The sequence below is a fragment of the Maribacter litopenaei genome (genome assembly GCF_025244665.1).
Classification (GTDB): Bacteria; Bacteroidota; Bacteroidia; order Flavobacteriales; family Flavobacteriaceae; genus Maribacter; species Maribacter litopenaei.
Genome location: NZ_CP104205.1, coordinates 3,593,912 through 3,651,582 on the forward strand (window position 1 = coordinate 3,593,912; position 57,671 = coordinate 3,651,582).

The window sequence follows — 57,671 nt, forward strand, 5'->3', positions numbered from 1 at the left end:
GGGAATTCCCTGAATATGGAGGGCAGGTCGCCATTCGGATGGGCGATTGGAAGGTCGTTCGCCAACATTTAAAGGATGATGAATCTCCTACTTTAGAACTGTTTAATCTACAAACAGACCCTGCCGAAACCGAAAATGTCGCCACCCAGCACCCCGATATATTGGAAAAGGCAGCGGCCATTTTTGCTAGGGAACATACCAATGCGGAAACGGAACGGTTTCGGATTCCTCTAATAGAATCGGGATTGTTGGGTTCCTAAACGTAACATGGAGTAGAACTCTAGATTTTATGGCTTTTATCCTGAAATAGATAGAACATACCCTAAAATCATTGTTAATGATTTTATAAATCCAGTAATTCGACCTAAAAACTTCACTTTTCATCGATTGGAGTAGCTACAGTGTACAACCAGCACGTAGGTATTAAGAACCGGGTTCGCACAGACCATTAGCTAGGTCAACGTTCTTTATTTAATTCAAAATTTCTTTACGATGAAAGCAAAACAGATATTGTCCATCCTAACCATACTAACCATCTGTTTGTTTACCAACGCCCAAGAAAAAACACACTGCATCTATGATGATTGTGGTTTTGAACCCGGGCAAACCGTGTACCTTTTTGGCGACCAGGTACAACTACGGGAAGCGCCCACAACAAATTCGAAAGTGCTGAAAACCCTTTCCATTGGTTCACCCTTGGTGATACAAGAAAAGCATGAAAACTCTTGGCGCTACAAAGGGATTGACCATCATTTCTATAAAGTGTCTTACAAAGGTAAAGATGGCTATATACTTGGTGGATTGATTGCCTTGGAAAAGAAAACCATTCAAGATGTGGTACATCTCTTCGGGCGGAGCAAAACGGGAAATGAAGACTATCTCTTGATCCGTTCCTTAAAAGATGATGGCAGTTTTACTGAAAAATCTACCCGATTGGCCAATAGCCAGTTTTATTTAAGTGCTCCGGGAAATAAGGGTCTGCCGAATATTGAGGGAATCCTATTTGTGAATTATCTCGGCCGAAGCCTGTGGAGTTGAAGGTGGTGGTATTTACCTTTTTCAACAAGAAGGTTCCCTATATCAAGTAGCCCGACTCTCACAAATCTCGGATGCGGGAGTGTATTACTTTTGGGAGGAATTCATATTCCCTGAGGATATGTATGGGGTGCCTGGAAAGATTCGCTATAAAAAAGAAATCGGGGAGAACTATAATGAAGCTGCCGATTGGGAAAAGATTAGCAAAGAGACCAAAACACTGGTTTGGAACAATGGGAGCTTAGAACTTGCACAGCGATAAAATAATTGAATTCAGGCTAAACCTGTCATCAAAAGTGGCAGGTTTTTTTTGTTTTGTTATACGACCATCTATTCGACTCTGCTAATGATTTTTTGAGGATGTCACTTCGAGTGAATCCTCGAAGTGTTCACTGAGCGGCTTGCCCTGAACAAAACCGAAGGGTTCTCGATACAATTTCATACCAAGCTATCGCTCGGGAAGAAATCACTCGAACTGACATTAGATTTTTTAAGTGCCCGTTGGCACAAATTAATTTGTATTTTTTCTGTGTGAAAGTATACTTTGTTTACATTCGGAGTGCTCTGACGGAACCTACTATACTGGAATTACATCAAATTTGGAAAAACGATTGGAATCCCATCGAAGTGGAAAAAATAAGGATAGTTATACATCTTCTAGACTACCCGTCATTCTTGCTTACTTTTGTGAATTTACGGAAGCCACAATGGCCATTCAGACTGAAAAACAGATTAAAAAATGGTCAAAAGCCAAAAAGGAGGCTCTAATCCTTGGTACGTTTGAACACCTGCCGAACCTTGCCAAGAAAAAATTCAGATAATTCTTATGTCACTTCGAGTGAATTTTCGAGGTGGTCACTGAGCGGCTTGCCCTGAGCTCAGCCGAAGGGTGTCAAAGCACACGAGAAAATTTGTATCGAGAAGCCTTTATAACAAAAAGAGCCTGTTCTGAGCGGCCCGTCCCGAGCTAGTCACCTGAGAGAAGCCGAAGGGAGGTGAGGGAAAGCTGAAGGGTTCTCGATACAATTTCTTACTTCACGACATTTCAGCAAGAAATCACTCAAACTGACAAAATGCAGTCATTGACCTTTTGCACTAGCAGTACGTTAAAGACTCCATCCTTAACTAAAACACTCCCCTTTTTTTGGTAACTTAACGGAAACTATCCAATTATGGCTTCCTACACTTTACAAATTAACGGATCTTCACGGGAGGTGGACGTCGCCCCCGGCACCTCTTTGCTCCGGGTATTACGGGAACATTTGGGACTAACGGGTACCAAATACGGGTGCGGCATTGCACAATGCGGCAGCTGCACCATCCATTTGGACGGAAATCCCGTCAGGGCCTGTGTGCTTCAGGTAGACAACATTACCGAAGAACAACAGATTACGACCATTGAGGGTCTTTCCGAAAACAGTGACCACCCCTTGCAACAGGCATGGGTAGAAGCCCAAGTTCCACAATGCGGTTACTGCCAATCCGGACAGATTATGCAGGCGGCCGCACTCTTGGAAAAAAATCCGAATCCGTCAATAGAAGAAATCAAAACCCATATGAACGGCGTATTGTGCCGATGCGGTACCTATCTGCGTATCCTAAAGACCATTGAATTGGCAACATCCCCAACTACCCTAAAATCCTAAGGCCATGAAAAAGAATGACACAAAAACGACAGCCACCTTGGGCCGAAGAACGTTCCTAAAATCCTCACGGGGGTGCCGTGCTTTTTATTGGGGCTTCGGGTCTATTGCCCAATTTCCTTTCCTGTTCGGATGCCAAGGGTATACAAGGCAATACAAAGAAACATGATATTACCGCTTGGGTTCGGATTACCGAAGACGGACAGATAACCATCTACAATCCCGCTGCCGAAATGGGCCAAGGTTCCATGACCGCCTTGCCGGTCATTTTTGCCGAGGAAATGGATGCCGATTGGTCCAAAGTGAATGTGGAATTCTCACCTCAAGAATCGGATATCTATGGTTCTCCTGGTTGGCAACCCGGTACCAAGCTAATGTTTACGGTGGGGAGTCGCACTACCAATAGTTACTACACCGTAATGCGAAACGCGGGAGCTCAGGCACGCCATGTATTGTTGCATTCGGCGGCCAAACACTGGGAGGTTCCTTTGGAGGAATTGACCACGGGAGCCAGTGAAATTGTCCATGAAAAGAGCGGTAAAAAAATAAGCTATGGGGCACTAGTTCCCCACTTGACCATGCCCGAAACCCTGCCCGATTTCACGGAAGGAGGGTTGAAGGACCCTGAGGATTTTAAGTTGATCGGAAGCCAAATTCCAAGGACCGAAATCCCGGAAAAGGTAGACGGAAGTGCCGAATTTGCCATCGACCTTCGGTTACCCGATATGGTCTACGGGGTGCTGGAACGCGGTGCCCTGCACGGCGCCCAACCTACCTTGACCAATGAGGCGGACATCCTTGCCATGGAGGGTGTTCAGAAAATCGTGCCTTTTGACCATGCCATAGGCGTCGTGGCCAATACCTTGGAGGCTGCCTTGAAGGCAAAAGAAGCTTTGGACATCCATTGGAGCGATGCCCAGGCCACCGGATTTAATTCGCAGGACATCTACCCCGAATATGCCCAAATGGCAAGTGCTCCTAAAAAAGGTTCCGCGGTGAATGAAGTGGGCAACGTGGACCAAGCTTTTCGAACTGCGGCCAAAACCTATGAGGCCGACTTCAAGAACGACTATGTCTACCACGCCCAAATGGAGCCCCTCAATGCGGTCATCCAAGTGGCGGCGGACGGGCAAAGCGCCGAAGTTTGGGTAGGCAGCCAACAAGGAGCCGATACAAAATTGGGTATCCCGGACCTGCTAGGCATTCCCCCTGAAGCGGTCAATGTACACCTACAGTATTTGGGGGGTGGTTTTGGTCGGCGTAGTATGAACGATTTTGTGTTGGAATGCGGCCGCTTGGCACAAGAAATGGCCCCCAAGCCCGTAAAATTGTTATGGACGCGGGAGGATGATGTCACCTATGGCTCCTATAGACCCTTGACCCTACAACGTTTGAAGCTAAGCACCGATGCCCAAGGCGACCTTACCGGTATCTCCCATTGCGTGGTAGGTGACGGTGGGAATTTGGTGGCCGGCGGAACCCGAAACGACCATTATGCCATCCCCAACCAATGGGTGGAATGGCGGGAAGCATCCCATGGGGTACGTCTAAAACACTGGCGTTCCGTGGGGCATGGCCCCAATAAGTTCGCTATTGAGGCCATGATAGATGAGGTCGCCCATGACCAAGGGATGGACCCTATATCGCTACGTAGAAAACTCATGGCCGATTCCCCACGCGCTTTGGCCACATTGAATAAGGTGGCAGAAATATCCGGTTGGGATGCACCCGTATCTGAAGGTCGCGCCAAAGGTGTTGCCTTTGTGGAGCATGGCTCCTTGGGTACAGGGGTTTGTGAAATCTCGGTGGACCGAAATACGGGAAAAATCAACGTGCACCATTTTTGGATTGCGCTGGATGCCGGGGTGGTCATACAGCCGGACAACGTAAAGGCCCAAATGGAAGGTGGGATCATCATGGGACTAAGTTCAGTGCTTAAAGAACAAATCACCATCATGGACGGACAAGTACAACAACGTAATTACGATGATTACCCACTGCTGCGCATGCAGGAGGTACCCGATAGCATAGAAACGGTCATCCTCCCCTCAGCGGAACATCCGGAAGGTGTGGGCGAAACGGCAACGCCTATGGTCGCCGGGGCCATTGCCAATGCCTTTTTAAAATTGACTGGCAAAAGATTACGCCACCTGCCCTTTACCCCGGAACGGGTGTTGGAGGTTTTGAATAGTTGAAAATGAACGTACTACCAATCTGATTAGGTTATTAAAATGCTTTCATCCATAATATAGAATCTCTTATTCAGAACCCAAATTTTATTACTCGAATAGATGTGCCTCTTCTTCCTGCTGATCACGTTGAAGGGATTCCGCAATAAAATAAATGGCAATCAAGATAAGTCCAATCCATTCCGCCCACAGGAGGGTAAAAAATTGCGGTCCGTCCAAATCACATATTCTACCAAAAAATGTATCCCCGGAAATAACAGGGTTAATGTTCCCAATACATCTCCCAAAATGTTGAGTCCGGTTTCACGGGTCAGGATCATGGTCAAGGCACAGCCCACAAAGAAGATACTGGCAAAAATATAGTGGGTCCATTTAAACGTGATGTGGTCAAAGTACAACACCCCAAACAGCGCCAGCCCAAAAATAATATTGTAATATTTTCCAAAACGGCTTTTGGCCCTTTTTATACTGGCATCATCTTCTTTTTGTGCAGACATATGTTGGGCGCCGTTGTAAATAAAAAGTGCAGCAGCTAGTGTCAAGAGGCTGCCGAACCAATGGCCGGCCTCCATGAAATAGTAGTTGCTAATGCTATCCCTAAAAGTATGATGGTCTGCCCAATACAGGATGGCCGGGGTAAAAACTAGGACGGCAGCAATAAAGCGTTCCAGCTTGGCAAAGTGATCTACCTCTTTTACCACCTTTTTGGCAGCTTTTTGGGCTGTAGCTTTAATTTCTTTAATATCCATAGCCTGTAGTTTCGGTTATTACGCCCTACTGAAATTAGATATAATCCTTATTTTGTAAAATATCCCCATGAGTAGGTATTTTTTGGTTCTATGCCGCATCCTTTCTTTGTGACCGTAATACAGGCCCATTTCTCGGATAGCAGCAATAACATATTTAGGGGGAACATTGAAATTGCGAACAGGGTTGGCCTTTACAAGATAAGCGTTTGTAAGTAAATTCCCTATAGGCAGTACGTCATTTTTAAGTTGACCTATGACTGCACTTCTTTAAGTAATCTAGGAAATAAGGAAGAAGTTGATATTATTTGAAACTGCTCTTTGGTTTGTGTTTTAAGCACCCATACCCAACCGTTCCATAAGTTCCTGTTTTTGAATCGGGAGACACTGAGGTCCTTACCATCGACCATCACTACATAGCCGGCATTTCCCCGTACATATTTGAGCATATGGTTTAAGTTGATAAAATAGGAATGATGAATCCGAATGAAATTGTACGGGCGTAGCTGAATCGTTAATTCCTTTAAAGGTTTGGACATTAACAACTTGATCCCATTGTTGAGGTAAATTCGCGTATAGTTGCTATCCGCTTCGCAATACAGTATGTCTTCTATCAGCACATAATCCAGCCCCTCACGGGTAGGAATGGCAATACGGTGGTTTGCCATGCTTTGATCCATATTTTGCACCAAATGTTTCATGCCTTGGTTGATTTCCGGGTTTTTGGAATGTAAGACGCGTTGTACGGCTTCTACGAGGCTGTTCTTGTCAATAGGTTTCAACAGGTAGTCAATAGCACTGAGACGAAAGGCCTGTACGGCATATTTATCATGTGCAGTGGTAAATATGACATGAAAGGGAATATCACCAAGTGCCGTTAACAGTTCAATACCGTTCATCCAGGGCATCTCCACGTCCGGAAAAAGCAGGTCGGTGTCATTTTCCCGAAGTCCCAACAGGCCTTCCTTTGAACTCCGGTATACTTGGGTGACCGTCACTTCGGAACATACCTTTTAAGCAGGCCCTGCAGCCCCTCTATGCAATGCCCTTCATCATCAATAATGGTTGCTTGTAACTGTCTCTTGCTCATAATTCAAAAAATATATTCACCCGAGTTCCACGGCTCTTTTCGTTTTCATACTTGTCGATAATTTCAAAATGGTATTGGTTATCAAGCAATTGATTGTTGATGTTCAATCTCTCCAAAAACAGTTTCATGCCCATGGAATCCCGCTTTTTGGATTTCTGCAGTCTGGCAGCGTACTTCCGTCCCACACCATTATCTTCTATACTGCATAACAATTGCATTTCGTTCTGCTTGAGGGCTACAGTCACTTTACGTTTGCCTTCCTTGTGCAGTAGCCCGTGCCAAATGGCATTCTCCAAAAGGGGTTGTAACAGCATGGGAGGAACCATGATGAAATCTACGGCCGTACCTTCATTAACACGTATTTCAAATTCAAAACCATCCTGAAAGCGCAATTGTTCCATGGTGAGATATAATGTACAAAGTTCCAGTTCTTCCTCCAATGAAATCCGGCGCACCTCTGAATAGCTCAAAACCTTACGGATAAAGGAAGCAAAAACGGTAAGGTACTCCATGGCCTGCTCTTCCTGACCTTTTTCTACCAAATTACGGATGGCATTCAGGCAATTAAAAATAAAGTGGGGGTTCATCCGGGCCTTCAAGGCCTTTAATTCCGCATTGGCAATCTTTTGGGCGAATTCGGCCTCGATTTTTAGGGTTTCCTCAGCGAGCAAGGCTTTACTTTTTGCCTCGATTTTTTCTGTCTTTTCCTCCACAAGACGTTGCAGTCCTTCATTTAAATTTTTCTCGATTTGTACATTTTCCTGTTCGGCCAATACCAATTGCTTTTGAACATTGACCAAATCCCTGTTGGTCCATTTCATTTTTAAACCAATGGCCTGATTGAGCAGGAACAACTCTATAAGAATGGGGATTTCATACACTAAATGTAAATAGCTTCCAGGTGCCAATGCACGCAAAATCAGATATCCAAAAGATGCCAATCCAATCAGAAGCATACCGGTTCCTATCAATCTATATACCGCATCAGGCCCACGTATGATATGCCAACCCAATACAACACCAGCTAACGTTGTGGGAAAAAGAAGATACACATTCGTGTTCACGGGAAGCCAAATTATGGGGGTCAGGTTTAATATTGATACCAACAGTCCGCCAAAAAGGCCAAAAAGCACGATCCATCTAAAAAATTGATAGTACTTATAGATCGCTTGTGATGGACGAATAGTTAAAATATCCTTCAAGTACCATGTAAAGAACAGCCAAGGAACGGGTCTAAAGCTATCTTGAATGGTACCGGGGAAAGGGAACCAATCAAAGAAAATGGGAATAGCCGCAAGACGTTCAAAAGCCGGAAGTGTAAAAATTCCCATGGTCACCAGGTATAGACCATACCAAAGAAGATAGGATTGCCGATATTGATAAAACCGTAACATGAAGAACAACCCCGTAAAAAAGAGCAACGCTGCATAGGCCGCATAATACGCGGCACGCCCACGTACCCTGTAGTGATAATCTTTTATAATATCTGTCAGCAATCCCTTTTCATACAACCAGATTCGAACAGGTCTTTGGTCAAACCGAACTAATTTTAAATATAGCGTGCCCGATCGTGCGTTCAGTAAACGTAAGGATATATCATGTTTGGTATTAGGGAGGTCTGACTTTTGGAATCTACTATTCGATCCACCATAACCTGAATGAATTGTATCTGCAGTCACTTCAAAATATTGAAATCTCTCAACCGTAAGTACCGTTACCACTAGCTCTTTTATAGAAGAATCGCTATTGTGTTCAAAAGGAATTTTAAGCCATAGGGGATATTTGGGATGGGTGTCCACAAATACGTGGTCCTCTATGGTGGATCAATAATCGTTCCCTAGGTTTTGGATAAATTCAAAAGAGGCATTGCCAATGGTGTCCAAAAATACCTGGGCATTTGGTATTAAGTCAACATACGTGGAATCCAAAGCCTTCATTAGATCTGGGGCATCTACCGCTACCTTTTTTTCATGTTCTTGAATCGGCTCAACAGTAGAGATATCGGTTTGCTGGCTAGGTAGCCAAAAGCTCAGGAACACTAAAACATTAACAATTAATCCCATATACCCTAAATGTAGCCAAAATACATGGGCCATAATGCGCTATTGTGTAATTGGCAGCTATAGGACGTAATTGGTAGAAACCTCTTATTAACATGAAAATAGGGTTGAATTTGTATGTACACAGGTTCAACTAGAAGGTAATGGCCGCCTGATAGACCGGAAAAGGTAGGTGCTGCTCATTGGTCCTTTAAGGTTTGAAAAAGCCACCCCAAATTGCCGGCAAATACATCTAAAAACACTTAAAATTCTTAGTTATGAAAACACATCAAAAAATTATCAAAAGTTGTCTTTTTATTTTAATTACAATGTTGGTGCTCACCGTTGAGGCCCAAGATAAAAACACCTCCTATGTGGTATGCACCTATATGAAAGCCAAACCGGGTATGGAACAGGATTATAAAGCGTTGGCCCAAGTGTGGAAAAAAATATACAAAAACCTCGAGCGAGATTCAATTGCTTGGGCCTTGTACGAGGTGCCAACAAATGCTGGAGTTCAAGGAAAATACCATTACGTAGGCGCTATCTTTTTTGGTAGCCAAAAAGGAATGGCAGATTATTATGGGGATAAACAACTTTTCAATAACACGAAAGGACTTTCACCGAATGAAATAAACCTAATGCAAAGATCTGATGAAATCCGTGAAGTAATTCGGGAGGATGTCATGATCTGGCGTGGTGTAGTCAGAAACAAAGTGAGCTATCCAAAATACCTATGGGTGGAGCAGCACAAACTAAACCCTAACGAAAGAGGTAAGGATTATTTGGACATGACGGGAAAAGTAACTGTCCCTGTCATTAGGAAGATGGTCGATGCTGAAGACTTGGAAGCCATGTACGTGTTTCAAAGAAGATTACCTTCCGGAACCAGTGCCGATTTTAATCTTTTCCGTATCCTTGGATTTACAAGTTTTGAGAAATTATTGGCCTATCCGGAAATCTCAAACAAAGTCTTTTCCGAAATCAATTCCAACTTGATTGGCTATGACTGGAAGCCGGACATTACAGAATTAGTGGCCGAAGAACTTTGGAAACTTGTGGACACCACCTTTGAGCAATAGACAGAAATTAAAAAGCCCATACTAAAACGTATGGGCTTTTTGTGCGTTATATTAAATATCATGATAACCCTATCTATCCCTTGGTCGATCATCCCTGCCACTCAACTTTTATTCTTCACAGACTTTTAATGTTTTATTTATTTGGGCTCCTATTATCTCAAACGATATTGTTTGAAATAAGCATAAATGGAATACTGCCTTCCCAAAGGGTGGTGTTCGAAAAGCCTACTTATGAAGCATTCTACAAGACTACCCTCTTTAAAGGGGCATTGGTTTTTTTTGGTTGTACTTTTAAATAGTACGGTACTCCTAAAAGCCCAGTCACACCAAAATGAAATCATATCCTTACGTTCAAAAGCCTTGATCTATTTTGCAGACCAAAAGCAATTTGAGTTCAACGAAGTTCTTGACAATGCAGACCTTTCATTTATTCCACTTACCGACATAAAGGAAAATGTAGGATTTTCCAACTCACATTATTGGTTAAAATTCACGTTGGTAAACCCAACGGACCAGCAGGCCAGTTATTTTCCGGAGACGGCCGGACCCATTACAGATATAGCAACGCTATATTTAATTGACGGTGATGGACAAAATGTAGAAAGACAATATTCAGGTGATAAGATACCCTTTGACCGAGAAATCGGTTAAAAATCGTAAATCCGTTTTTGAAATAAATCTAAAACCCTACCAAAAAAAAGAGGCCTATATTCACATAAAAAGTGATGGGGAGGTGGTTATGTTGCCGCTTAATCTCTACCCTCAAAATCAATTCTATGAACTATCTTACAAGGAGCAGATATTTTTTGGCTTCTTTTACGGAATCCTAGTATTGGCCTGCATCATTTATCTGTTTTTCTTTATTGCCTTAAAGGACAAGGCATTTGTGCATTACGGATTCTATGTGCTTTTTATAGCTTTGATGCAATTTTCTCTAGACGGTTTCTTCCACGAGTATTTTACACCTGAGGGAGGATGGTTATCGGATAGAGCTGTTTTACTTACGGCATTTATTTCTCTTTTTTTCTTTGGCAGATATGGTGACACCTTTTTAAACTTAAAAACGAACGCTTATTTTTTACATATTGCTGGAAACATTTTGAGCATGGCGGTCGCCCTTGGATTTTTAGTTTTGGTTTTTGTTCCTACCTCATTGACCCTGTCATATCCATTGGCCAATTTCATTGGAGTGATGGTACTGGCCCATATGGTCACCTGTCTTGTAATCATGAAAGGAAAAAATATTAAAATAGATCCTTACTTTATAATGGGTATTGTCTTTTTGGTGGTGGGTTTTGTAGTTTTCATCCTTAACAATTTTAATATAATTGACAATTCTTTCTTTACCAACAACGGTGCGAAATTTGGGATTGGCCTTGAAATAATTTTCCTATCCATTTCCATGAGTAATAGAATTAGGGACTTGCGCATGGAAAATGAGCAGAATCAGCTTCTTGCCCTGCAAAGGGCGGAGGATATGAATGAAATAAAATCCTCGTTCCTGTCCAACATAAGTCATGAGCTAAGAACACCATTAAACCTTATCATGGGAGTGGCCTCATCGCTTCAACAAAATAAGGACGAAGAAAATCTTCAGGAAAAATGTAAGCTTATATTAAATTCTTCAGAAAACCTTTTAGGATATATCGAAGATATTTTGGATTTTACAGTGATAGAAAAAGGTGATCAAGAGCTTAGGGAAACCTCTTTCAACCTGGTTACTTCCTTGGAAAGGATTATAAATACCCAAAAGAAAAAGGCCGAAGCGAAAGACCTTAAATTTTCGGTAGTTGGGTTTGAAGCCCTTCCAAAAAGGATCATTGGTGATAAGGGAAAATTGGCGCAAATATTAAATCATCTATTGGATAATGCGATAAAGTTCACTAATCAAGGTGGTATAGAGATCCTATTGGGATGCAAACGCAAAGGGAGGAAAAACATGGTATTCGATATCACCATCAAGGATACTGGAATAGGTATTTCCGAAGAAAAAATGAGTACCATTTTTGAGTCTTTTACTAAAAAGTCGTTTCGGGACAGAAGAGAGTTTAGCGGTTTGGGACTTGGCCTTTTCATAGTCAAGAACTTCGTTGAATTACAGGGGGGTACAATCACTCTTAAAAACAATTCCACAAAAGGGGTAACGTGTAACGTATCATTGTCCTATAAGGTGGAAGAAGAGGCAGAACTTCCCAAACAAGAATTAGTTCCAGTAAATGGGATGTTTGCCTTGGAAGGTAGAACAATTCTTTTGGCCGAGGATAATAGAATGAATCAGACGGTGGTAAAACTATTATTCAAGAAATGGAACAATTTGAACTTGATAATAGCAAATAATGGAAAAGAGGCCTTGGAGCAATTGGAAAAACAGAAGGTCGATCTTATCCTTATGGACCTTCAAATGCCGGAAATGGACGGTTTTGAGGCAACATCAAAGATTCGGGGCGGCAGGGCCAATTGTCCTATGGAGATTCCAATTATAGTCGTTTCTGCTGACAATACAAGCAAGACCCGAAAGGAAATCTTCCGACTTGGTGCGGACGATTTTGTCACTAAGCCAATTAACGGAGAGCTACTGCTGTCAAAGATGAACAAATATCTAAGCGCAAAAGCCTCGTTTGTAGCATAAGCAATAGGTTGTTCAAGTTCCTCTACTTACAGTGCTTGTTTGAAGTTCATAAATCAATCCAATACTAGCGACAATCTTAGTGCTTCTTGAAATGTATTTTTACTGAATAATATTTGGAACAAAAGAAGTTAAATACAGGGAGTTAAAACAAAAAAGCCCTAGCGAATGCTAAGACTTTTTGACTTCTCCAGTGATCCCACCTGGGCTCGAACCAGGGGAGGTAACTTATTAAAATCCAAATATTTATAATTATACCTAATTAATGGGTGTCCGAATTGTATGCCTTTTTCTATTAATTTTTTAGTTCCAGTAATTATAATTAAAAATTTCAAGAAAGTCGATAGTATATTTAAAATCCGCTCGGTTTATAAAAATTTCTAGGTCTTTTAAACTTGGAACAAAAACCTTCAAATGTTCTTCATTTTCATTCTCATCGTAATCCAAATAGTCTGTTAAAAAACAAACATATACATCAGCTCCAAAAGATTTGTTTTTAGAAATCCAATTTTTTAAATCGGAATCAGAATTTGCTATTTTGTGATAGTCAAGAACCTCTTGTTCAAAATATCTTTCATTTCTGTGAAATTTAGAAATCTTATCAAGTGTAACATATAAATCTAAAAATATACGGTCTTTACCTGACCTCCAAAATAGTGGTAAAATAATATCTGATAACTGTTTTTGCCCATCTGAATTTCGACTTCGCTCAAGATTGTAAATTGATTTATTTTTCTCTGTGTATTTTAAAAGCCACCACTGTATTTTATCCATAGAATAAATATGGTTTTGACTTAAGGCCTGAAAATCCTTAATCCAGTTCAAACCAAGCTCATTTTGTTAGTTTTAAAATCTCCCAATTAGTTGCCTTTATTATATTTGCCTGATTTCTTCACTTGACGTTTTCAAAATTTCTAGAATACATTGTTCATATTCCTTGATTGTATTTTCCCTTTCAATTACTATGGGATTATTGGAAAAAGCTATTATCGATTCTTTGATAGTTTTAAAAACAGCAACATAGTATAATATTTTAGGCTTTTCTATGGCCAAAAAAGGATTGTTTTCGGCTAATCTGAAATTTACAGGCCTCCTCCCAGTTCTCTTAAATGACAAATAATATAGTCCTTCAGCCAGTTTATCATATCCATTTTCAAGATAATTCGGGTCTCCAATCTTATTGCCGTAGACAATATCGGCTAAAATTAGAGCAGCCTCCTTTTCATCTTTACTAAGTTTATTCGGATCCTTTTTGAAAAAGTTTAAAATATTCATTATGATAAAATTTTAATGCGGTTATTCAACAATCCTAGTATTTGATAATCTTGGGGGAACATTTAGAATATCAAATTTAACTAGCCTCACCCTCATATAGCCGTTTCTGAAACCCTATAAAGGAATCCCTTATAGAAGTAATGTCCCCCAATTCCCGTTTGGCATCAGCAATAGCCCTGTATTTTAAAATTAATAATGGTGAAATTTTGGAATCATCCAGTTCCTCTACCCCATCTTTTACATACTGATCCAAAACGAAATTCAAAAACTCCTGTTGCTTTGGGTTGTAGTCATTTAGGTGGATTTTAGCACGATTGGCACGGATTGACCTTGATACCAACTTTTTCTCATAGGCTATATACTTAAGTACGTCATAAAGGTCACTATCTTCCCCGTGAACTAACTTCCTTAAATCTTCCAATTGGTCATGTGTATATCCCTTTTCGGAAAGTTCTTCCAATAATTTTCTTCGTGTGGATGGCAAACTCCATATTTTTCTTAACTCATCCTCATTTTTAAATAAAGTAGGAAGGTCTCCAAATAATTGTTTTACAAATTGTTCTGCCGAGATAGGTGTACCATTAGGGCTCCAAAATGAGGTCTTTACCATAGAATCCAACTCCCTAACTTTATTATCCGAAAGAGTAACCTTTATAATTTTTTTTGGAGGTTCATCACAAACGCATGGGTCATTATTGCATACCTCACAAAGTGCATCCGGTTCTTTGACACAGCCACATGGTTTGGGCTGCCCACATGTATTACATATTGCTTTACCTTTTTCCCTCTTTTCGTAGGGTTCCGGTTCCAAGGGTTCCCCGTCCCATTCCGGGTCCTTAAAGTGTTCGTGGGCCTTTACAAAATCAAAAAGGGTAAAATATTCCTTACCATCGAAAAGACGGGTTCCGCGTCCTACGATTTGCTTAAACTCGACCATGGATTTAACGGGCCTAAGCAAAACAATATTTCTTATTTCCGGTGCATCTACGCCCGTACTTAGTTTTTTGGAAGTGGTAAGTATGGTGGGAATACTCTTTTCGTTATCCTGAAAATCCCGTAGGTGCTTCTCCCCAACTTTATGGTCATCCGCTGTAACCCTATGGCAATAATTGGGGTTTTTGCTATCGGCATATTGGTTGATTAAATCCCGTATGGCTGCTGCGTGTATTTGGGTGGCACAAAAAACCAAAGTTTTCTGTTTTTGGTTTATTCGTTCCATGAACAGCTTAACCCTATATTCTTCACGTGCCTTAATTTCAATTATACGGTTAAAATCTGCCTCTGTATATTTTCTATCCGTTTCAATTTCGCCTTCTACATCGTCATCGTCCGTGAATTCATATTCATCTATTGTAGTACTTATTTGTTTTACTTTAAATGGAGTTAGGAATCCATCATTAATTCCCTGTTTAAGGGAATAGGTATATACAGGCTCTCCAAAATATTTATAGGTGTCGCCATTGACATCACGTCTAGGGGTTGCCGTTAGTCCCAATTGTACAGCAGGTCTAAAATATTCCATGATGGCACGCCAAGAGCTTTCATCATTGGCTCCTCCTCGATGACATTCGTCGATAATTATAAAGTCAAAAAAGTCCTTTTCATATTCCCCAAAGTAGGGGCTATCATTTGGCCCTGACATAAACGTCCGGAAGATGGTAAAAAAGATGCTTCCATTCTTGGGAATACGTCCCTTTTTCCGGATTTCACTTGGCTCAATCCTTACCTTGATATTCTCATCAATACTATCAAAAGCATTAAAGGAATTGAATGCTTGGTCAGCCAAAATGTTTCTATCAGCAAGAAATAGAATTCTTGGGCTACGCTGCCCATCCCTTTTTAAATTCCATTTTGCATGAAACAATTTCCATGCAATCCGGAAGGAAATAGCTGTTTTTCCAGTACCTGTTGCCAAGGTTAACAGTATTCTGCTCTTCTTCTCGGCAATGGCTTCCAAGACCTTGGTAATAGCATTGTTTTGGTAATACCGGGGTTGCCAAGTACCACTTCTATCCTCAAAGGGCACACTGAAAATACGTTCTTTCCAGTCTGAAATCTCGACTTTGTATTCTTCCTTAGGCGGTGGAAAGGTCATGTCCCAAAGCTCTTGGGGCGAAGGGAATTTGGAAACATCGCCCTCCGTGCCTTCCTCCATGTCCACGCCATAAATCTTTAGCCCATTGGTAGCATAGGAATATCTAATGTTCAAGCGTTCCGCATAGTCTTTGGCCTGACCTAGTCCCGAAGTGTAATACGCATCCCTCTTTTTGGCCTCAATAAGACCTAAATTCCTGTTTTTAAAGATGAGTACATAGTCTGCCCGAAGTTGCGAATAGTTACGGACTCCTGGCTTTTCCTTATTGGTTATTGGATATTGTTTAAAAATACGGGAACCCTCAACAGTGCCCCAGCCAGCCTCTCGTAAGGCAGGGTCTATATATTCAAATTCTGTTTGGGCTTCGTTCATTTATTGGGTGCTGGAGTTTCTCAATTTTTCCGTCAAATCTATACGTTTCATTATCCAATCCAATCCTATGTCATTTATATTCATGTTGTTTATCCTGTTGGTAAAATATGCCTCGAAAGTTGATTGGTCATAGTTTGTTGTCAAACTCAAGTTATATCTTGAATTTTCAATCCTAACTAATTCTCTAGGACTATGTACATCACCAAGATACTGACAATACGTATATAAAAATGTACCAAATACAAAGCTTAGATATCTTTTTTGTTCCTCTTCATTCCCTGGAAGTATTCTATACTCCTCTTCTAACTTTTTTACCAATTCATGAGGCTTAATGTCCTTACCCGCGATTTTCTGCAGCAAAGAAACATTAAAGCGTTTAAGCAAGATAATAACGACTGCAATCTCGGGGAAGGTAAACTGCTTCTCTCCAAAAGTGCTTACATAAATCTTTAAATGGGATATAATCTTTTCCAAATCCCTTAAGCTAGGCGACTTGCTTAGAATTAAAAAACGCATAGAGTTGACAAGGTCTTTAAACTCATATTGTAAATCACCAAGCCTTCTTTTTTCCTGTCTGTAGAAATCATGTATTCCGTAATATTCGAAATAGTAGCGAATCACTTCTTCATCGTTCGGTTTGGGAATTGTGTATTCCAAATCAATGAACCTCGTTAAATACTCCTTTGCGTCAAAGTTTTCGCTCCCATAGACCCCTTTAATTGCATAACAGAGTTGCTCTTTATCGATTGAAAGGACGAAAACAATACCGGGCACGTTAAAGAAATGTTTTATTTTTTCCGAATCTTAACGCTGTAATTAGGTCTGCACCTGTCCAATTCATCAATAAAGAAAACTATAGGTTTATCATCATCAACCCCCTCGGCGAATTTTTGTAGCGTTTCTCTAAATTCAAGGATGCCCTTTTTCCTTTCCTTTATTTCTTTTAAACTTGACTCAACTTCATCTGTAGTAAATTCAACACCAGCCTTAATTACTTCACTAATTGCTTCATCACCAACTAATTTCGCTGCCGCTCCTTTTATGGCTGCAGGAGCAACCTTACTCATAAATTTGGCAGTTTTCCCTACCAAATCATCAAAATTCCTTTTCGATTTGTCTCTCAACTCGCTTAGCTCAGAAATTAAGGCCAAAATAACCTCATCCTGAAAATCATTCTCCCACGCATTAAAATAAAGGGTGCTAAATTCTTCATTTTTAAGCTTCTGCTGCCACATCTTTATAAAAGTAGTCTTACCATGACCCCAACCATTATCAATGGCCAAAACAAAACCGTCAGAATAATTTTCTACGATATTGGTTAGCACATCAGCATATTGTTCCCTTTCCAGCTTACAGTTTAAAAAAGGATTGTCCTCTGGTATTTCCAAGGGTTTATGTGAAAGCCTTTTACTTTCCATAGCGCTCTTTTAATTGCTTTCTTACCTTTGCCCAAATGTCATTTCGGAATTGGACGCTATATGTGCGCCAGGGTGTGGTACACATCCAAACGGATATTCCCCAAAAAGTAAGCCCGTATAGCCATATACCTTTCTATTTCCCTTTTCATTTAGCACTACTTCCTTTTTTAGGTCATTAATGTGGCCTTTTTTCAATGGGTTCGGGTTGCCCATCATAATACACCATGAAGGTTTGACAAAATGCATGTATTCTTCAAATAAAGGAATACCGAGTTCCCAATCCGAATACACAAAACGCTTCATGTCCGGGCTTCTAAAAAAACATAGATTTGAATAGTTAAGGTCTTCTATCTCCACGTCAAAGTGTTCCCTAAAATAGTTTCTACTATGGGTAACAAACTTCCAGTTACGGCCCTTTTCCCTTCTATCCGGAGGGTACACCGTTTGTTGGTTTATGTCATTCCCGCCCCAATTTAAGCCAAATACCAAGCCTTCCCCTTTTTTTATGGGTGTTTCACAAATGGCGAAATTCCAGTTTTCATTGGGGTATTTTTTGTGGGTTTCCGAATTGGCAAACGCCCGTTTCGTCTTCTCCAACAATTTATAGAAAAAGGCTTCTTCCTCTGTTAGGTATGCGAGGTTTGTACTCATACCACAGGCTCTTTATTCGTTAACTCCCCTGAAAAGGCTTTTTGAAGGATAGATTTTTTTAGCTCTTCAAGGTTTTCCATTTTTTTTCGATAATGGTGAAATATCCTTTTAGTTTGGATATTCAAAGCGACCATATTTTTAACTAACTTCTTTTGTTCAAGAGTATTAGGAAAAGATATTTTTATTCTTCGTAAATCATCATTGTACAGTCTAGAAATTGTTGCGCCTTTAGATGGGTTCCAATCACATATACCATAAAATTGATATAAATACTCGTTCAATACCAAATCTTCATTGTTATCAATCCAAACGATATTTGAATCTTGAAAATATGCGGGTTCTCCATTATAAATAACCCTTCTTCCTATAGTTCCGGATGCAGAAATAAGAATATCTCCTTTTTTAGGGAATGGGTACTTTTCCTTAAACTCTTTGTATATTTCTTTATCTATAAATGCATTTGGTTTCTTCCCAAAAGTACCAATCTTATAAAAAGGTATGTCACCTGTTGGTGATGTTTGCTTTTTAAGAATCCTTTTACACATGGAGACTTTTCCGATTTCCCCCAACATCTTCTCCTCCCAATCCTCACCTTTCCCTTCGGCTCCGCTCAGGGCAGATCCACTAAAAATCTCATTGAGTTTGGATTGGAAGAGCTCCTTCGCATTCTCAATATTTTTCTCAATATTGGCTTTGGCTTGGTCTATGGCCTCAAAGGCTTCGTCTAAAATGGCTACGATTTGTTGTTGTTCTTGTAGGGACTGAGGGTAACTGATGTAAACATTATCAAAACTAGTGTTGTTGATTTGAGGAATGGAAGTACCGTTAGATAACTCCTGCAAGTCTATAGATTCAAACCAATAGTATAAATAATCTGAATTTAATTTGTCCGAAGGGGTTACAGCCATTGTGTTTAAATCAACGATTGTTGGCTTAATTATCCTGCGCTTTTTATTTGTGGCAATAGCTCCACCTCGTTTTGGGAAAATTACAGCTCCTAATGGAATAATTTGATTCTCATTTATATCTTTTTTGTCAACATATCTCGTTGATGTAGTAATAAACTCTTCATTTCCTTCAAGATTCATGTCTCCAACTTTGGTATATAAAATCTCCCCAAATTCTTTTTCAATAGTTTTTGAAACCGTTTTACCACTTTTGAAATGGGTTGCTTCCTTTAAAACTTCACTTATCCAGCCTTTTTTCATATCAATTCCCTGATTGATTGAAGAATAGTATTGGTTTCGGTATCCAAGGCTTCCATTTCGGCCAAGATTTCCTGCGGGCTACGTAAGGGGGCGTCTTCCGGGGTATTTGGGTTCTTTACGCTTAAATCATAGCCATCGGCTTCGCTAAGGGTACGCGCATCCAGGTTCCACGATTTTTCCGTTTCGGGTTTGGTTTCCTGTAGTTGTATGAATTCCTGCAAGTCGATATCATTCAAAGGATTCGTCTTGCCCATGTTCCTGCCGGAGTCCAGTTGGTAATACCAAATCTTTTTGGTAGGTTCCCCTTTTTCAAAAAACAGCACCACCGTTTTTACCCCGGCCCCCAAAAAGGTACCCCCGGGCATGTCCAACACGGTAAACAGGTTGCAGCTTTCCAACAGTAATTGGCGTAAGGCCACGGAAGCGTTATCGGTATTGCTCAAAAAAGTATTCTTGATGACAATGGCAGCCCTACCGCCCGTCTTTAGGCTTTTGATGAAGTGCTGTAAAAACAAGAATGCGGTTTCCCCTGTTTTGATGTCAAAATTCTGTTGTACCTCCTTACGTTCCTTCCCCCCAAATGGTGGATTTGCCAAAATAATGTGGTAGCGGTTCTTTTCCTGTATATCCCGAATGTTTTCCCCTAGCGTATTGGTATGAATGATATTTGGGGCCTCTATGCCGTGTAATATCATGTTCATAATACCAATGACGTAGGCAAGATTTTTTTTTTCCTTGCCATAAAAGGTGTCTTCCTGCAAGGTTTTAAGATTCTCCGTGGACCTTTCCATGCGCTCATACATATATTCGTATGCCTCACACAAAAATCCACAGGAACCTGCCGCACCGTCATAAATTTTTTCGCCAATCTGAGGTTTGAGAACTTCTATCATGGCCCTAATCAAAGGTCTTGGCGTATAGTACTGGCCTCCATTACGGCCCGCATTGCCCATGTTCTTTATCTTGGTCTCATACAGCTCGCTTAGTTCGTGTTTATCGGCAGAAGACCTAAAGGGCAATTCATCCGCATATTCCAAAATGTCCCTAAGGATATAGCCGCTCTGTATTTTATTCTTTAGTTCCGAGAAAATTTCCCCAATCTTATATTCTATAGTCTGTGGATTGTCTGCCGTTAGCTTAAAACCGGATAGGTAGGGGAACAGCTTTCCATCCACAAATTGAATCAAATCCGGATCTGTCATGGCCTTGTGGTTGTCCAGTTTACCATCGGCATCCTTGGGCATGGCCCATTTTGGCCATCTATACTCCTCATCCAAAATATATTGATACTCCTCTCCTTTTAAAGCAGCCTCATCAGCCTTGTCCTGCTCCAATTCATCCAAATAGCGCAGGAACATCACCCAAGATGTCTGTCCTATGTAATCCAGTTCACTATCCGCACCGCTATCCTTATAAAGGAGGTCATCAATATTTTTAAAGGTGTTTTCGAACATATATTTTATTTTCTTTTAATAATTACTAAACTCATTATTGAAACGCTCCCATACTATATAGCCTGACAATTCCGAGAAAATTCAATATCTATTTCCGTGCTAATCAGCTCCAAGTTCTACGATAAAGCTAACCATTGAGTAAAATTATGGTCTTCATACCTCCATATTTCGCGCAAGGGCACCTTACTAATACGTCCTAGTTCCAAATTAATCTTATGATTTATGGGGGAGGTTAATTTGATACCCCAAAATAGGAAACCTTTTTTGGAAAATCCTTGTTAAAAAAAAATTCTTACGGATTTTAAGATTTGTAGTGTTGTTACTCTTTCATTACAAAGGGCAGCTGAATTGCTGCCCTTAAACTACTATTGGTCTAAAAATCAAATTGGATTTGTTGGCCCATGTTCCTTTTACGTCTTTCCTTTTTTTCTTCATGAGAGCTTGGATGTTCCCGAATCCTTAGACTCTCTGGAAATTCCTTAATATTTCCTCCGTCTTTATCCAAAAGCCCCAACTTTTTAGCCTGATAGGTGCCAAGTTGTTTCATAAAAACCCGAACATTATTTTCCTTGGCTTTATGTGCTAAATCCACTGCCCATGATAGCTCCATTTTGCGGTATTTGAATTTACCTTCATCATTTCCACTTTCGCCCCCAATGATAATCCAATCCAACTCGGACATTGTTGAATTCCAAGTTATGGGGCCCAATAAGGGTTCGAAGCTAACAAAGGTAGTGCAGGGCAAACCCTTTAAATATTCAATCCTATGTACATACTCTTGGCTTTCCACTGAAACGCCCATCCACACATTTTTATAGGTCTTGAAACTATAAGGTAAATTATCTCGGATTCTTTCCGGACGTTTCGTCAAAACCTGATATGTATGGTATGGTGTCCGCTTAATTATGCCCCAAGCTTCGTCTCTCCATTGGTCGGCCTCGGGCACAAACCAATCCGACCATGAGCAGGTGAATATTAATCTTGGTTCTTTAAACGACAAAGGGTCTTTAAATTTAGTCTTACTTCTCGACACCACACTGGCATCCACATGTTGTCTATCGCGGTACATGTAACAATACTTACAACCAGGGCTAACCTTTTGACATCCGTACCATGGGTTCCAAGAATCATCCGCCCATTCTATTTTAGTATTCTCCATGGTCAAGATTTGTAAGTTCAACATCTTCATATTTCCATCGAAATCCTCCGGACTGCTCCCTTTCGCCCCGGCAACAACGGGATATACAGGTTTTTGAAATCCCCGTGGCCAAACTTGCAGTTGCCACCGAGTCAAAAACGGCAATAACACTACCGGGGAGGGTGAATTGGATTACCTTTTTCTTTCTTCCATCGTACCTTCCTTCATACAAATCGGATTTTTTATAACTCCAATAATAACCCTTGTAAGTTCTATTGTAATCCAAGCATGCATTGCTAATGGAAGTCCTTTTTCCTCCAACTTCCCCGGCAGCTTCCTCCAAACTAATAAACGATTGCAAGTATTCCCTTTCCAAACTATATTGATGAACACTTTTTTGAATACCACCTCCATGGTCTTGGTTGAAACCATTTTCATAGCTTTTATACTCAAACACAAAATTGGTCTCCTTTCGAGCCAATTCATCGTTTGTATTGGCAGTGTCAATTTGCTCCCACTTAAAGGCATCTCGCCCATAGGTGGCAATTGCTTCTTGAAAATAGGATCCCACGCCCTTCTCCGCCTTTTGTTCATGGTCCTTTTTTCGTTCTTCCACACTTCTTCCCGTAGCACCTATATATACTTCATTGGTTACTGTACAGGTGACTTTATAAATGATTTTTTTAGGCTTCATCTTTAGATATTTAAAGACAGGATGGATAGGTGGTTTAATACAAACTATGATATAAGTAATAGAGTTAGAAAAAAAGCACCTATCCGTCTTGTCGGTTATAGTTGTTTTCTTATTACTAAATACTTTTTGTTTTGTTTTTGAAAACCCTTAGATGATAGGGCTTTACCCATTTCTATTGGGGATAATTCTTTTGAAGGCTTTTCTTCAAGCAGTGTTTTGATTATCTCAATTAGTTCAGTGGCACTAAACCTTTCTAGCTTGGTATCAGCAGTTTTAGGAACCTCAAAAAATCGGTCTAGTGTATATTCTTCAAAGGAAACCTGTCGAAAATTCTCATTAGATTTATTTACCCTTTCTATTTCAACATCATCGAACCAATACTGAAAACCAGTTTGATATAAATTATATCCTTGTGCGAATAACTCATTTTTATTCGAATAATCACTGAAATCAAACTTTAATGCCTCCACTACAAGAAACCTTCTATTACCAGTGATATCCGCTAATATGTCATTATTATTTGTACTCCCTATAAATGAAGCTCTCCTAATAAAACTCTCGGAAAAAACTCCGTAGGGCCTTCTTATTTGGATAATAGACTTGGTTAGCAAATCCTTGAACATATCGGTTTGAGATTTACTGAATGAGCCTATCTCCTCCATATTTATCAGAATTTTCTCTGATAATAATATTATGCTGTCTTTATTGTTTGGGTTGATTTTACCGGAATAGATATAATCATCTAACCCGTCTCGGAAGAATTTTTTCAATAAAAGTGGATTTACCAATACCTTGAGCCCCTACGAATATTAGAGCACAATGGTTGAGAGCTTCATCTTCAATAGCACATGCTATCATTGCTACGAACCATTTTTTGAAGACCCAATGAAAATAGTTGTCGTCTGTAGTTTTTACTTTTTTGCAAAACTCCTCTATATAGTCTTTTTTACCATCCCATATGGGTAGGTTTTCAAAATACTCTTGTATTGGATTGAATTTTGGAACGAAATTGGAAGTCAATAAATTTTTTAGCTCTGATATATTGAAATTTATATTCTTATGGCTCAATTCCCTGCAAATTGAATGAAAATCGTATTCAGATAACAGTTTATAATCATCAATTTCTTCCTGTTTACAAAAAAAGGTTCTTTGGGTTAAAAGATTGTATTTAAATCGATACTTACGATTCAAATAGTCTTCAATGTAGTTTAAATTACTCATAATGAATATTATATATTATGAGCTAAACTACTTAATAATCAATGTTTTATATATCTTTATATTAAGTCATCTGTGTACTGCTTACTACACAACTTTCCCAAATAAATGTTGCAAAAAAACAATTATCCTTTTGGAATTTGATTTAAAATCTTTTTAAAGTCCACTAGTATTTTTTCCAGTTTAGGATTGAGACTATGATGAGCAGTACTATTTAAACTATTGGACAGTGAATTAGTAGCACTTGTAATTACTTTAAATTCGTTTTTTGAACCGACTTGACTTTGGAAATGTTGTTCAATTATATTTGCAATCTCTTTCTTTGACAATTTTTTGTCGAAAATACCATGCTCATTAAAAAATAGCATTAGATGACAAATGTCTTTAATCCCTAAACGCAATTTTATTTTAGACTCTGAATCAAAAACAAAGTTGGTATTAACGTTTTGGTCAATAAATTCTAAACACTCCCTTAAGGATTCTAACAAATTTGGCTTCACCTTCGGAGGTAAGTGTTTTACCCCTTTTGCTTTTATTAATGATAAATTGATAGCCTCTAATTCGGATTCCTTAAGATTTAAAATAGCCGTATCCCCTAAATTTTGAATATTTTGATACTTTGATAGTATTTCTCGTTGTACTCTTAATTTAGTCTTTTCTATTAATGGTAGTAAAAAATCATCAACTAATTCCTTTTGCACCTCCTCCTGGTGGTGTGTCGGCAAATGGTGGATTGGGAACAGCATCCAAATCAAATTCAAGGACAGAAATTGAACCCTCTTCGTCTAAATCTGCTTCTAGGAAACCGAGTATATTACATTTATAAAAAGGTCTTTTTAAACTCCTATAGGAGTGAAGTTCTAAAAAATCATTAAATCCAACACTCGGAAAATTGACGTAATATTTGTTCATAAAAAATCTAATTCGTTTTCAGTGCTTTTGTTTAACATGGACTAAAACGTCTCAAAAGAATTAGTAACAAAATACAACATAAAGTCCACTTCAATTATCCAGTTTAAATTAGGAAAATTGAAATCACATGTGAGTCAAAATATCAAAATAAAAGTACTGGTAGGCTTTCCCATTGATACCAAAAACGGTTTTACCATTTGTAGCAAGTTTTACCCAATCTACCTTGGCGTACTGACCTTTTTTTAACTTTCCAACATCTACTTCCGCTTTTACACAAAAAGGGCAGTAGAGGGGCTTAACCCTGCCATACCAGGTAATAACAAGTATGCTTTTTGGTGAGCAATAGTCAAACAGCTCTACATTTTCTTTTCCGTCCATAAACAAAAGGTTAGACCCAAACCGAATTGGCTTGGGTTATTTAGCTATGATATTAAAATGGGAAGTAAACCGGGAAAATGGGAATTCAAATATAACTATGGCCTTTCGCCCTAGTAATCACTTTCCCAACCTTAAATTTCTATTTCGCCTTCCCGGCATTATTCTACAAAGTATTCACAATGTTACTTTTTGATAAGGATTGCTTTTGGTTTGCCGAATTGACATTATCTGCAAAGTCCCTTAATTTTCTTCCTGTAGCCATGTTAATAACAAATTCTCGGTTTATTGTTAAACAACCCTGTCCTATCCTTCGAAGCTTTTACCAAATGTTGAGCATTGATTAATTCGAAATTCACGGTGAGCTCATATTCGAATCCTTCCCTTGTAATTTCCTTAGTGCCATGTTTTATAACCATTGTCCTTCCATATTCATTCGTTCCTATAGAGTAATCTGTTTTTCTGCGAACAGTTGTAATTATGTGACATTTACTTCCTAGAATAGCATCTAAAAACGATTGGTATTTGGGTGTAACCTTTGCCCAATCTTGAAACCTGCCTCCCAATTCTTGGTGTATATTCAAACAACCTCCCTTGCCCATCCACATTTGTGAGATTCCATCGACTATTATTACTTCCATTCCTTCATTTTCACAAATGGTTATGGCCTCAATATATCTGCCAGGGCTAAACGGAGGTTCTAAATGCAAAACTTTAAAAGGTCCTAAGGAATTATATAAATGTGAACTGCCATTTTCGGTGTCGATAATGGCCACCTTAGATGCATCACTTGCTAATCCCATTGCCATAAGAAGTGCGGAATAGGTTTTTCCAAATCCACTTGCTCCGGATATACCAATTCTTAATTTTATGTCCTCTCTTTTTGCTGTACTGAGTTTCATCTTATACGTATTAAAAGGTTAATCTTAATTTGATTATATAACTAACAAGGGGCCTTGAAAGCCCCTTGTTTAATGATGTTTTAATAAACCTCAGATTCCTCTATGACATTTTCGGAAACCTTTTCCAATGTATTGTCTTGATACTCCCACCTGTGTTTTAGTTGAATGGTTTCACCTGTTTCCGGAATAGTGTAGTTGAAAGGTTCTGTCTCAACTTTAACGATTTGACCCGGAAACTGCATTCCCTTTATTTGTTGACAGGTCTCTTCATCAAAAGTTGTGGATACTGTACAGGATTTTGCCGTAAAGTACATTTTACCCGTTGTTTCACTTTTAACTGGGACTACATTACCGTGAAGAACCAGTACATAAAATTCTTTTCCTTCCTTTGTTTCTCTTTTTTTGTAATCTTTTACCGTTACCATGGTTTAAAATAGTTTAGATTAAACATGGCGGGGGCACTTCCCCCACCCTTGACTTGGGGAGGGGTGCATTGGTAATTACCAGGCGTTCGGTAAGAGGGTAGAAATTTTAAAAAATAAAATTTTTTTAAAAAATTAAATAATTTCCTCGCCGTGGTAGAGGATACATTCCCTTAGAGTGTCAAAAGTCTTTTTTGAATGAAAACCTTGGGCATTTATTCTTCTATAAAATTCGGGCTCTGTATCTAACCACTCGTATACAGCATAGGGCTTACCTACGCTGTTTTTGTAAACAACGCAGGTATAAAATAAAGCCTCCTTATTTGAAAAGCCATAAGTAATTTCAAAAAAATCGGTAGTTTCAGTCTTAAAAGTATCCTCCATTATTTGGCTTAAAAAGTTGAAAGTAAGAAATATTGTATTCACTTGTTGATATTGAATTATGACCACATTGGTATGTATTCTTATTGCTATTGCTTTAATATGTTTCGCAATTCTTAATGACCATAAGAACACTAGAAAAACTAATCGCTTTGGAATAAAAGGGGATTCAAATGATGACGGTACTACAAAAAACTCTAGTATAAAAATTGATAATCCTACTGTCGCTAAGCAAAAAGCTAGAGAAGATATTAAATACTACGAAACCCAGCGCTGGATTGATGAGACAATCAGTTTTTTAGACAAAAAGCAAAGTCTTGAGGATTTATTAATACTTAAAGAGGTTGCTGAAATAAATTACGGCGATTTGTTGAACTGTTTTGAATGGAAATTTCAAAGATTAGAAATTTTATGGCGGGATAGTTACAAGTGCCACAAATGCGGTAAAAGGGATTTACACAATCATGTTCATCATATGCAATACATAAAAAATCAATTACCATGGGAAATAGATGGAAAATATCTTCAAACACTCTGCCGTAAATGCCATGTGCAGGTACATAAGGAACAAGAGATTCCTATATATTCTTTTTCGAATGGACAGAAAATAAAAATTTCAAACTACTTTAATGTTTGCCGGAGGTGTGAAGGGACGGGTTACATACCGCAGTACAGCCATATCCAAAATGGAGTATGTTTTAAATGTCAAGGAAATAGTGTAGATAGAACGATTTTTAGTGATATTTTAAATGACCATTTAAAAACTAATCAGAAATTTAAAGAGTCTCTTAAAAGAGCCAAGTACAAAGATTTTCTTAGAAATATTAAAACCTCCGAGTTTGCCGCGAAATTCTGCAATGTTGAAGCCTATGAAAAAAAAACTGACCCTTCAAAATGGGAAGATTATGCAGATGATGACCTTCCCTTTTAAATTTAATTTAATTTCCCTTTTAGCCTCGAAATTTCCGCACCTACTCTCTTTTGAACTACTTTCCCATAGTAATTACGGGTTATTTTAATACTGGAATGACCTAGCAATTCACTTACTATTTCCATGGGAACATCATTATAAAGCAATACAGTTGACGCGAATGTTTTTCTTGCCGTATGGTGCGTTATTCTCTTTCTAACACATACAATATCAGCAATTTCTTTTAAATAAGAGTTGATTTTTTGATTGCTATACCTAGGAAGTAAAAAATCATCCAAGCCCTCATACTTTTTTAATATTCCAATGGCCTTCGGCAACAAGGGAATAGATATTTCCTTATTTGTCTTTTTACGATTCATCTTAATCCAAAGATTCCCATCAAAACCCTTTACAATGTGCTCCTTTTTAAGATTTGACATCTCATTATAGGCAAGGCCGGTATAACAACAGAAAACAAATAGGTCCCTTACTACTCCCAATCTAATTTGGGCGAAATTATGACCCTCAAAGACTTTAAGTTCCTCGGTAGATAAAAACACAACTTCTTTCTTTATCCTTCCCGGCAAATATCCCGCAAATGGGTCTTTTACCAAGATACCCTCATTAACGGCTTCCCGGATTGGCTTACGTAACCTCTGAATGGTCTTGTTGATAGTCACCTGTTTCTGGTGTAGTTCCGTCTTTAGATAGTACTCGAAATCCTTGGCATGCTGGAGCTTCAAATGACTAAGTTGAATATCCCTCTTCTTAAACTTCCAATTAATAAAAGAAGCAAACTGTATTTTGGCATATCTAAATTTTTTCCAAGTAGCCAATTGGATATCTATACCGATTAATTTTTCCTTTTTCTGAAGAAATTTGGTAAAGTACTCTAGAGTATTTATCTCCGCTTCTAAGGATTCTCCGAAATAAGTTTTGAATATGTCCTCCACGCGAAACTCAAAATGGGACACCTGAAGTTCAAGAAATGACCTTTGAAGCTTAGACTTTATAATTTCTAATTGTATGTTCTTCTGCCTATTCTTTTGGTCAGTTTGGTCTATTTTCTGTCGTTTTGCATGCCACTCATTTGAATTGACAAAAATCCCGGTAGAAAATTCCTTTCGCTCCTTTAAATAAGTGATTCTGCACTTAATTGGACATAATCCATTCTTGTTTGTTTTCGCCTTATTTAAATAAAATAATACGGTTAACGCATTTTGATTCATTACCAATTGAATTAAATTAAACAATTGGCATACAATTCAGATAAAAGTGGGACACCTTGGAATTAAATTGGGTACCCGAATTGGACACCTCGAAATCCCTATTTCGTAGTAAATTGGATTGATGGGGATATCAAAGAAATTACTCAAAAGCCCCGAAAACAAAGGGATAAAACAAAAAATCCAACCTAAACAAATAGACTGGATTTATTAAGAAGTGATCCCACCTGGGCTCGAACCAGGACTCCCTGATTATGAGTCAGTCTCTTTATGGTCTCAAATGGTTTTATATGTCTTGAAACGCCCATTTATGGGGTTTTTAATTATCTTTAAATTCGTTTTAAACCATTCAAAACCAAAAAAAGCACGCTGAAAGCACGCTGAAAAAAATTAAACAATAATCTCTTTTTCTTATGGCAACAATTAAGGTCACCTTCGATAGACGCGCCTCTAACACAGTTAAAGGTAAAAAATTTCCTTTGGTACTACGTATCAGCCATAACCGAAAAACACGCGACATTCCTTTCAATTTGCACTTAAAGGAGAATCAATATGATTTTACCACAGGTAAAATTAAAGGCGTTATGAGCGCTGTGCGCCACACTAAAAGGACAATTAAGATATATTCAGATGTGGATTTATGGCTAGATGAGCACGCTGGAGAAATAAAAAATTGGGAAATGAATCGCCTAAAATCAGAAATCGAACAACGATTCTTTAAAAAATCGCAATCCCGCACCATTTTAAATCATGGTGCAAAATATTTGAACCGCCTGCGTATTGAAGGAAGGTTTTCAACTGCAAGTTCTTATGAGGATGCCTTAAAATCCCTAATTAAATATAGGAGGCATTTAAGAGGTTTGGCGGATTCTAAAATCAAATCCTTATTTGAAATCAAGGATGATAAAATGATACCTTTAGAGGAATTCAAGGATTTCGACATGGAGATCAAGGCCATCGATTATGGTTTCTCGAAAGACTTCAAAGCTTACCTATTAAATCGTTACACCTCAAAAAATACTCCGGCCATATTTCTTCGAAGTCTACAGGCCATTATGAACGATGCAAGGAAAACCTATGAAGATTTGAAAGACCACAAGCCTTTGTCGAATATTAGTAAGAAAAGTCACGCAAACGCTCCCTCACCCATCGATTTGCAGGATATCCAAAAAATCAGGAAGTTAGAGTTGCCACCATTTACCCCTATTTGGGACAATCGCAACTATCTACTGTTCATGTTCAATAATATGGGTATGAACTTTTTTGATATGGCCATTTTAAAACGCTTTCAATTTGAGGATAACCGTATCAAATATTTTCGCAAAAAAACGCACTATGAAGGTGATTATTTTAGTGTCCTACAGAACGCTGAGTCTTTGGAAATTATCAACCACTATTTAAACGGTCAGGACGATAATGAGTATCTTTTTCCGATTATCCCAAATAATACTTCACCTGAACGTTTATACAAGGTCAATAAAGGAAAGATTAAAATTTTCAATAAGTACGCTGGAAAAATTGCAGCGCTTGCTGGCATCGATAAAAAAATTACTACCTACACATTACGAGATACTTGGACAAATATTGGGTTGGACATGGGAATCGATATACGGAAGATTTCCTCAGGCCTAGGGCACTCAAGTGTTCAAGTTACCGAAAAACACTACGGCAGAAGCGTTTCGGAGAAAATCCTAGATGAAATAAATGCCAAAATCACAAAAGCGTAATATTCCTATCCATAAAATGGACAACTTACTTTTTCATTTGACCTAAGATACTTTGATGATTCCTTTACATTTTATGCTGTGATTTCTAGTCCAAAAGAAAAAACTCACGAGAAGTCGAATCAAATAAGTATACTTTATCAAATCATTTAATTGATATACTTTTTCGAACAAGTTGGTCAAACCTAAAACTTGACGATTTATGACCTTTTCCTGCTTCTATCAAAAGCCATTTCTCATCTACTAAATTTTCATATGCATTAACTAATTTGGATTTTCTATCAATAATCTTCTGTATTTCCTTTATATCGGCAAATTCGACACGATGCTCCTATCCATTGCCAAAGACTATTATCTGTATCATTGGAGACACTGATTTTGTTGAAATACTCATTTTCTATTTTATTCCTTTTAGTTGAGACGTAGAACTTTCTATCCTTGTTGACAGCATAAATATCATAAACCGTATCGTGCAACAAATCCACAAAATATGATTTCGAATAAGTTTTAACATCCATCTTTTGTTGGGTATAATGAAAATAAACGTTCAAAGCTTCATTGTTATTTTTTTTGAATTTGTTCTCGGCACCATTTAATACCTCCTTCCTGAATTCCTCGATTTTCTTCAGCTTGGAATTTAGATATTTAGTATGTTCGACTGAAATTTTTTTATTTGGGCATGTCAATATAAAATCAGGTGTTTCCATCTCATCAATATCAACAATAGTTGTCTTAAGCATAGTGTACTTTAAAAACTCATCCAAAATATACCTCTCTATTTTCTTTTGTTTTATACTGGTCATATTATGTTTTGTATTATAAATAACTACATTTTTTTCTCCCTAACCACAAAAAGTAACCATCATAGCCAAAGTATTTTCATTTTCGATATGCCCTTTTGCCGCTAAAATGAAATTCCCCGATTCTTCCTTCTCTTTGTATAGTCAGTCAACTCATCCTTAAACCCGTTGTAATCTTCTTGGTTCCCTGTTGGTTTGTCCAATAGCGAGCCGATAGCATAAACACCCTTTCTCAATAGTCGGTTTTGTTTGAAGGTGTTTTTACTTGCTATCCGCTCCTGTATGGCTTTACGAAGCCCTTTATCCATGTGATGTATAGTTGCTTTCCTGTCAAGGTTAGGATATACGCTTTCATTTGTCAGCATGTAAGCGACCCTATCGTAGTGGCCCAGTTCCATCAAATGACCGGCCCATAGATTCTTGAGGTTGTCCCTTCTATTTTTGATGAGATTTTCCAAAACCGGTTGCTGTTGCTTTAAGGTCGTTTCCAAATCTGGGATGGAACCTAAATAAAGGTTTGTTCTTTTTGGCATCTTGTAACTTGAGTTTATGTTGGTGTAAATCGACTTTATGTTGATACCGCTTTCTCCTTTCTCAAAATAGAATCCCTTGGCATTGAAAAAAGCGATGTAGTCCTTTGGGGATTTCTCGAACGATGCATGCATCCGTTCGGCATGTTTGAGGTAAGCGCCTAAAGCAAGTCTTTCGTATCGCTGTCTATAATCTGAATTCATACGTTTGAACAGTCCTGGAAAGACCATCGGAAGAAAAAAGGAGATGGCCGTTTGCTTGGATACATTGTCAACATCCTGCTTTATCATCATTTCTAACATGAGATGGTTCTGTCGGACAAATCCATTTGATACATGCTCCTCCATTTTTTTTGGAAAGGGAAGATTTCCCAAGGGAACAGGAAGGGAATATTTTTCCGAATCGTTGAACAGTAGTTTGTTGTTCCGGTATTTCACACCCAAGGCCTGGAACAGGTGCCTAACGCTACCATCCGTTGCCCCTACATTGAAAACGCCTTTTCTCAATACATCCCCTATCAAATCGAACTTTCCCTGTAGGGCTTCCTTTTCCTTTATGGTTTCCGTGTCATGTATTCTTTGTTGGATTTTGGGAAAGGTTTCTTGTAGGTTTTTCCTAAATAGATGTTTCTGCTCGCTTGACATATATTTTTCAAGGAAGCGGTGCTTTTCCGATTCCATTAGGATTGGAACGATGTCCGTAAAACTGAGTGTTTCGATATGTTCCGATAGCAATCCCTTTTTCTGTTTTGATTTCAAGTATGATGTTCGAATCGCTTCCCTTATCAATTTTTGCATTTCTATTAGGAACTGTTTGCTATGAATGTTTATTTCGGTCCATGCATCGCCATTGCCGAAAATATCCAACCGCTTCTGCATGCTTAGATGTTTGCCCAGTTCCTTTTCCCTGAAGACATATCCTGATTTGTCGTAGATGGTATACCCTTCAATGGTATCCCTCTTTATATCAAGTTCGATATCCATGCCCTTATATTCCTTGAGCACTTCCTTGAGGTCGTGCGGTCGGATGGTCTTGAATAAATCGTAGGTCGTCCCTATTTGTTTCAAAAGCCGCTTCCGGTGCATCGGCAACAGCTTGGACCTTTTATGACTGTCGAAGATCCTTTGGAGTTTCGGGCCGCTCATTTGTCGGTGTATCCGGGAACCATTGATAAATCGGGTTCGGTATCCTTGTCGGTTGTCCAGTCCAAAGGCTACCCCTGCCCTTCCCGTTGTGCTTTGGGTCTGTCTGACCTCAATATGATAGGGCTTTACAAGTCGGGCCAGCTCCTCGAAACTCCTGACCTTATATCTCTGTAGGATGCGGTTCAATACGTCCTGTATGTAGTATCGTGTTCCTTGGATATCATCGTTGTTGGTTCTCGTTTCCGGTAATCTGAAAATCGGGAGTTGCTTCTCCTGTTTTGTCCTTGGGACAGGTTCAAGATTATATTTAGTTTCCGGATAACCTGTGGTGGCCATGCTCCTTCTCTTGCTATTGTAGAGACTTAGAACCTGTCCCTTGTCATTGACATTGGTGGTTAAGATATGCACATGTTCATGTTTGGTATCGTTGTGTCTTACGACCATGAAGGGCTGTTCCCCATAGCCCATCTTTTCCATATATTCCTTGGAGATTTCAAAAAAGGTACTGTCATCGACATGCTCGTCGTGGGGCAGGTTCAGGCTGATATGGGCATAGCGGTTCTTCGTCGCGTTGCGCTGTCCCTGAAAATGGAGCAGGCTCCCGAAAAACTTCGGGGGGATATCCTGGGAAAAAGTATTCCCATAACCGAGGACCTGCATGCCCTCCTTGCCGAGGATATAGTCCAAGGTTCCCCTGCAGGTCTGTCCGTAAATTATCTTGGCTATCATATCTATTATGCTTTCATCGTTATTTCCAATAGTTCGTACAGCAGTTCGTTGGTCCTATTGATGTCAGCATCTAGATTTCCATTTGGATTTATGAGGTTTTTATGGTGGGCCAACTTTACCAACTGGTTGATGTTGTTCCCTATCCTGTTGATATGGTAGGCAAGCTCCAAAGTATCGGGCAATCTTTCCTTCTCTTCTGTTTTGCCGTTCAGGATCAATCTTCGAAGCAATGGACCGAGGGTTCCTCTTTGGCAAATGTCCAAATTGTAGCTTTCGCAAATGGCCCTCAGTTTTTCATATTCGGCATCGTTGAACCTAAGCATTACGTTGTGGTAACGCTTCTTGTTCCCCAATCGTTTCCTTCCCCTTTTTCTAGGTTTCATTTTAGATGCTCATTTTAGCAGAACACTTCGCCGAAGTAGCCGATTCTAAGTTACTTAGAATACACCTCGCTATCCGTTACACGGATAAATATAACGGGAGAATATTTAATATAACCAATTTATTTTCAATTATTTATGATGTTGAATCATATGAAACCACATAGGGACAAATGGGATCAAACCGATGTTTTATATGGCCTTAACTGGGATGTCGAAATCCTGAAAAAATCCGTTGATGACGGTTTTGTGGGTAGGGGAAGGAAAGGTCAAGGGGCGTTCTACGCCGCTTGTACTTTTGGGCGACCGAGGGGGTCGGGCGGCCTGTAGCGGAAGGACGACCGTTGCGGACCGGCGAAGCGTGTCCGCATGGGAGAATTGGAGCAGGAGGTCCCGCCGACTTCCGCAGGGGAGGATATAATTTAGTAAACCCGTATAAACTCCAATAATCTATTATTGATGTTAACCAAATTGCAATAATTATTTTTAAATATAAGACATTTTGAAGGATACCATCCTAGAATAGGATGATTAGCTAAACCTATAAAAAGACCACGAATACAAAGCTTTGTTCAAAGAAATACCTTCTAGATTATAGTATAACTTAAAGGGCCTGTTTTTCAATACTAAAATTACATTTTTGAGGATTCATAAACAGAGTAATCTTTTCTTTTGAAAGAAAAGGGTTTGCTCCCTCACAACTAGCTACCATTGCACCAACTGCACATCCATAATCCAACGCCTTTTGCGATCCTTGTTCACTGAAAAGTTTAAACAAGAGAGATGCCAAGAAAGAATCCCCGGAACCAACTGTATCAACTACCTTTATTCTATAGCCACTATTGTAATAAAAGCATTTATTTTGATATAGTGTTGCACCATAAGCGCCTTTTGTTACACATATAGTTTTCGTATTAGTCTTAGTCGCAACATAAACTATGGTTTGTTCCAAAGAGTTGTATTTTGACCCTAATAAAGTTGCAATTTCGAAAAGCTCATCATCGTTAAACTTAATGAAATTAGCTTCCATCATTAAATCAACCAACAGCCTGGGATTATAATGGGGAAACCTAAGATTTGCATCCAGTACTTTATAACGAGCTTGTTTTAATAATCCTTTCAGAGTAGACCTAGAAACATCATCTCTACATACCAGTGTTCCGAATACAAAGAAATTAGAATCCCTAACCAATTTAGCATATTTATCTAAAAAAGGAATTTTATCCCAAGCTACAGGATAGGGGATATCATAAGAAGCCACTCCCTTATCATTCAAGCCCACATTTACCACCCCAGTCGGAAAATCCCCATGCTTGTAAATACAACTAGTATCTATTCCCGAATTGTTTAGATGGTTCATAATTTTTTTTCCTCTTTCGTCGTCACCAATACTACTTACAATCGATACATCCACACCAAAAGATTGTAACCTTAGAGAAACATTTAAGGGAGCTCCCCCAATTTTAGAATAAGTTGGAAAACTATCAAAAAGGACTTCTCCAAAACATACTGCTTTCATTTTGTGCACTGATTTTTTCATTTATTTTCAATTATCCTGTAATAAAAAGGCACGGGAAAGATTTTCCAGTGCCTTTCAAACTAACAAAACTAACTCAACTTATTATTGTCCTTGAAAATTTAATACCCGGGATTTTGAACATATAATCCACCAGTAAAATCAATTTCTCTTTGTGGTATTGGGTAATATTCATCTCTACCTGCTGTAAAACTAGCGTTTGCGAGAAAATCTCTTTTAGTCTTTTCTTCTGCCAAATATGCATTTAGTGTTTCCTCCGCAATTCCCCATCTTACTAAATCATACCACCTATGTCCTTCCATGGCAAACTCCAACCTTCTTTCAAACATTAAGGCCTGCCATGCATATTCCTTCGATGGAAAAGAAGCGTAAGTACCTATGTTATAAATATCAGTTGCCCCTGCATCCAAAGGCCTTTGAGTACTAGCAGCAGCACGATTTCTAACTTGATTAATTATAGGTAAGGCCTCATCCCATCGGTCTAATTGAATTAAAGCTTCTGCCTTCCGAGAGGAGAACATCGGCATACCTAATAAAATCAACGTTTTTGGAAGTGCCCACAAATGATCCTTCCTTAACATAGCACGAACAATCAGGCGCTTGCTGCTCTTTCATATTCCCGAAAAAGCCATATACTCCCGGATCTCTTGCCCAACTAAAATTATATATCATGTCTCCTGTATCATTTACCGTATTTCTATATTTATAAGGCCTTCCAGGTATTCCCACCGTATGATCAATCCTTGGGTCAACACTTAATCCACTGTCGGGGGGGTAATTCCATTTGCATCTACGTTGGTGAAAATGTCGGAGTCATTAAACGTTTCCAATAAGGGAAGTCCGTTTCCATCAGTCCTAAATGCATTTACCATATTCTGACTGGCCAAATGAAATCCACAACAGCCATAAAGCCCTGTACCATGTGGCGAATTTAACCCAGTTACAAAACTCACCCTTCCCACAGTTGTACCATCATTAATTGAAAACTGGGCAGCCCGGATAGATTCCGATCCATTGTCAAATCCATCCAAGAAATTTTCCCCAAAATCCGGTTGTAGACTACCGGTAACTTCATCCGCATAATCAATCACCTCCTGTAAACGTGAGGTATTTATATTCGTTACTTGATGTTGATCATTTTGCTCATAAGCTTGAAACAACCTTAATTTGGCTAAATATGCAGCAGCAGCATTTCGGTCTGCCCTGCCAACTTGATCTTGAGCTTGTGGTAGATTGTCATAGGCAAAAAGAAAATCATCAGCGATTGTATTCCATAAAGCATCATTATCTACATCATTTGAGGTCTGTGCAATTTCTTCTTGGGTTAAATTCTCGGTGATATATGGTATTTTTTTAAAAATCAACTTTAACATAAAATGCGAATGAGCTCTTAAAAAGCGTAATTCTGCTTGTCTAGTTGTTTTTTGTGCATATTCACTGTCCGGTATATCATTGATGACAGATAGTGCAAAGTTTGCCCTAGAAATCGCCTTGTAATAATCGGTCCACGTTCTAGGCGCCATCCAATCTCCCATATCTGCAATAGTGAGATTGTATTGCTCATATTTATCTACAACGTCAACATCACCTCGGCCGCCACCGCCTTTATAAGCATCGTCCGAACGTACACTACCATAAACCCATTGATGTGTTAATGGTCCAATCATTTCATCATTGGCAATTCCTGCATATGCTGCAATGACCAAAGATTCCGCATTCTCGGCGGTTGCCACGTTTTCGCTGGACAATACCCCCTCAGGTTCGTACTCTAAATAATTATCTGAACAGGCAGTGAGCAAAAGGGTTGCGCATATCACCGTTGTTATTATTTTATTATATTTCATGATTATCGCTATTTGTTAAAAGTTAATGTTCAAGCCTAGTGAATACACGGTTGGTACCGGAATACGGTTCACATCTATTCTCTCCTGGATCAGCTCCAATATATCCTTTGGGGGTAAACCAAAATAAATTTTCTCCTTGCAGGTAAACTCTTAAACCGGTCATTCCTGCCATTTTTCCTATCACATCAGTTGGCAATGAGTATCCCACTTGCATATTCCTTATTTTAAAGTAAGAGTTGTTTCTAAAAATATAGTCTGAAGTATCCGTAAAGTTGTTTACCAAGGAAAGTGAAGGTATCGAAGAATCTGTATTTTGAGGGCTCATGCATTTAACACGCCAAGACCCGCATTATCTCTACCCTGTACAAAGTTGTTCCAAAAAATATAGGAGTCAACACCTATACGACCGGCAACCCCTGAACCAAAAACAGAGAAATCAAAATTCTTGTATCCTAAATCAAGACGTATACCATATTCTAAGTCAGGTAAGGTATTACCAATAAAATCACGGTCATTGCTGTCGATTACACCATTGTTGTCAATGTCCACAATTTTTATACCTCCCGGTCTAGCATTGCCTGTTTGCACCCCTCCGGTAGGATGGGAATCAACATCTGCCTGGCTTTGAAAAAGACCATCTGTGCGATAGCCAAAAATTGCCGTTTGTGATTGTCCAAGAATTGAATTTTGGGCCGTCCCAGGAAAGGCTGCTCTCACCTCCTCTGGTAGAAATGTAATTTCGTCCTTAAAAGCACCAAAATTAGTGGAAACACCAAGAGAGAATCCGCTTTCCCATACATTAGAATATCCTAAGTTAAATTCCCAACCTCTAGCAGCAGTTGCGGCACCGTTCAATACTCTTTGTTGACCTTCTCCAATTACAGATGCAATGGGAGGAGTAGTCAAGATATCCGTGGTCTCCCTAGTAAAATAATCAAAGGATCCGCTTATTTTATTGTTTAAAAACCCAAAATCAATACCATAGTTCCATTCTTTGGTTGTTTCCCATTTCAAATTAGGGTTAGGAGCCTGAGTTGAGACGAACCCTGAAGGCAGCGTGCCTGTATTGTTTCCATTTATATCATATGCCGTACCCACATTATAGTAAATTTCAAAAAATCCTCCTGTCAACTGAGCTTGATTTTGACCGTAACGAGACTCATATAAACCAAACCGAGCCGTATTACCAATCTCTTGGTTACCTACTTCTCCATAACCTGCCCTTAGTTTTAAATTGGAAAGTATTTCACTGTCTTTGAGAAATTCTTCCTGACTAATTCTCCAACCCAGTGTAGCTGCTGGAAAAATACCATATCTATTGTTAGCTCCAAACCTTGAGGAACCGTCTCTACGGATTGTAAAGGATGCCAAGTATTTATCATCAAATGAATAGTTTAATTTCCCAAATTGTGAAGCGAGGCTGTATTGGGTAGATATACCATTATTTGTTCTCGCACCAGTTGCGGCGGAAAGCACAAAATAAGATTCTTGTTCTACTGCAAAATCATCTGCTTGCGCAAAAATAGTATCAAAATCTTCTCTTATAGACTCAATACCCAATAGCGCTCCAAATCTGTGTTTCCCAACTTCTAAATTATAATTCAAAGTGTTTGAAAAAGTTAATGTTCTCAATTTATTGGTGTCAAAAATTAACCTGTTATTACTTCGAGTGACAAAACCGTTAAATACTTTTGGCTCTATATTTTTACGTTTGAAATCACTAAAGTCTATTCCTAAACTAGAGCGGAACTTAAGATTATCAAGTATGCTCAATTCTGCAAAAACATTGCCGAAGAAATTGTTTTTTATAGCATTGTCCCACCTGTTTAAATATTGCATTAATAGTGGGTTGTTTCTATCCGAATACCCAGCCCCCAAAGGACCTGCAAACTCTCCATTTGCATCATAAACAGGAATGGTAGGTGCAAGGGTAATGGACAAACCGGTTGTAGGCGCTCCACCAACATCACTTGCTACCAATGTTTCATTTGAAGTTGATATTTGTGTATTAACTCCAAATTTTAATCTGTCGTTAAATAAATTTGTAGTACCATTAATTTTACCAGTATATCTATCATAACCTGTAAACTTCAGCATACCTGTATTCTTTAAGTATCCAAGGTTTATTAATAAAGAAGATTTTTCTGAACCTGTGGTAACAGTAACCTCATTGTTAAATACATATCCTGTCTCGTAAACTTCGTCTTGCCAATTGGTATTACCTGAAGGTACATTTGGGTCTCCTCCTACAAAGGGCTGAACAGTAACGCTGTTTAGTATGGGATTGTTAAAGTCATTATTCCAATCGAAATTGTATATTTCACCATAACCTGCATTTGGATCTGCTCCATCATTTACGGATGCCCTCCACAAAGCTTCACCACGTTGTTGGGAACTCAACATATCATAGCGCTGTTTTCGCTCTGATTGGACAGATAAATTGGAATTGATACTAACCGTAAGTCGTTCTCCTTTAAGACCTCCTTTAGTACTTACAACGATGACCCCGTTTGCGGCTCTTGACCCATATATTGAAGAGGCCGACGCATCTTTCAATACTTGAATGGATTCGATAGTTGCAGGATTTAAACTTGCGAATACCTCTTGCCTTTTTGTTGGAACACCATCTATAATGTAAAGCGGATCATTATTCCCCAAAGTAGTAAGTCCTCTAATCAGTATCCTGCTGTTCAACCCTGTAGGGTCACCGGATTTTTCAATAAAAAGACCTCCCACCCTTCCTTGTAGTGCTTGCATGGCATTACCGGAACTTAAACTTTGACCTTCTATTGGGGCAATATCAACTACTGTAACCGCTCCGGTCAAATCTACCTTACGCTCCGTGGAATATCCTGTCAATACTACTTCATCAAGTTGTTGGGCATCTTCTTTTAGGGCAACATTTATTAGTGACTGCCCGTTCACAGGAACTTCCTGGGTGGTAAATCCAATATAGCTAAATACAAGGGTTGCATCGTCGGCTACATTGTTCAATTCATAATTACCATCAAAGTCAGTGGTTGTTCCAATTGTTGTTCCTTTAATAATTACCGAGGTTCCAGGTAAAGGAGTACCGTCATCTGAGGAAGTAACAGTACCTGTAATCCGACCTTGGGCGGACAGACCTATTGGAACAAATACCATTAAAAATAGTAAGAGTTTTAATTTCATAATTTTCTAGTTTAAGTTAAATTTAAGTTGATGTATTTCAATGTATTCGAGTTTAGATTCATCTAACGGAGCTTCAAAATAGAAACTATCGAGAGGTGCTTGTGGAAAGAATATTTCTGTCATAACGGTTTGGCCGTCGTCAAAAAACAATTCTATGGAAGTTTTATCCGGAACAATTGTACCTGACCAATCCTTTTGTGTAGAAATCCTTGGAGCTATGGCAATCCGGTCACTAAATCTGTCCGAAAAATCAGTTATCCCAGCCTTATTTCTATCTACAAAATAATTTCCCTCTGTGACGTCGTAACCAAATCGTAACTTATCCCCTTTGCTATTCGTCAATTCAAAAGTGTAAATCCCATCAACCAAATCTTCAACTTTAAAGTTAATCCGAGCACGAGTAAAATCGATAGCCTTAGAAGTAGTTAGCAAAGTCTTTCCTTCAAGTGGGACATCTGAATTTTTTAGCTTCTCAACCTCAAATTCATTTAGTTCTCGGAACAGGATTCGAGACTAATCGAAACGTATTTTCACCCTTTGTCAATTCCAATGTGCGGGCTATTGTCATTGCACTTCGCCATTTTTCAGTAGGGACCTCGTTGGCATACAACCAATTGGACATCCATCCCATAAATAGCTTGCTGCCATCCTTGTTTTCAATATTGGAAAAGGTAACGCCCGCATAATCGTCACGACCATAGTCTACCCGTAAACTATGCTCTTTTTCCATCTCCTGTTTGAATGATTCGTCCAAAATAAAATCTGAACCATCAAAATCTCCTACAAAATATTGGGTAGCAGAGCCTGTATTAGGCCCTCCAGGATTAATACTCACCAACAAAACCCATTTTTTTTCTGACTTGCCAATAACAGGTAATTGAAAGAAATCCGGACATTCCCATACTCCGTCATGATTACCGATACCCTCTCCAAAACTTGTAAGTTTCTCCCATGACTTTAGGTCTTTTGAGGTGTAGAATTGTATCTCTTGGCCTGCGGCCAAAACCATTGTCCATCTTTTCCTCTCATTATCCCAGCTAACTTTTGGGTCTCTAAAATCTCTGAAACCTGGATTTTTTAAAACAGGATTATCTTCATATTTTGTCCATGTAAGTCCTTCGTCCAGCGAATAAGCGATACTTTGATTTTCCACATCTATTTCACCCGTTTTCTCTTTTTTAGGGTCGTGGCTGGTGAAAATTGCAACTATAGGTATTTTGCCATCTACTCCAAATCCTGATGTATTTTCGTGGTCTACAACAGCACTACCGGAAAAAATATAGCCCAAATCATCTGGATACAGCGCTATTGGTTGCTCTTTCCAATTGAACAAATCACTACTAACCGCATGTCCCCAATGCATAGGCCCCCATTTAGTACCATCTCGGATAGTGTTGAAAATATAGGTGGTAATACCCGTTATAAAAAAACATTCCATTTGGATCGTTCATCCAACCTGTATCTCGTGAAAAATGGAAATTTGGACGGTATAACAATTCATTGGAACTGACAAGTGTATCTTGCTTATCTTCAACATTGTCGTTTCTCCTTTCCATAGAATTTTTACAAGAAGCTATCATTGAAAAAATTCCTATTACGATAGTTAATTTTAATGCTTTATTTTTCATTTTTATGGTCTTTATAATTTTCAGTTAGATTTCCCTTCATTAAAACCAATAATATTTTCGATTTTGTCCTTCCTTCCCCTTGTTAGGGTATTACTTAACTCTTCTAGCGATATACCCTTTGTTTCCGGCATTACAAAAGCCACAAACAACAATTGCAGTACCATCATAAAAGCAAAAAAAGCAAACACCGTACCTGCACCAATTGCTGTGAATAATACAGGCACCAACGAGGGAATAATGGCTGCCAAAATCCAGTGCACCGAACTACCGAACGACTGACCCGAGCCTCTTAAATGATTTGGAAAAATTTCAGAAATGAACACCCGGATTACGGTTCCCTGTCCTACAGCATGTGCAGCAATAAAGAGAAATAGAAAAATAGGCACTGCAATACTTTCCCAGTGTAGGAAAAAAGCACAAGCTACTAGTGATAGGGAAATAATGTACCCGACAGAACCTATGTACATTAGTTGTTTTCTTCCTAGCCGATCAATTAGCAAGACTCCTATAAGGGTAAAAATCATATTGGTTACCCCTATCCCAATACTGCTTAATAGAGCGGTACTTTCGCCTAAGCCTGCCTCTTCGAATATTCTAGGGGCATAATAAAGAAATGCATTGATGCCGTGAAAATTGATTGAACATTGCAATTAAAAAAGCCAACATCAGTGGAAACCTATATTTCTTTATAAGTATATTTTCGTCGGAAACGTTGTTTTTGCTTTCTGTCCTAATTTCTAGCAACAATACTTCGGATCTTGTTCAGGATTGATAAGTTGTAATACCTTTTTCGCCTCATCAGTACGCATTTTGGTCAACAACCACCTTGGACTTTTTGGAACCGTAAGTACGAACAGGGTATAAACAAATGCAGGTATGGCCTCTACGCCTATCATCCATCGCCATGCATTTTCTCCAACACCGCTTAACAAGTAATTCGATAAGAAAGCTATTAAAATGCCGAAAACTATATTAAATTGGTAAAGTCCTACCAACTTCCCACGATCCTTTGGTGGAGCTATTTCAGAAATGTAGGCAGGAGCTGCTATGGTTGATGCACCTACTCCCGGACCACCAATAAATCTGAATATTGCGAAAGTTATAGGGTCATTTGCAAAAGCCGAACCTAATGCAGATACTGTATAGAGTATACCTATCCATAATAAAGTTTTCTTTCTCCCAATCTTATTCGTAGGAATACCACCCAAAATTGCCCCAACTACGGTTCCCCACAAGGCCATCGCCATTACAACTGTACCATGGAACATATCGGAAGATTGCCATAATGCTTGTAGTTTTTTATCGGCTCCTGAGATGACTACTGTGTCAAAGCCAAAAAGAAAACCAGCCAATGCAGCGGTAATCGACCAAATCCATATTTTTCTCATAATCGTAATTCTCTAGTGATGTCACTAAAGTATTCGCAAAAATGAAGTGTGTAATTTGATAATGTGTCAATGTGTTATGCTTTGGTTAAGAAACATATCACAAAATGTTAAGTAATTGATAATCAGTATTTTAAAATAATTTTTTAACATTATCGAGCATGTAGCAAGTATATTCATGTTACATTATGTTCGATATTGTTACTTCTAAGATGAAAAGTGTTGGAAGGAATGGTTGAACTGTAACTCAAACAGACTTACGAAACGCCGCAGGGGAAATACCGTATTTGTTTTTAAAGGCAGTAGAGAAGTAATTTGGAGAAGAAAAACCATTGGAATAAGCAATTTCTGAAACTGTTAATGAGCCATTTTCGAGCATGGTTTTAGCCTTTTCCAAGCGGATATTGCCTATGTAATCACTAATGCTTATACCCATAATTGCCTTGACCTTTCTGTATAACTGGACACGTGAGATAGTAAGATTTTCAGCCGGATTTTCAACTGAATAATCAGAATTGCCCAAATTATCATTTATCAATGTATTTAATTGGCTAATAAATTTTTGTTCTATATCCCCAAAGGAATTTATTTCTTCAATTTTATGGATGTTACTGGTAAAATAATACCTGAGTTTTTCTCTATTATAGAGCAAAGACTTAATTGACTGAATCAAAATAGAATAGCTGAATGGTTTCGTAAGATACAAATCTGCTCCGGATTGAAGTCCTTTGATATAGGATTCCTTATTGCCTAGTGCAGTTAGTATTACAGTAGGTATGTGCGATGTACGCAAATCCTTTTTTAAAATCTCGCAAATTTCGAAGCCATCTTTATCCGGAAGATTAATGTCACAAAGTATAATGTCCGGAATAGTCTCAAAAGCTTTCTCAATTGCATCCGTACCTTCTGATAAATGAATATCATACTCCAACTGTAGTTTATTTTTAAGGAACAAAGAAAGATCTTTATTGTCCTCAATTATCAAAACTGAATATTTCTCTTTGTTTTTGCTAGGAGCCTGAATTAAATAATTATCATCTATTAATTGGTCAGAAGAAAAATCGATTATATTGGAATCAACCAAATCTTGTTCCGATATGATTTCTGATTCATCTAGATGTGCTTGACCTTTGTAAAGTGATACAATAAACTCCGTACCGTGTAGAGATTCAACTTCAATATTACCTTTGTGCATCTCCACAAATTCCTTGCTCAAATGTAAACCTACGCCGGAGCTGTTTTTTCTATTATTAGAACCTTTAAAAAATGCTTGAAAAACACCATCTATTTCGTTCGAAGGTATACCAATTCCTGTGTCCTTAAAGTGAATTTTCACAATATTGGCACTTTCATCATCTTTTATATATACACCTATTTTACCATTGTCTGGTGTGAACTTAAATGCATTGGAAAGAAGATTGAAATATACCTTATCCATTAAATTTCTATCTATAAAAATATCCAAGGATTCATTATTGGAAGTTAATTTGAAATCAATATTTCTTTTCATGGCTTCCCTTTCAAAATCTTGGAATATTAATTTTGAAAAGTTGTATAAATTAGTTTTGGATGCCTTTAGATTAAAATTACGGTCTTCGATTTTTCTAAAATCAAGTAATTGATTAATTAATCTCAATAACCTATTGGAGTTATTATGTATTAACTCTATTTCGTTCCCCATTCGGAGCCTTTTTCTTTAGCATAGTCGCTTATCGACTCTATAGAACTTAAAATTAACGTGAGGGGCGTTTTAAATTCATGAGAAAGCCCTGTGAAAAAATTTAGCTTTGCTTCATTGCTTATTTTGATCTCCTTCGCAATTTTTTCGATTTGATTCCGCTGCACGGTAACCTTTTCGTTAGTCAATTCCAGTTGCCTATTTTTCTTTCGAATTGCAAAGATGGAATAAACGCTATATACTGTAAGGCTTAGAATAATTGCCAACAATGCCATTGTAATTTTAAGAAGGTTGTTTTGCGAATAATAAAGTTCCTCTTGTAATTTTATCGCAGCCAACTGTTCTTCCATTTGATCTTGTTGATCATTTATCTTTTCAAATTGGTTGTTCATAATGTCAGCGTTCAACTCGTTGATAATAGTAGTCGAGAGAATGTTATTTTTAGGTATAGATTCGTTATCTAGGATTTTCAAAGCCAATTTAATTGCTTCATCTCCACCAGTAGGATAGAGAACCGTTGCCTTTAAAATTCCATCTTTTACCGCCTGAATTCCTCCATTAGTTCCAGCTAGACCATCTACTCCAATAAAACTAATTTCATTTTCTATTCCCAACTCGCGTGCTACCTCCCATGCACCAACTGCCATTCTATCATTATGGGCAAATACATAATCAACTTTAATATCGTTATTTAGCAGTTGTCTCAGCGATTCCTGAATAGACTCCTTCTCCCAGTCCCCTTCTATTTTCGCAACTATCTTTGCATTTTTGAATTGATTTATTACCTGTTGAAAACCCATCGTCCTTTCTTCTGCAGGAGAAGATCCGGCCATACCTCTTATTTCAATAATTCGAATTGAGTCTTTTCTATTTGAAGCGATAATTTCCTTAGCCGCATTTCTTCCTATTTCGATATTATCAGCTCCCAAATAGGCTGTATATTGTTGACCTTCAGTTTTTCTGTCTACAACCGGAACAGGAATACTGGCATTAATTGCTTTCCTAACAACCGCCGTAATGGGTTTAGATTGAATAGGCGATACAATTAGAACATCTACGCTATCTGCAATCAGCTCATCTATCTGTTTTATTTGTGTAAGCACATCATAATTAGCATCTTTAATTTGCAAATCAATTTCAGGGTTCATTGAAGCCTGCAATTCCATGGAGTTATTCATGGAACGCCTCCAATCGTCATTCGTCATAGCCTGGGAAAAACCAATATGTATTTTTTCAACGTCTTTACTTCTGTCACATGACAAAATGGAAAAAGCCAATGAAATATTGATTAAGATGAAAATATACCTGATATGTTTCATGAATTTGTGACGAGCATAAGTTTAATTAAATTGAAATTTATCCATCCTTTTCTATTAAAAGTTGAAAAAAATATTTGAAAAATTACAAATTTGGGTAAATATTCCCAATTGAATACTCTTTTAAAGTAGTGTATTTTTGAATAGTTTTATGATTAAAACTACTTCACTTCTTACAATCCCCTCTTTTTACGGTGTTAGAACTTCCGCCTGTAGATTTTTCACTAATGAGGTTTTTTAATTGTAACAATTGGTAGGTTTAAATAAACCTGTTTAACCTAAAAGAATTGTAGCAAATTGTTATAATCTTAAAGAAAAGTAATAGCAAAATTGCTATGGCCAAATACCATAAACTTTTCTATCATGAAGTACTAAAAATGTTTAAAGAACTATTTTTTAAAGTTCAAAGTAAATGATTTCCTGCAAACATAGATTTTTAGTTGCCCGATTTTTGTATTTTTATTTTTATAGAATTGATATGAGCACTTCTGAACTAAATACTACAAAAAAGGAACTCGTTAATTGGATTGAGTCTTTAAAGGATGATACGCTTGTTGGGTTGCTCAATTCTGTAAAGCTTTCCAGTGAGGGTAAATCGGGGGATTGGTGGGATGAACTGACCGAAAGTGACAGGGTCAATATTCTTGCCGGTATCAGGGATTTTGAACAAGGAGGTACAATGAGTTCAAAAGATTTTTGGAACGGTCTCGGCCAATGGATAATTTTGTTCAGGTAAAGTGGACAGAAAGATCACTTTCAAATGCACTTGACATTAAGGAATTTCTTAGGGTCAAATTCAATAAAAAAGAAGTCCTTAAATTTGAGAACCTGCTAAAACAATTTGAAAATACGGTTTCGAATTTCCCGACCCTTTACCCCGAATCTAAAAGTAAAAAACTAATAAGGAGGGCCGTCATACACAAAAGAACGACAGTGTATTATGTGTTCAAAGGGAATATTGTCACTATAATCGCCATGAAAGACAATAGACAACTTAAACCAAAGTATTAAAAATCAGTAAAATTAGGTTTCTATAACCCTAAACCTTTGTTCCTTGTTTTTTTAAAACTGTTTTCTACCGATTTTTCCTGTTTCTTATCTTTTAAAAGTTTGGCTTCATCAATAAAGCACTGCATTCCCAAATGCATTGGATTATCGGGCATGATTTTTTCTTGATTCTGAATCAAAGGAGTTTTAAGGTTCAACTCTTCAGCCAAACGATAGCCTAAATTAAAGGCGCTTTTAAACTTTTCGTCAACTTTAATCTCTTCTTCCATAGTTAAAAAGTTTCACGTGCGTGTTTTTCAATGTATTCCATAATAGACACTCTGTCGTATAGAATAATCTTCTTTTGAGGCTGTGAAAACCTGACCTTTCCTTCATCCCTTAGTTTTTGAAGGGTGGTAGTCGACTTAATTTTCAAAATCGACATAGCCTCCTCACCATCAATCCATCTCTCTGGTGTGTTTGGTCTTTTCGATTCTACATGTTCAATTACTTTCCGAAACAATGCATAAAATGCTTCCTCTTGTAGACAAACAACTTGCATAATTGAAAATCGGTTGGTTTAATTATTGCTTAAGGAATATATTAAAATATATCCTAGTGGATTGAATAATTAGATAAACTGTCTAAAAAAGTCAATAAGTGGGACTGAATAATGAATGTCAATTATATTTAAACTAAGAGAGTATTGAATATGGCAAACCCGAGCCATATTGTGTTCAATATGTAAACGAAATAGTTTTAAATAAAAAGTGAAAACACCAAATCCTACATTCCAAAAAAGCACGCTGAAAGCACGCTGATGAAACAAATAAGGCAGTCACAAAGTATTGTGACTGCCTTATTTTACTGGTGATCCCACATGGGCTCGAACCATGACACCCCTGATTATGAGTCAGGTGCTCTAACCAGCTGAGCTATAGGACCCGCAAATTGCGGATGCAATATTACCACTTATTTTTATATGCCACAACATTTTAAGATGTCATTTCAACTTCCCTCAATGCCTTCTTACCTATTTTATCTCTTGGCAGAGTTCTATCAAAACTCCGTTTGTGGACTTAGGATGCACAAAGACTACCCATTTATTATCGGCACCCTTTTGGGGTTCATCCCCTAAGACATGAAATCCCTCTTGTTTTAATCGTTTCATTTCCGACCGGATATCCTCCACCTCGAAGGCTACATGGTGAATACCCTCACCTTTTTTTTGCAAGAATTTGGCTATGGGGCCATCGTCGTTCAAAGACTCCAATAACTCTATTTTATTGGGTCCGTTTTTTAAAAAAAGAGATCCGAACCCCTTCAGTAAGTACTTCTTCCAATTTATAAGGCCCTGTCCCCAATAATTTTTCGAACAACATGTTGGAATCTTCCAAGTTTTTGACCGCAATTCCCAAATGTTCTATTTTTTTCATCTCAAATGCTATCAGTCCCTGTAAAGGATAACAACAAGATACATTATTCTATGTATTTTTGCGGTATGGAAACACAAAGACAACGAAAGATAGCAGGGGTCATCCAAAAGGATATCGTAGCCATTTTGCAAAAAGCGGCCATTGAGGGTGGGCTAAGGGGTACCTTGATTTCGGTGTCCAAAGTTTCCGTTACTACCGACCTTTCCATCGCAAAGGTCTACATCAGTATTTTTCCAACAGATCAGGCCAAGGAACTCTTGGAAGGAATCAAATCCAACCAACCCCTCATTAAACATGAACTGGCGCAACGTACCCGAAATCAATTGAGAAGGGTTCCGGAGTTATTGTTCTATTTGGACGACTCTTTGGATTACATTGAAAAAATTGAAAAGTCCTTGAAAAGGGAAGAAAACCCTATTGAAAACAGGGATCTGTTGCCTAGAAGAAAAAAGTCCTGATTCTTGAACTTTCCGCTCTATATCGCTAAAAGATATGTGCGCTCCAAGAGCACACAAAATGCGGTGAACATCATTAATTTTATTACATTTCCGGTAATCGTCATTGGTTCCGCGGCCTTGTTTATAGTACTTTCCGGATTTGCAGGACTCAAGACTTTCAGCCTTTCCTTTACCAACTCCTTTGATCCGGAACTAAAGGCCCAACCCGCTTTCGGAAAATTCTTTTCAATTACGGACGAACAAGAGAAACGCTTGGGCAACATAAACGGGTTGGCCAATTACTCTAAGGAAATTGAAGAAAAGGTATATCCGGAACACAGAGGAAAAAACCATATTGCCTACATCAAAGGCATCGACTCCAATTATACCAAGGTGGTCAATACCGACTCTATTTTATATTTAGGTGACTGGACCATCAATGACCAACAAGTGGTTTCCGGTATGGGAATCGCCAATATTCTTAGCGTTACCATTAACCAATTCAGAAGTCCGATGCAGATCTACGCCTTTAAACCTGGTAAAGGATCCATCTCCCAGCAAGGTGTTAGCTCTCTGTACAACAGACTCCCGGTAATTATTGGTGGCGTATACGCCGTGGAGGCCGATTTGGACAATAAATATGTATTTGCGGACCTAGCCTTGAGCCAAGCCTTATTGGAAAAAACTGAAAACGATATTTACGGTATCAACTTTAAACTGCAAGAGGGAGCGGAGGAACAAAGCGTTCGTGAAGAAATAAAAAAGATATTGGGAGATGGTGTCATTTTAAAAAACAGGCGGGAACTCAACAGTACGCTCTATAAAATGTTGAACACAGAAAATATGGCAACCTACCTCATCTTTACTTTGGTATTAGTCATCGCCTTGTTCAATGTCGTAGGAGCCATAATTATGATGATCTTGGACAAACAACAAAACTCCAAAACCCTCTATAGTTTAGGAACCACCATAAGGGAGTTGCGTAACATCTATTTTGTACAGGGCATTCTTGTTACGGGATTTGGAGGCCTCATTGGAGTACTATTGGGTTCCTTATTGGTTTGGTCACAGATTTTCTTTGGCTGGTTAAAGATTACACCTTCGTTGGCCTATCCGGTAGAGTTTCAAATCATCAATGTTCTGATCGTAATGGTCACTATTTTGATTCTTGGGGTTATCGCCTCTAAAATTGCCAGTAGCCGAATCAATAAAAAATTGATTGCGACCTAAGCGTGCTCAAACTGGTAATCCCCAAATTTTTCCGGAACTTCATCAAAGGCGTCAAAAACGTCGACGGCGTCGTCACTCGTGACCATTTTCATGCGATATTCCTTAAAATTGGGAATGCCCTTAAAGTAATTGGTATAATGACGTCTCGTTTCAAACACCCCCAACTTTTCCCCTTTCCAATCAATGGACATTTGTAAATGTCTTCTTGCAGCCGCTACCCTTTCCTTCATTGTTGGTGGTGGAAGATGTTCGCCAGTCTCAAAAAAGTGTTTCACCTCCCTGAAAAACCAAGGATACCCTATACTGGCCCTACCGATCATAGCACCATCCGGACCAAATTCATCACGCATTCGCATCGCTGCTTCCGGACTGTCCACGTCCCCGTTACCAAATACGGGAATATGCATTCTTGGATTGTTCTTCACTTCTGCGATAGGTTCCCATTTGGCATAACCCTTATACATCTGAGAACGGGTACGCCCATGAATGGAAATGGCCTTGCAACCCACGTCCTGTAGGCGCTCCGCTACCTCCACAATTTTTATGGAATCCTCGTCCCAACCCAAACGGGTCTTCACGGTGATGGGTAATTTGGTATGCTTTACCATAGCATCCGTAAGGGAAACCATCAAGTCGATATCTTTTAGAATCCCCGCTCCGGCGCCTTTAGAAACCACCTTTTTCACGGGGCAGCCAAAATTGATATCGATCATATCAGGATTAGACTTTTCCACTATCTCAACGGATTGCAACATACTGTCCAAGTTGGCCCCAAAAATTTGAATGCCTACGGGGCGTTCCTTTTCGTAAATGTCCAGCTTCATAACGCTCTTGGCAGCATCTCGAATCAAGCCTTCCGAAGAAATGAATTCCGTAAAGACCACATCGGCGCCCTGTTCCTTACATAAAGCACGGAATGGCGGATCGCTCACATCCTCCATAGGGGCCAACAATAGTGGGAATACCGGTAATTCTATATCGCCAATTTTGGGCATATTATGCAACGTTTTTAAAGGGGTGCAAAAATAGTATTAATTTTAAAATGAAATAGTTGCGGTGATTTTTTTGCCATTGCGATCACTGGTAACCTCCGTTGCGTCACCTTCTTCAAAAATGGAAAGTGCACGCATGTAGCTCATCATATCCGTCACAGTACTATCCCCTAATTGTATGACCACATCACCCTTTTTCAAGTCCAGCATCAGCAGCGGGTTTTCCATCGGTAACACCGTCAATGCGCATACCCTTACCGTCATATAGATAATCGGGCATTACACCCAGTGCTACTTTAAATCTTGGGGCTTCCTCGCTCTCATTCTTGGTTTTTCTAAAAGCCAATTTGGCATCATCGTCCAAGTCATAAATGACGGATAGAATATAATCGGTAATCATTTCCATTCCTTCATAGTTCAACTTGTCATAATCGTCCGAAGGTTTGTGGTAGTCTTCGTGCTGTCCAGTAAAGAAGTGTAATACCGGAATGTCCTGTAAATAAAACGAAGTATGATCACTTGAATTCCACCCTGATTCACTCAAAACCAATTTAAACCCGGGATTGTTGGTATTTAAGACCTGCCCCCAAATGGGAGCCGTACCAGTACCACTAATGGAAAGGGTCTTGTCATCCCGCATTCTCCCTACCATGTCCATATTGAGCATGTAATTTGTCTTCGATAGATCAATTGTTGGGTTTTTGGAAAAGTAATTACTGCCCAAAAGGCCCATTTCTTCCCCTGAAAAAGCCATAATCAAGTAATTGCTTTGCGTAAGCGTATCCCTGAGTTTGGAGGCCAATTGCAACAAAACCCCCACACCACTGGCATTGTCATCCGCACCGTTGTGAATGGCCTCGCCCTCCGCATATAAAGAACCTTCACCACCCATGCCCAAATGGTCATAATGGGCACCTATGATAACCGTCTTATCAGCTTGGTTATCGATATAACCAATTACATTGGTTCCTGTTATGGTGCTATCACCATCCATAAATTGCACTTCGGAGTGTGGGTCAATTTGGGTTTGAAGCTAAAGGTCCGGAAATAGGTACCCGCGCTTCCTTTGGGCGCCAATCCAATATTTTTCATTCGCTCTTCCAAATAGCGTGCAGCTTCTTTCTCGTAAGGAGTACCCGTTTCACGCCCTTGTAAGCTATCATTGGCCAAAAAGGCCACATCTTCCTGTAGGGTAACCTGTCTTTTTCCCTCTTTTTCACAGGAAATCAACGCCATAAAAAAAACGGACAAAAGTGTTAGATTGCGCAGCATAGCTTTTATTTTTGACAAAAATACGGATCTCCATGAGAATGTTATTCTTTTTAGGGCTTATCTGCCTCGTTTACAGTTGTAAAACCGATACCAAAAACTCTGAAAATTCTACTGAAGAAGCGGTCTCCTTAATGGCAGGCGAGGACACTTTGATCTATCCGGAAGAAAAGTATTTTAAGAGTATCCGCCAGATCACCTTTGGTGGGGACAATGCAGAAGCTTATTGGAGTTGGGACAACAAACAGATGATCTTTCAATCCAACAATAGGAATTGGGGCCTTAATTGCGATCAAATGTTCTTAATGAATGTCGCCGATGGATTAACCGATTCCATTCCGCCTATGGTAAGTACCGGATATGGCCGTACTACTTGTGCCTATTTTCTGCCGAGACAATAAACATTTTGTGTATGGTTCCACCCATTTGGTGGACAAGGAATGCCCGGAGGTTCCCCTTCGTAAAAATGGCAATTACGTATGGCCTGTCTACGATTCCTTTGACATTTTTGTAGCCGACCTGGAAGGTAACATTACGGCACAATTAACGAACGAACCTGGTTACGATGCCGAAGCTACTGTTTCACCTAAGGGGGATAAAATAGTATTTACCTCTACCCGAAGTGGCGATCTGGAATTATACACCATGAACCTGGACGGGACTGATGTAAAGCAGATCACCAACGAACTAGGTTATGATGGGGGTGCCTTTTTTTCACCGGATGGCACCAAGTTAATTTTTAGGGCTTCCCGACCCAAAACTCCCGAAGCCATTAAAAAGTATAAGGATTTACTGGCCGAAGGTTTGGTTGAACCTACGGAAATGGAGTTGTTCATTTGCAATGCCGATGGAAGCGACTTGAAACAACTCACCTTTTTAGGAAATGCCAATTGGAGTCCGTTTTTCCACCCTTCCGGGAAAAAGATTTTGTTCTCCAGTAACTTTGAGGCGGAAAAGGGGTTTCCTTTTAACCTCTATTTTATCGATATCGACGGCAAGAATTTAGAACGGGTGACCCATGGCGAAACCTTTGATGCCTTCCCTGTTTTTTCCAATGATGGGAAATATCCGGCCTTTTCCAGCAACCGAAACAATGGCGGAACTAGGGATACGAATCTCTTTATAGCGGAGTGGCAGGAGTAGTCCTTTATAACCTTTAAATGACCATCCCTTTTGAGCAAGACGTTTTTGGAATAGATCTGAACATACACCTCCTATTGGAGTATGTTGCCTTCTTTGCAGGGTTTCGATATTATCTTTTCCTGCGGAAGAACTCTGAAGATGCCATATCCTCAAATAACCGACTATCCATTATCATTGGGGCTATTTTTGGTGCCCTCTTTTTCTCCAGATTGGTCGCTTTTTTGGAAAATCCATTATTGCAATGGGAGAAAGGTTGGTTGGCCATTTTGAACAACAAGACCATTATGGGCGGACTCTTTGGTGGTTTACTTGGTGTAGAACTGTCCAAAAAAATAATTGGGGAACAAAAATCTTCGGGCGATTTGTTTACACTTCCCATCATTTTGGGAATCATCATTGGACGGATAGGCTGCTTTTTATCGGGTATCAAAGAGTTTACCTATGGTAAGGAAACCTCTTTTTTTCTTGGGATGGATCTGGGCGATGGTGTCCCTAGACATCCCATTGCCCTTTATGAAGTCCTATTCCTAATACTTCTTTTTATCTTCATAAAAAGATTTCAGCAACGACAGGAGCGATTGGAAAGTGGTATGTATTTCAAAATCTTTATGATATCCTATTTCCTGTTTCGATTTTTTATAGAGTTTTTAAAACCGAATACCTTTTTGGTTTTGGTGTTGAGCAGCATCCAAATTTTATGTCTAATTTGCCTGTTGTATTACTGGAAAACCCTCCGTCAATTCTTCACATATGCCCGAAGCAAAATACACCTACTATGACTTTACCCTAAGTCTTTGTCCGGAATGTCTTCGCCGGATCGATGCTAAAATCGTTTTTGAGGACGAAAAGGTATATATGTTGAAGATTTGTCCTGAACATGGGCGTTCCAAGGTGTTGATCGCAGATGATATTTCTTATTATAAGAATATCCGTAACTACAACAAAGCATCGGAATACCCGAGGACTTTCAATACCAAGACCCATTATGGATGTCCCTATGATTGTGGGCTCTGTCCCGATCACGAGCAGCACTCCTGCTTAACGGTCGTTGAAGTAACGGACCGATGCAATCTGACCTGCCCCACCTGTTATGCAGGCTCTTCCCCCACCTATGGCAGACATAGAACTTTGGAGGAGGTTAAAAGCATGTTGGATGCTATCGTAAAGAACGAAGGTGAACCCGATGTGGTTCAGTTGAGCGGTGGCGAACCAACCTTGCACCCGCATTTTTTTGAAATATTGGATTACGCAAAGACCTTGCCCATTCGGCATTTAATGGTCAACACAAATGGCATACGCATTGCCAAGGAATACGATTTTGTAGAGCGACTTGCTTCCTATATGCCCGATTTTGAAATCTACCTTCAATTCGATTCGTTGGACAACGAAGTACTTAAAACACTTAGGGGAGCGGAATTGTCGGATATTCGTTTAAAGGCCTTGGAACACCTCAATAAACTCAACCTATCTACGACTTTGGTAGTTACCTTGCAAAAAGGTCTGAACGACCACGAAATGGGAAAGACTATAGATTTTGCGTTACAGCAAAAGTGCATTAGGGGTGTTACCTTTCAGCCTACACAGATTGCTGGCCGTTTGGAGAATTTTGAAGTGGGTGAAAACAGGATTACATTGACCGAAGTGCGAAGAAAGATTTTGGAACAATCACCAATTTTTGAACCGGACGATCTTATCCCGGTTCCCTGCAACCCGGATGCTTTGGTTATGGCCTATGCCCTAAAAATTGACGGGGAAGCGAGCCCCTTGACCCGCTTTATCAATCCGGATGACTTGCTGAACGAAGGAAAAAATACCATCATCTATGAACAGGACGAACAGCTCTACGGAAAGATGATAGAGCTGTTCAGTACTGGTAAATCCGTGGAAAATGCATCGGAAAATTTGAAAAGTATCATGTGCTGTCTCCCGGAAATCGACGCCCCGGAATTGGGCTATGACAATCTTTTCAGGATTATTATCATGCAATTTATAGACGCCCATAATTTTGATGTTAGGGCCATTAAAAAATCCTGTGTACACATCGTGAACAAGGACAATAAGATTATCCCTTTTGAGACCATGAACCTGTTTTATAGGGATGATAAAATCAATCTGTTACAAGAACTACAAAAAGAAACTAGATGAGCAACCTTGCCTTGGAAGTCGGTAATTTGGATGGATTGGTTGTACTGATACTTCTTATCATGTTTGGATCAGCCATACTTTTGGGAATTATTGGTATTGTATTGATGGCGAAAAACAAAAAGAAAACGGGTAAAATCCTTCTGATCTTGGCAGGTGTGTATATGCTAGTGAGCTTTGGAGTATGTGGGTCGATGATTGTTGGATTCTAACTCAAATCCTATCTCCTTCTTCCGTGCTTTTCCGTTTCACGGTTATCCCGGATTCGGTTGTTCCCAAACTTGTATCGAAAACCTACATAAAATAAGCGTGTTTCCCTTCTTGAAAAGGTGCTATTGTCCTGTGAAAGGTAGTTTCTAGTGGAGAAGTAATTGCCATCGTTAAAAATATCCTCAACGGAAAGGGATACCGTAGCCCTGCGTTTCAAAAGACTTTTACTAAAGGAAAGTACCAACTGGCTTGTGGACTCCCTTCTAGAATTTCCAAAAACCGTGGGTGCGGAATATCGAAACAAAACATCTGCATAGAGGGAACGATCCTCCAACAAGGTAAAGTAATTGTTGAACCGCACATTGCTCGTCCATATACTATTGTCCAAGATAGCACCGGTATCTATATCCCTAAATCCATTTTCCTTGTAATAATAGCTCAACAATAGATATGTATCCCAAAACGTTGTGAGGCTTTTGTTCCACCTGAATTCTGCACCATAAGTGATGTTGGATTCCAGGTTGACACTTAAAAAGCGGAGTAAATTACTTTCGTTGTCCTGTACTATCTGTTCAAAAAAGTCATTCTTTCTATGGAAATAGTAAACTTCCACCGAATATGGTCCTATCAAAATTATATTCCAGGGAAACATAGTTCCTTGTCGCCGGTCTCAAGTACGGATTCCCTTCAACCACGGAGTTGTTGCTTTGGAAATATTGAAAAGGATTCAGGTCGCTATATCTTGGCCTGGTTATCCTTCTGTAATATCGCAGGGCTAGATTGTGTTTTTCGGTGAATTTATGCTGTACGGACAATGATGGAAATAGTTGAAAGTAGGAATTTTTTACAGGGTCGA

60 protein-coding genes, 1 tRNA gene and 4 pseudogenes (2 of these 65 running past the window's edge) are annotated in these 57,671 nt (G+C 39.0%); 18 read left to right on the top strand and 47 right to left on the bottom strand.

Annotated features, from left to right (window positions below):
* The 6 genes and pseudogenes from NYZ99_RS19420 to NYZ99_RS19445 form a co-directional block, all read left to right on the top strand.
* Positions 1–260, top strand: the final stretch of a protein-coding gene (locus tag NYZ99_RS19420) for an arylsulfatase (RefSeq protein WP_260572733.1). Its footprint begins 1,216 nt before the window's first position; only the last 260 of its 1,476 coding nucleotides appear in the window; the start codon falls outside the window, past its left edge; the stop codon is at positions 258–260.
* Between the two features lie 232 nt (positions 261–492).
* Complete coding sequence (locus NYZ99_RS19425) at positions 493–1,038, top strand: SH3 domain-containing protein (RefSeq protein WP_260572734.1); 546 nt, start codon at positions 493–495, stop codon at positions 1,036–1,038.
* Between the two features lie 79 nt (positions 1,039–1,117).
* Complete coding sequence (locus NYZ99_RS19430; RefSeq protein WP_260572735.1) at positions 1,118–1,297, top strand: hypothetical protein; 180 nt, start codon at positions 1,118–1,120, stop codon at positions 1,295–1,297.
* Between the two features lie 269 nt (positions 1,298–1,566).
* Positions 1,567–1,856: pseudogene (locus NYZ99_RS19435) on the top strand (GIY-YIG nuclease family protein).
* A gap of 351 nt (positions 1,857–2,207) precedes the next feature.
* A complete protein-coding gene (locus NYZ99_RS19440; protein WP_260572736.1) occupies positions 2,208–2,681 on the top strand; it encodes a (2Fe-2S)-binding protein in 474 nt (157 codons plus the stop codon).
* A gap of 77 nt (positions 2,682–2,758) precedes the next feature.
* Entirely contained in the window at positions 2,759–4,873 is a 2,115-nt protein-coding gene (locus NYZ99_RS19445) for a xanthine dehydrogenase family protein molybdopterin-binding subunit (protein WP_260572737.1), read from the top strand.
* Between the two features lie 155 nt (positions 4,874–5,028).
* Here NYZ99_RS19445 and NYZ99_RS19450 read toward each other — a convergent pair whose 3' ends face one another.
* From NYZ99_RS19450 to NYZ99_RS19465, 4 genes are all read right to left on the bottom strand, one after another.
* A complete protein-coding gene (locus NYZ99_RS19450; protein ID WP_260572738.1) occupies positions 5,029–5,616 on the bottom strand; it encodes a DUF7103 family protein in 588 nt (195 codons plus the stop codon).
* Positions 5,617–5,867: 251 nt separating this feature from the next.
* Positions 5,868–6,611, bottom strand: a complete 744-nt coding sequence (locus NYZ99_RS19455; RefSeq protein ID WP_260572739.1) for a LytR/AlgR family response regulator transcription factor — start codon at positions 6,609–6,611, stop codon at positions 5,868–5,870.
* A gap of 88 nt (positions 6,612–6,699) precedes the next feature.
* Positions 6,700–8,502 carry a sensor histidine kinase gene (locus NYZ99_RS19460; protein WP_260572740.1) on the bottom strand — a complete coding sequence of 601 codons (1,803 nt, stop codon included), beginning with the start codon at positions 8,500–8,502 and terminating at the stop codon, positions 6,700–6,702.
* A gap of 24 nt (positions 8,503–8,526) precedes the next feature.
* Positions 8,527–8,799: a hypothetical protein gene (locus tag NYZ99_RS19465; RefSeq protein ID WP_260572741.1), complete on the bottom strand. Its 273-nt coding sequence runs from the start codon at positions 8,797–8,799 to the stop codon at positions 8,527–8,529.
* Positions 8,800–9,020: 221 nt separating this feature from the next.
* On the opposite strand from NYZ99_RS19465, the gene NYZ99_RS19470 reads away from it, so the two are divergent.
* The 3 genes from NYZ99_RS19470 to NYZ99_RS19480 all read left to right on the top strand — a co-directional run bounded on the left by NYZ99_RS19470 (position 9,021) and on the right by NYZ99_RS19480 (position 12,453).
* Positions 9,021–9,824, top strand: coding sequence for a hypothetical protein (locus NYZ99_RS19470; protein WP_260572742.1), 804 nt, complete (start codon positions 9,021–9,023; stop codon positions 9,822–9,824).
* A gap of 231 nt (positions 9,825–10,055) precedes the next feature.
* On the top strand, positions 10,056–10,475 hold the full coding sequence (locus NYZ99_RS19475; protein WP_260572743.1) for a 7TMR-DISMED2 domain-containing protein: 420 nt from the start codon (positions 10,056–10,058) through the stop codon (positions 10,473–10,475).
* Positions 10,456–12,453 carry a hybrid sensor histidine kinase/response regulator gene (locus NYZ99_RS19480; RefSeq protein WP_260572744.1) on the top strand — a complete coding sequence of 666 codons (1,998 nt, stop codon included), beginning with the start codon at positions 10,456–10,458 and terminating at the stop codon, positions 12,451–12,453. Before NYZ99_RS19475 ends, NYZ99_RS19480 begins: the two co-directional genes overlap by 20 nt.
* Before the next feature lie 300 nt (positions 12,454–12,753).
* Here the strand turns inward: NYZ99_RS19480 and NYZ99_RS19485 are convergent, their stop codons facing one another.
* From NYZ99_RS19485 to NYZ99_RS19570, 18 genes are all read right to left on the bottom strand, one after another.
* Complete coding sequence (locus NYZ99_RS19485; RefSeq protein WP_260572745.1) at positions 12,754–13,275, bottom strand: hypothetical protein; 522 nt, start codon at positions 13,273–13,275, stop codon at positions 12,754–12,756.
* Between the two features lie 48 nt (positions 13,276–13,323).
* Positions 13,324–13,725: a hypothetical protein gene (locus NYZ99_RS19490; RefSeq protein WP_260572746.1), complete on the bottom strand. Its 402-nt coding sequence runs from the start codon at positions 13,723–13,725 to the stop codon at positions 13,324–13,326.
* A 76-nt stretch (positions 13,726–13,801) separates the two neighbouring features.
* Positions 13,802–16,192, bottom strand: a complete 2,391-nt coding sequence (gene hsdR, locus NYZ99_RS19495; protein ID WP_260572747.1) for an EcoAI/FtnUII family type I restriction enzme subunit R — start codon at positions 16,190–16,192, stop codon at positions 13,802–13,804.
* Positions 16,193–16,966 (bottom strand): P-loop NTPase family protein, encoded by a 774-nt coding sequence (locus NYZ99_RS19500; protein WP_260572748.1) that lies wholly within the window; start codon positions 16,964–16,966, stop codon positions 16,193–16,195. It lies immediately after the preceding gene.
* Between the two features lie 14 nt (positions 16,967–16,980).
* The gene (locus NYZ99_RS19505) at positions 16,981–17,610 is read right to left on the bottom strand and encodes a KAP family P-loop NTPase fold protein (RefSeq protein ID WP_260572749.1); all 630 of its coding nucleotides are present in this window, start codon (positions 17,608–17,610) and stop codon (positions 16,981–16,983) included.
* Positions 17,611–17,631: 21 nt separating this feature from the next.
* Positions 17,632–18,261, bottom strand: a complete 630-nt coding sequence (locus NYZ99_RS19510; RefSeq protein ID WP_260572750.1) for a hypothetical protein — start codon at positions 18,259–18,261, stop codon at positions 17,632–17,634.
* A complete protein-coding gene (locus NYZ99_RS19515) occupies positions 18,258–19,469 on the bottom strand; it encodes a restriction endonuclease subunit S (RefSeq protein WP_260572751.1) in 1,212 nt (403 codons plus the stop codon). Before NYZ99_RS19515 ends, NYZ99_RS19510 begins: the two co-directional genes overlap by 4 nt.
* Positions 19,466–20,923: a class I SAM-dependent DNA methyltransferase gene (locus NYZ99_RS19520; protein ID WP_260572752.1), complete on the bottom strand. Its 1,458-nt coding sequence runs from the start codon at positions 20,921–20,923 to the stop codon at positions 19,466–19,468. The genes NYZ99_RS19515 and NYZ99_RS19520 overlap by 4 nt, the downstream gene beginning before the upstream one ends.
* A 373-nt stretch (positions 20,924–21,296) precedes the next feature.
* Positions 21,297–22,082 carry a phage Gp37/Gp68 family protein gene (locus NYZ99_RS19525; RefSeq protein WP_260572753.1) on the bottom strand — a complete coding sequence of 262 codons (786 nt, stop codon included), beginning with the start codon at positions 22,080–22,082 and terminating at the stop codon, positions 21,297–21,299.
* The gene (locus NYZ99_RS19530) at positions 22,069–22,755 is read right to left on the bottom strand and encodes an NUMOD1 domain-containing DNA-binding protein (RefSeq protein WP_260572754.1); all 687 of its coding nucleotides are present in this window, start codon (positions 22,753–22,755) and stop codon (positions 22,069–22,071) included. Before NYZ99_RS19530 ends, NYZ99_RS19525 begins: the two co-directional genes overlap by 14 nt.
* 95 nt (positions 22,756–22,850) lie before the next feature.
* Positions 22,851–23,525, bottom strand: a complete 675-nt coding sequence (locus tag NYZ99_RS19535) for a virulence-associated E family protein (RefSeq protein ID WP_260572755.1) — start codon at positions 23,523–23,525, stop codon at positions 22,851–22,853.
* Complete coding sequence (locus NYZ99_RS19540) at positions 23,494–23,976, bottom strand: virulence-associated E family protein (protein ID WP_260572756.1); 483 nt, start codon at positions 23,974–23,976, stop codon at positions 23,494–23,496. The genes NYZ99_RS19535 and NYZ99_RS19540 overlap by 32 nt, the downstream gene beginning before the upstream one ends.
* A gap of 122 nt (positions 23,977–24,098) precedes the next feature.
* Positions 24,099–24,674: a hypothetical protein gene (locus NYZ99_RS19545; RefSeq protein WP_260572757.1), complete on the bottom strand. Its 576-nt coding sequence runs from the start codon at positions 24,672–24,674 to the stop codon at positions 24,099–24,101.
* Entirely contained in the window at positions 24,655–24,885 is a 231-nt protein-coding gene (locus NYZ99_RS19550) for a hypothetical protein (protein WP_260572758.1), read from the bottom strand. The genes NYZ99_RS19545 and NYZ99_RS19550 overlap by 20 nt, the downstream gene beginning before the upstream one ends.
* Before the next feature lie 123 nt (positions 24,886–25,008).
* A complete protein-coding gene (locus NYZ99_RS19555; RefSeq protein ID WP_260572759.1) occupies positions 25,009–25,263 on the bottom strand; it encodes a hypothetical protein in 255 nt (84 codons plus the stop codon).
* A gap of 263 nt (positions 25,264–25,526) precedes the next feature.
* Positions 25,527–26,162, bottom strand: coding sequence for an AAA family ATPase (locus NYZ99_RS19560; protein WP_260572760.1), 636 nt, complete (start codon positions 26,160–26,162; stop codon positions 25,527–25,529).
* Positions 26,163–26,242: 80 nt separating this feature from the next.
* Positions 26,243–26,587, bottom strand: a complete 345-nt coding sequence (locus tag NYZ99_RS19565; protein WP_260572761.1) for a hypothetical protein — start codon at positions 26,585–26,587, stop codon at positions 26,243–26,245.
* A 132-nt stretch (positions 26,588–26,719) separates the two neighbouring features.
* On the bottom strand, positions 26,720–26,968 hold the full coding sequence (locus tag NYZ99_RS19570) for a hypothetical protein (RefSeq protein ID WP_260572762.1): 249 nt from the start codon (positions 26,966–26,968) through the stop codon (positions 26,720–26,722).
* 58 nt (positions 26,969–27,026) lie between these two features.
* Between NYZ99_RS19570 and NYZ99_RS19575 the strand changes: the two genes are divergently transcribed.
* Positions 27,027–27,896, top strand: coding sequence for an HNH endonuclease (locus NYZ99_RS19575; RefSeq protein ID WP_260572763.1), 870 nt, complete (start codon positions 27,027–27,029; stop codon positions 27,894–27,896).
* Positions 27,897–27,898: 2 nt separating this feature from the next.
* Here the strand turns inward: NYZ99_RS19575 and NYZ99_RS19580 are convergent, their stop codons facing one another.
* On the bottom strand, positions 27,899–29,104 hold the full coding sequence (locus NYZ99_RS19580) for a site-specific integrase (protein WP_260572764.1): 1,206 nt from the start codon (positions 29,102–29,104) through the stop codon (positions 27,899–27,901).
* A gap of 410 nt (positions 29,105–29,514) precedes the next feature.
* Here NYZ99_RS19580 and NYZ99_RS19585 point away from each other — a divergent pair, with 410 nt between their 5' ends.
* Entirely contained in the window at positions 29,515–30,828 is a 1,314-nt protein-coding gene (locus NYZ99_RS19585; RefSeq protein WP_260572765.1) for a site-specific integrase, read from the top strand.
* 278 nt (positions 30,829–31,106) lie between these two features.
* Here NYZ99_RS19585 and NYZ99_RS19590 read toward each other — a convergent pair whose 3' ends face one another.
* The 14 genes and pseudogenes from NYZ99_RS19590 to NYZ99_RS19655 all read right to left on the bottom strand — a co-directional run bounded on the left by NYZ99_RS19590 (position 31,107) and on the right by NYZ99_RS19655 (position 46,972).
* Positions 31,107–31,628 (bottom strand): hypothetical protein, encoded by a 522-nt coding sequence (locus NYZ99_RS19590; RefSeq protein ID WP_260572766.1) that lies wholly within the window; start codon positions 31,626–31,628, stop codon positions 31,107–31,109.
* Positions 31,629–31,729: 101 nt separating this feature from the next.
* Positions 31,730–34,030, bottom strand: a complete 2,301-nt coding sequence (locus NYZ99_RS19595; RefSeq protein ID WP_260572767.1) for a relaxase/mobilization nuclease domain-containing protein — start codon at positions 34,028–34,030, stop codon at positions 31,730–31,732.
* Between the two features lie 5 nt (positions 34,031–34,035).
* Positions 34,036–34,413: a MobC family plasmid mobilization relaxosome protein gene (locus NYZ99_RS19600; protein WP_260572768.1), complete on the bottom strand. Its 378-nt coding sequence runs from the start codon at positions 34,411–34,413 to the stop codon at positions 34,036–34,038.
* A 601-nt stretch (positions 34,414–35,014) separates the two neighbouring features.
* On the bottom strand, positions 35,015–35,950 hold the full coding sequence (locus NYZ99_RS19605) for a carbohydrate kinase family protein (RefSeq protein WP_260572769.1): 936 nt from the start codon (positions 35,948–35,950) through the stop codon (positions 35,015–35,017).
* A gap of 98 nt (positions 35,951–36,048) precedes the next feature.
* Positions 36,049–36,528 (bottom strand): RagB/SusD family nutrient uptake outer membrane protein, encoded by a 480-nt coding sequence (locus NYZ99_RS19610; protein WP_260572770.1) that lies wholly within the window; start codon positions 36,526–36,528, stop codon positions 36,049–36,051.
* A gap of 174 nt (positions 36,529–36,702) precedes the next feature.
* Positions 36,703–37,791 carry a RagB/SusD family nutrient uptake outer membrane protein gene (locus NYZ99_RS19615; protein WP_260572771.1) on the bottom strand — a complete coding sequence of 363 codons (1,089 nt, stop codon included), beginning with the start codon at positions 37,789–37,791 and terminating at the stop codon, positions 36,703–36,705.
* A gap of 22 nt (positions 37,792–37,813) precedes the next feature.
* A complete protein-coding gene (locus NYZ99_RS19620) occupies positions 37,814–38,116 on the bottom strand; it encodes a hypothetical protein (protein WP_260572772.1) in 303 nt (100 codons plus the stop codon).
* Entirely contained in the window at positions 38,113–40,962 is a 2,850-nt protein-coding gene (locus NYZ99_RS19625) for a SusC/RagA family TonB-linked outer membrane protein (RefSeq protein ID WP_260572773.1), read from the bottom strand. Before NYZ99_RS19625 ends, NYZ99_RS19620 begins: the two co-directional genes overlap by 4 nt.
* Before the next feature lie 6 nt (positions 40,963–40,968).
* Complete coding sequence (locus tag NYZ99_RS19630) at positions 40,969–41,394, bottom strand: GH32 C-terminal domain-containing protein (protein ID WP_260572774.1); 426 nt, start codon at positions 41,392–41,394, stop codon at positions 40,969–40,971.
* Positions 41,395–41,446: 52 nt separating this feature from the next.
* A complete protein-coding gene (locus tag NYZ99_RS19635) occupies positions 41,447–42,400 on the bottom strand; it encodes a glycoside hydrolase family 32 protein (RefSeq protein ID WP_338039158.1) in 954 nt (317 codons plus the stop codon).
* Positions 42,336–42,590 (bottom strand): hypothetical protein, encoded by a 255-nt coding sequence (locus tag NYZ99_RS22495; RefSeq protein ID WP_338039159.1) that lies wholly within the window; start codon positions 42,588–42,590, stop codon positions 42,336–42,338. Before NYZ99_RS22495 ends, NYZ99_RS19635 begins: the two co-directional genes overlap by 65 nt.
* Positions 42,591–42,610: 20 nt before the next feature.
* A pseudogene (locus NYZ99_RS19645) lies at positions 42,611–43,978 on the bottom strand (sugar porter family MFS transporter).
* Positions 43,979–44,222: 244 nt separating this feature from the next.
* The gene (locus NYZ99_RS19650; protein WP_260572775.1) at positions 44,223–45,656 is read right to left on the bottom strand and encodes a hybrid sensor histidine kinase/response regulator transcription factor; all 1,434 of its coding nucleotides are present in this window, start codon (positions 45,654–45,656) and stop codon (positions 44,223–44,225) included.
* Positions 45,641–46,972, bottom strand: a complete 1,332-nt coding sequence (locus NYZ99_RS19655; protein ID WP_260572776.1) for a substrate-binding domain-containing protein — start codon at positions 46,970–46,972, stop codon at positions 45,641–45,643. Before NYZ99_RS19655 ends, NYZ99_RS19650 begins: the two co-directional genes overlap by 16 nt.
* Before the next feature lie 475 nt (positions 46,973–47,447).
* Here NYZ99_RS19655 and NYZ99_RS19660 point away from each other — a divergent pair, with 475 nt between their 5' ends.
* Positions 47,448–47,705: a hypothetical protein gene (locus NYZ99_RS19660; protein ID WP_260572777.1), complete on the top strand. Its 258-nt coding sequence runs from the start codon at positions 47,448–47,450 to the stop codon at positions 47,703–47,705.
* Between the two features lie 295 nt (positions 47,706–48,000).
* Here the strand turns inward: NYZ99_RS19660 and NYZ99_RS19665 are convergent, their stop codons facing one another.
* The 4 genes and pseudogenes from NYZ99_RS19665 to mce form a co-directional block, all read right to left on the bottom strand.
* Entirely contained in the window at positions 48,001–48,246 is a 246-nt protein-coding gene (locus NYZ99_RS19665; RefSeq protein ID WP_138256706.1) for a hypothetical protein, read from the bottom strand.
* Between the two features lie 2 nt (positions 48,247–48,248).
* The gene (locus NYZ99_RS19670) at positions 48,249–48,518 is read right to left on the bottom strand and encodes a helix-turn-helix domain-containing protein (protein ID WP_138256705.1); all 270 of its coding nucleotides are present in this window, start codon (positions 48,516–48,518) and stop codon (positions 48,249–48,251) included.
* A gap of 306 nt (positions 48,519–48,824) precedes the next feature.
* Positions 48,825–48,901 (bottom strand) — tRNA-Ile (locus NYZ99_RS19675).
* Between the two features lie 88 nt (positions 48,902–48,989).
* A pseudogene (gene mce / locus NYZ99_RS19680) lies at positions 48,990–49,392 on the bottom strand (methylmalonyl-CoA epimerase).
* A gap of 65 nt (positions 49,393–49,457) precedes the next feature.
* Between mce and rbfA the strand changes: the two are divergent.
* Positions 49,458–49,850 (top strand): 30S ribosome-binding factor RbfA, encoded by a 393-nt coding sequence (gene rbfA / locus NYZ99_RS19685; protein WP_260572778.1) that lies wholly within the window; start codon positions 49,458–49,460, stop codon positions 49,848–49,850.
* Positions 49,851–49,853: 3 nt separating this feature from the next.
* Positions 49,854–51,059, top strand: coding sequence for an ABC transporter permease (locus NYZ99_RS19690; RefSeq protein WP_260572779.1), 1,206 nt, complete (start codon positions 49,854–49,856; stop codon positions 51,057–51,059).
* On the opposite strand, the gene dusB is transcribed toward NYZ99_RS19690, so the two are convergent.
* The 4 genes from dusB to NYZ99_RS22505 are packed head-to-tail and all read right to left on the bottom strand — an operon-like array spanning position 51,056 to position 53,323.
* Positions 51,056–52,054 carry a tRNA dihydrouridine synthase DusB gene (dusB, locus tag NYZ99_RS19695; protein WP_260572780.1) on the bottom strand — a complete coding sequence of 333 codons (999 nt, stop codon included), beginning with the start codon at positions 52,052–52,054 and terminating at the stop codon, positions 51,056–51,058. The genes NYZ99_RS19690 and dusB overlap by 4 nt on opposite strands.
* Positions 52,055–52,096: 42 nt before the next feature.
* Entirely contained in the window at positions 52,097–52,261 is a 165-nt protein-coding gene (locus NYZ99_RS22500) for a PDZ domain-containing protein (RefSeq protein WP_338039160.1), read from the bottom strand.
* Complete coding sequence (locus NYZ99_RS19700) at positions 52,239–53,045, bottom strand: M28 family peptidase (protein WP_338039161.1); 807 nt, start codon at positions 53,043–53,045, stop codon at positions 52,239–52,241. Before NYZ99_RS19700 ends, NYZ99_RS22500 begins: the two co-directional genes overlap by 23 nt.
* Complete coding sequence (locus NYZ99_RS22505) at positions 53,024–53,323, bottom strand: hypothetical protein (RefSeq protein ID WP_338039162.1); 300 nt, start codon at positions 53,321–53,323, stop codon at positions 53,024–53,026. Before NYZ99_RS22505 ends, NYZ99_RS19700 begins: the two co-directional genes overlap by 22 nt.
* A gap of 32 nt (positions 53,324–53,355) precedes the next feature.
* Here NYZ99_RS22505 and NYZ99_RS19705 point away from each other — a divergent pair.
* The 4 genes and pseudogenes from NYZ99_RS19705 (at position 53,356) to NYZ99_RS19720 (ending at position 56,817) form a co-directional block, all read left to right on the top strand.
* Positions 53,356–54,463: pseudogene (locus tag NYZ99_RS19705) on the top strand (TolB family protein).
* A gap of 17 nt (positions 54,464–54,480) precedes the next feature.
* Positions 54,481–55,242: a prolipoprotein diacylglyceryl transferase gene (locus tag NYZ99_RS19710; RefSeq protein ID WP_260572781.1), complete on the top strand. Its 762-nt coding sequence runs from the start codon at positions 54,481–54,483 to the stop codon at positions 55,240–55,242.
* Complete coding sequence (locus NYZ99_RS19715) at positions 55,214–56,608, top strand: radical SAM protein (protein WP_260572782.1); 1,395 nt, start codon at positions 55,214–55,216, stop codon at positions 56,606–56,608. Before NYZ99_RS19710 ends, NYZ99_RS19715 begins: the two co-directional genes overlap by 29 nt.
* Positions 56,605–56,817: a hypothetical protein gene (locus NYZ99_RS19720; protein WP_260572783.1), complete on the top strand. Its 213-nt coding sequence runs from the start codon at positions 56,605–56,607 to the stop codon at positions 56,815–56,817. The genes NYZ99_RS19715 and NYZ99_RS19720 overlap by 4 nt, the downstream gene beginning before the upstream one ends.
* 8 nt (positions 56,818–56,825) lie before the next feature.
* Here NYZ99_RS19720 and NYZ99_RS19725 read toward each other — a convergent pair whose 3' ends face one another.
* Together NYZ99_RS19725 and NYZ99_RS23240 are read right to left on the bottom strand one after the other, a co-directional pair.
* Positions 56,826–57,428: an outer membrane beta-barrel family protein gene (locus NYZ99_RS19725; protein WP_260572784.1), complete on the bottom strand. Its 603-nt coding sequence runs from the start codon at positions 57,426–57,428 to the stop codon at positions 56,826–56,828.
* Positions 57,406–57,671, bottom strand: the 3' portion of a protein-coding gene (locus NYZ99_RS23240) for an outer membrane beta-barrel family protein (RefSeq protein ID WP_476738697.1). The gene runs 202 nt beyond the window's last position; the window shows 266 of its 468 coding nt (coding positions 203–468); its start codon lies off the right edge, out of view; it ends in the stop codon at positions 57,406–57,408. The genes NYZ99_RS19725 and NYZ99_RS23240 overlap by 23 nt, the downstream gene beginning before the upstream one ends.

Excerpts from the sequence above, each read along its gene's own strand:
- NYZ99_RS19440 (WP_260572736.1), top strand. The coding sequence starts at position 2,208 with ATGGCTTCCTACACTTTACAAATTAACGGATCTTCACGGGAGGTGGAC.
- NYZ99_RS19475 (WP_260572743.1), top strand. The coding sequence starts at position 10,056 with ATGAAGCATTCTACAAGACTACCCTCTTTAAAGGGGCATTGGTTTTTT.
- NYZ99_RS19620 (WP_260572772.1), bottom strand. The coding sequence starts at position 38,116 with ATGAGCCCTCAAAATACAGATTCTTCGATACCTTCACTTTCCTTGGTA.
- NYZ99_RS19635 (WP_338039158.1), bottom strand. The coding sequence starts at position 42,400 with ATGGAATGTTTTTTTATAACGGGTATTACCACCTATATTTTCAACACT.
- NYZ99_RS19565 (WP_260572761.1), bottom strand. The coding sequence starts at position 26,587 with ATGGTAACGGTAAAAGATTACAAAAAAAGAGAAACAAAGGAAGGAAAA.
- NYZ99_RS19715 (WP_260572782.1), top strand. The coding sequence starts at position 55,214 with ATGCCCGAAGCAAAATACACCTACTATGACTTTACCCTAAGTCTTTGT.
- NYZ99_RS19650 (WP_260572775.1), bottom strand. The coding sequence starts at position 45,656 with ATGGGGAACGAAATAGAGTTAATACATAATAACTCCAATAGGTTATTG.
- NYZ99_RS19570 (WP_260572762.1), bottom strand. The coding sequence starts at position 26,968 with ATGGAGGATACTTTTAAGACTGAAACTACCGATTTTTTTGAAATTACT.
- NYZ99_RS19610 (WP_260572770.1), bottom strand. The coding sequence starts at position 36,528 with ATGTTAAGGAAGGATCATTTGTGGGCACTTCCAAAAACGTTGATTTTA.
- NYZ99_RS22495 (WP_338039159.1), bottom strand. The coding sequence starts at position 42,590 with ATGAAAAATAAAGCATTAAAATTAACTATCGTAATAGGAATTTTTTCA.
- hsdR (WP_260572747.1), bottom strand. The coding sequence starts at position 16,192 with ATGAACGAAGCCCAAACAGAATTTGAATATATAGACCCTGCCTTACGA.
- NYZ99_RS19540 (WP_260572756.1), bottom strand. The coding sequence starts at position 23,976 with ATGAGTAATTTAAACTACATTGAAGACTATTTGAATCGTAAGTATCGA.
- NYZ99_RS19470 (WP_260572742.1), top strand. The coding sequence starts at position 9,021 with ATGAAAACACATCAAAAAATTATCAAAAGTTGTCTTTTTATTTTAATT.
- NYZ99_RS19700 (WP_338039161.1), bottom strand. The coding sequence starts at position 53,045 with ATGGATGGTGATAGCACCATAACAGGAACCAATGTAATTGGTTATATC.
- NYZ99_RS19590 (WP_260572766.1), bottom strand. The coding sequence starts at position 31,628 with ATGACCAGTATAAAACAAAAGAAAATAGAGAGGTATATTTTGGATGAG.
- NYZ99_RS19625 (WP_260572773.1), bottom strand. The coding sequence starts at position 40,962 with ATGAAATTAAAACTCTTACTATTTTTAATGGTATTTGTTCCAATAGGT.
- NYZ99_RS19655 (WP_260572776.1), bottom strand. The coding sequence starts at position 46,972 with ATGAAACATATCAGGTATATTTTCATCTTAATCAATATTTCATTGGCT.
- NYZ99_RS19520 (WP_260572752.1), bottom strand. The coding sequence starts at position 20,923 with ATGTTCGAAAACACCTTTAAAAATATTGATGACCTCCTTTATAAGGAT.
- NYZ99_RS19450 (WP_260572738.1), bottom strand. The coding sequence starts at position 5,616 with ATGGATATTAAAGAAATTAAAGCTACAGCCCAAAAAGCTGCCAAAAAG.
- NYZ99_RS19615 (WP_260572771.1), bottom strand. The coding sequence starts at position 37,791 with ATGAAATATAATAAAATAATAACAACGGTGATATGCGCAACCCTTTTG.
- NYZ99_RS19720 (WP_260572783.1), top strand. The coding sequence starts at position 56,605 with ATGAGCAACCTTGCCTTGGAAGTCGGTAATTTGGATGGATTGGTTGTA.
- NYZ99_RS19600 (WP_260572768.1), bottom strand. The coding sequence starts at position 34,413 with ATGAAACCTAGAAAAAGGGGAAGGAAACGATTGGGGAACAAGAAGCGT.
- NYZ99_RS19575 (WP_260572763.1), top strand. The coding sequence starts at position 27,027 with ATGACCACATTGGTATGTATTCTTATTGCTATTGCTTTAATATGTTTC.
- NYZ99_RS19670 (WP_138256705.1), bottom strand. The coding sequence starts at position 48,518 with ATGCAAGTTGTTTGTCTACAAGAGGAAGCATTTTATGCATTGTTTCGG.
- NYZ99_RS19465 (WP_260572741.1), bottom strand. The coding sequence starts at position 8,799 with ATGGCCCATGTATTTTGGCTACATTTAGGGTATATGGGATTAATTGTT.
- NYZ99_RS19525 (WP_260572753.1), bottom strand. The coding sequence starts at position 22,082 with ATGGAGAATACTAAAATAGAATGGGCGGATGATTCTTGGAACCCATGG.
- NYZ99_RS19505 (WP_260572749.1), bottom strand. The coding sequence starts at position 17,610 with ATGGAAAGTAAAAGGCTTTCACATAAACCCTTGGAAATACCAGAGGAC.
- rbfA (WP_260572778.1), top strand. The coding sequence starts at position 49,458 with ATGGAAACACAAAGACAACGAAAGATAGCAGGGGTCATCCAAAAGGAT.
- NYZ99_RS19510 (WP_260572750.1), bottom strand. The coding sequence starts at position 18,261 with ATGAGTACAAACCTCGCATACCTAACAGAGGAAGAAGCCTTTTTCTAT.
- NYZ99_RS19490 (WP_260572746.1), bottom strand. The coding sequence starts at position 13,725 with ATGAATATTTTAAACTTTTTCAAAAAGGATCCGAATAAACTTAGTAAA.
- NYZ99_RS19660 (WP_260572777.1), top strand. The coding sequence starts at position 47,448 with ATGAGCACTTCTGAACTAAATACTACAAAAAAGGAACTCGTTAATTGG.
- NYZ99_RS19605 (WP_260572769.1), bottom strand. The coding sequence starts at position 35,950 with ATGAAAAAATCAGTGCACAAAATGAAAGCAGTATGTTTTGGAGAAGTC.
- NYZ99_RS19580 (WP_260572764.1), bottom strand. The coding sequence starts at position 29,104 with ATGAATCAAAATGCGTTAACCGTATTATTTTATTTAAATAAGGCGAAA.
- dusB (WP_260572780.1), bottom strand. The coding sequence starts at position 52,054 with ATGCCCAAAATTGGCGATATAGAATTACCGGTATTCCCACTATTGTTG.
- NYZ99_RS19555 (WP_260572759.1), bottom strand. The coding sequence starts at position 25,263 with ATGGACGGAAAAGAAAATGTAGAGCTGTTTGACTATTGCTCACCAAAA.
- NYZ99_RS22500 (WP_338039160.1), bottom strand. The coding sequence starts at position 52,261 with ATGCTGGACTTGAAAAAGGGTGATGTGGTCATACAATTAGGGGATAGT.
- NYZ99_RS19515 (WP_260572751.1), bottom strand. The coding sequence starts at position 19,469 with ATGAAAAAAGGCTGGATAAGTGAAGTTTTAAAGGAAGCAACCCATTTC.
- NYZ99_RS19550 (WP_260572758.1), bottom strand. The coding sequence starts at position 24,885 with ATGAACAAATATTACGTCAATTTTCCGAGTGTTGGATTTAATGATTTT.
- NYZ99_RS19595 (WP_260572767.1), bottom strand. The coding sequence starts at position 34,030 with ATGATAGCCAAGATAATTTACGGACAGACCTGCAGGGGAACCTTGGAC.
- NYZ99_RS19560 (WP_260572760.1), bottom strand. The coding sequence starts at position 26,162 with ATGAAACTCAGTACAGCAAAAAGAGAGGACATAAAATTAAGAATTGGT.
- NYZ99_RS19425 (WP_260572734.1), top strand. The coding sequence starts at position 493 with ATGAAAGCAAAACAGATATTGTCCATCCTAACCATACTAACCATCTGT.
- NYZ99_RS19665 (WP_138256706.1), bottom strand. The coding sequence starts at position 48,246 with ATGGAAGAAGAGATTAAAGTTGACGAAAAGTTTAAAAGCGCCTTTAAT.
- NYZ99_RS19710 (WP_260572781.1), top strand. The coding sequence starts at position 54,481 with ATGACCATCCCTTTTGAGCAAGACGTTTTTGGAATAGATCTGAACATA.
- NYZ99_RS22505 (WP_338039162.1), bottom strand. The coding sequence starts at position 53,323 with ATGCTGCGCAATCTAACACTTTTGTCCGTTTTTTTTATGGCGTTGATT.
- NYZ99_RS19585 (WP_260572765.1), top strand. The coding sequence starts at position 29,515 with ATGGCAACAATTAAGGTCACCTTCGATAGACGCGCCTCTAACACAGTT.
- NYZ99_RS19530 (WP_260572754.1), bottom strand. The coding sequence starts at position 22,755 with ATGAAGCCTAAAAAAATCATTTATAAAGTCACCTGTACAGTAACCAAT.